Below are 55851 nucleotides of genomic sequence, written 5' to 3'. Positions count from 1 at the left end.
TGAGCCCAGATGTCGACCTCACCCACCTCCGCCCGGGCCGCCATGTGCTGCGCGACCGGCTCCTCGCCCTCGACTCCCGCCTGTTCGAGTTCGCCGCCGAACAGCACTGGCCCGGCGCGACCCCGGTGCTGCCGCGGCTGAGCCGGAGCGCCAACCACGGGCTGCTGTGGTTCGCCGCCGGCGCCGTGATGGCCGCGAGCCGCACCCCGCGCGCCCGCCGGGCCGCCGTGCGCGGTCTGGCCTCGCTGGGCCTGGCCTCGCTGACCATCAACACGCTCGGCAAGCGCTCGGTGAAGCGCCCGCGCCCGGTCCTGGACGCGGTGCCGCAGGTGCGGCACCTGAAGCGGCAGCCGATCACCACCTCCTTCCCGTCCGGTCACTCCGCGTCGGCGGCGGCCTTCGCGACCGGCGTCGCCCTGGAGTCCCCGGCCTGGGGCGCGGCGGTGGCGCCCGTCGCCTGGTCGGTGGCGATGTCCAGGATCTACACCGGGGTGCACTTCCCGAGCGACGTCCTGGCGGGCGCTGCGCTCGGCGCGTGCGCCGCGTACGCGGTACGGGGCATGGTGCCCACCCGCGCCCAGCTCCTGCCGCCGCCCCGGCCGCGCGCCGAGGTGCCGGCGCTGGCCGAGGGCGAGGGCCTGGTGATGGTCGCGAACACCGCCTCGGGCACCGCGGACCGGGTGGACGCCCTGCGGGGGCTGCTGCCGGGCGCCGAGGTGGTGAGCTGCGAGCCGGAGCGGGTGCGCGCGGAGCTGGAGAGGGCGGCGGCCCGGGCCCGGGTGCTCGGGGTGTGCGGCGGCGACGGCACGGTGAACGCGGCCGCCGAGGTCGCTCTCCGGCACGGGCTGCCGCTCGCGGTGCTGCCCGGCGGCACCCTCAACCACTTCGCCTACGACCTGGGCGTGGAGGACGTGCACGACCTGACCCGGGCGCTGGTCGCCGGCCAGGCGGTGCGGGTGGACGTGGGCCGGTTCCGCTGGGGCGGCGGACAGGGCGTCTTCCTCAACACCTGCAGTCTGGGCGTGTATCCGGAGCTGGTGCGCGTACGGGACCGCTGGTCGCACCGGATCGGCGAATGGCCCGCCGGGGTGCTGGCCGCGCTGCGGGTGCTGCGCGCCGACCGGCACCCGCTGGAGGTCGAAGTCGGTTCCGCCATCCGCCCGTTGTGGCTGCTGTTCGCCGGGAACGGCACCTACCACCGGCTGGGCCTCGCCCCCGGCCGCCGCGTCGACCTCGCGGACGGTGTGCTGGACGTACGGGTCGTGCACGGCGGCCGCCGACCGGCGCTGCGGCTGCTCGCGGCTGCCGTCGCGGGCCCGCTGACCCGCTCCCCCGTCCACGCGGCGGTCCAGGTCGGCCGACTGCGGCTGGCCGACGTGGCCTCGGGTTCGCTGCTCGCCTACGACGGTGAAGTCATCGAGGTGGAGGGCGAGGTGACGCTGGAGAAGCTGCCGGAGGCACTGACGGTGTACCGGCCGCTGCCCAGGCACTGACGAACCGTCAGTCCATTATGCAAAACACGGGTCTCATTATTCGGCATGGCGGCATACGGTGGCGGCACGACGACGAGACGAGGGGAACGCCATGTCGAAGCCGCGTGAGACCGCCGTGTACACCCATGGGCACCACGAGTCGGTGCTGCGCTCGCACACCTGGCGCACCGCCGCCAACTCCGCGGCGTACCTGCTGGGTTCGCTCAAGCCGCGGATGCGGATCCTGGACATCGGCTGCGGGCCCGGCACCATCACCGCGGACCTGGCGGCGCTGGTGACGGACGGTCACGTCACGGGGGTCGACCGGGCCCCGGCCGTCCTGGCGCAGGCCCGCGCCACGGCCGCCCAACGGGGCCTGGACAACGTCGACTTCGCGGTCGCCGACGTCCACGCGCTGGACTTCGAGGACGACACCTTCGACGTGGTCCACGCGCACCAGGTGCTCCAGCACGTCGGCGACCCGGTGGGGGCGCTGCGCGAGATGAAGCGGGTGACCCGGCCGGGCGGGATCGTCGCGGCCCGCGACTCGGACTACGCGGCCATGACCTGGTACCCCGGGTCACCCGGTCTGGACGACTGGCTGGATCTGTACCACCGGGTGGCCCGCGCCAACGGCGGCGAGCCGGACGCCGGTCGGCGGCTGAAGTCCTGGGCGCTGCGGGCCGGCCTGACCGACGTCACCGCCACCTCGGCCACCTGGACCTTCGCCGAGCCCGAGGAGCGGGCCTGGTGGAGCGGACTGTGGGCGGACCGGACGCTGGCCTCCGCCTATGCCGACCGGGCCGTCGAGGGCGGCCACGCGACGGTGGAGCAACTGACCGCGATCGCGGACGCCTGGCGGGACTGGGGGCGGCGGGAGGACGGCTGGTTCTCCGTACTGCACGGAGAAATTCTGTGCCGCAAGGAGGTCTGAAACCGCGATTTCCGGTTACTCGGTCGGCAGGAGGTTTCCCATTATGATCCCTGTTCTGCTGGTTCTGCTTTTGGCGCTGATTCTGTTCGGTGCCGGTTTCGCGGTGAAGGTGCTGTGGTGGATTGCCATCGCCGTACTGGTGGTGTGGTTGCTGGGCTTCGTGATGCGGAGCACTACGGCGTCCGGAGGCAGGGGCCGCTGGTACAGGTGGTGACGCGGCGCGGATAGCCGACTGCCCCGGGAGTTCACTCCCGGGGCAGCGGCATGTTCACACGGTTCATTCGGTTCACACGGTCATTCGGCTCATTCGGTTCATTCGCGGGGCAGCAGCGGGCCCAGCGGGCCGAGGTCGAGATTGAGGTCCTCGGGCCGCAGTCCGTAGCGCTCGCGCAGCTCGGTCATCCGCTCGTCGAGCAGCATCAGCGTCAGCCCGATCCGCTCCTCCTGCTCCTCGCTGAGCACGCCTTCGTCGCAGCGGCGCAGTGCCTGCCGCTCCATCAGCTGGCGCAGCAACTCCACCACCGTGAGGACGAGTTTGACGAGGTCCCGCTCGACGGTGTCGGGTTCGAGGTCGAGCCGGTTGCGGGCGGTCACAGCAACTCCTGGAACGGTGAGGGCACGTTCTCGTTGACCGAGCTGATCAGGGCGTTGAGGTCGATGCGGACGAGGTCGACGTCGGCGATGCGCAGGGTGATGTCCCCGGTGATGACGACCCCGCCGGCCAGCAGCCGGTCCAGGAGGTCCACCAGGGCGACCTCACGGCGTTCGACGACGGTCACCGCTCCTCGCCCCCCGTCCCCGCTTCGCCTTCTTCGCCTTCTTCGCCTTCTTCGCCGGTGAAGGAATAGGCCGCCCAGGGCCCGGTGAGTTCCACTCGCATTCCCGGGGTGTCGTCCTTCGCACGGTCCACGAGTTCCACGAATTCCTCGGAGTCGCCGCGCGGCACGAGATAAGCGGCATTGAGCACGTTCTGCCCCGGCCCGTCGGCAAGTGCCGAGTTCTGCGGATGGTGCAGCCGGGAGTCCTCGGCGAAGGAGGAGAGCGTCGCGTGCAGGTTCTCGGCGAATTCCGCGGCCGCCTGCCAGGTACGCTCCTGGCCGCGCGTCTGCATCCGCCGCTGCCGGAGGTAGTCCCGGCCCGACGCGGGTTTCCCGGCGGGCGCCTCGGCCGCCGCCGGCCGCGGGTCGACGTAGACCTTGACGCCCCATTCCACCCGGCCCGCGAGGCGGTCCAGGGTGCGCCGGAAGTACTCCTCGCGGGCCTCCATCATCGTGCGCAGGGCGCTGTCGTCCCGGAAGACGGTGGCCAGCCGCAGCGGGAGCGGGGTGGTGACGGCGGTGAGTGCGTCGATGACGCCCTGGTGGGCCCTGGCCGTCTCGCTGAGCCAGTCCAGGTCCTCCAGGTGGGCGCGCAGCGGCTCCTCGGCGAAGTCCGCCTCGGGCACCGCGCTGTAGACGGCGATCAGACCGTGGTGGGTCAGCTGACGCGGCGGCTGGGCGGCGACCCCGGTGAGCTGGGTCTGGAGGGCCGACCGGAAGGGCCTGCACACGGCGTACACGTACCGCAGTCCTGACATCAGCGCTCCTTCCGCTCGCCGGCCGGTTCCAGTTCCTCCAGCCGCCTGCGCAGCTCGGCGTTCTCACGGGTCAGCTCGCGGCGGCGGGCCCGCGAGGAGAGGGCCGGGTCCTCCTCCCACCAGTCGATGCCCATCTCCTTGGCCTTGTCGACCGAGGCGACGATGAGGCGGAGCTTGATGGTGAGCAGTTCGATGTCGAGCAGGTTGATCCGGATGTCTCCCGCGATGACCACGCCCTTGTCCAGGACGCGCTCCAGGATGTCGGCGAGGTTGGCGCCGCTGCCCTGGCCGTAGGGCTCGGGAAGACGGCTTGCGGTGGTCATCGACGGCTCCCGGCCTCTTCGTACTCGGTCTCGTCCTCCGGCTCGGCTTCTTCGTCCTCCCGCTCATTGTCGTCCTCGTACTCGTCCTCCGCCTCGTCGTACTCGTCCTCGGGCTCGGACTCGTCGTCGTACTCGTCCTCCGCCTCGTCGGTGTCGTCGTACTCCTCGTCCGCGTCACCGGAGTCCTCGTACTCGTCCTCCGCCTCCTCAGGACCCTCGTCCTCGGCGTCCTCGGCGTTCTCGTCCTGCTCGTCCTCCTGCTCCTCCTCCGCGACCGCGTCCTCGTGACTGCGGACGAGCTCGCCGTCGCGGATCTCGCCGCGCCAGCCCTCCTCCACCTCTCCCTTGAGGGTGATGAAGCGGACGTAGTTCTTCAGGTCGAGCCGGGCCCGGCGGCCCTGGGCGCGCCAGATGTTGGCGGTCTTCTCGAAGAACCCCTTCGGGTAGTACTCGATCACCAGCAGCACACGGGTGAGGTTCTCGGCGAGTTCGTGGAAGGTGACGACACCCTTCGTGGTGCCCTTGCCACCCTCCGAGGTCCAGGCGATCCGCTCGTCCGGCACCTGCTCGGTGGTGGTCGCCTTCCAGCCCCGGGTGGACCAGAAGATCTTCATCTGCCAGTCCGAGGTGGTGTCGTCCGTGCGGTTCGCGCTCTTGACGCCCTTGGCGAAGGTGCTGAAGTCCTGGAACTGCGTCCACTGGTCGTAGGCGGTGCGCAGCGGCACACCGACGTCGACGTACTCGATGATGACGGTCGGCTTGTTCCCCGCGCCGCGTTTCTTGCCGCCCTTGCCCTTGCCGCCGAGGTTCTTCAGCGCGTCGGTCACGCTGTCCTTGGCCTTGGACGCGCCGAGTTCCAGCGCGCTGCGGACCGGTCCCTTGCCCTCGGCGATCTTGCGGCCGCCGTCGAGGGCGAGCTTGGCGAAGCCGGGGCTGTTGCCCTCGGCGATGTCGTTCAGCTTGACCGTGGTCTCCCCGAGCTTGCGGCCGGCCCCGACCAGCAGGCGCTCGGCCTGCGCCGCGAAGTAGTCGCGCAGCTCCTCCTTCAGCCGGTCGGCGGCCTCGCTGTCGGCCAGCCCGCCGAGCGGTCCCTTGCCGTTGCCGGTGGCGTCACGCGCCGTGTCCGTGGCCCTGTCGACGGTCTCGGTCATCGCTCGTCACCGCCCTTCTCCTGCCGTGCCTGCGCGCCGCGGGCCCCGCCCCCGGCCTGGGCGGACTTCTTCCTCGGCGTCGCGCGGCGCCGCCCCGACGACCCGCCGGGCGCCTTCTTGGCCGCGGTCTTCTTGGCGGCGGTCTTCTTGGCGGCCGCCTTCTTCGCGGGCTTCTTCGCCGCCTTCTTGCGCGGGGCCGGCCGCTCTTCCTCGTCGCCGGAGTCCTCGGCCTGCTCCTCGGGCTCCTCCTGCTCCTCGGACTCCTCCGGCTCCTCGGACTCCTCCGGCTCGTCGCGCTCGTCCTCCTCCTCGTCCCGCCCGTCGGGTACCACGCCCGACAGCTCGTCGCGCACCTGGGAGGTGCGGTTGTGGAGGCGGTCGGCGATCGACTCCAGCTGCCGTTCGACCATGGCGCCGGAGGCGGCCTTGCCAACCCCGCGCAGGTCCTGGCGCAGCTGGTCCCCGATCTCCTTGAACTGCGGGTTGTCCCGCAGCTGTTGCGAGGCCAGGTCGGCCAGTGCCCGTGGGCTCAGGTTCAGGCGCTTGCCCGCGACCAGCGTGCCCAGCGCGAACGCGAGTTTCATCTTCTTCGTACGTCCGAGGACGTATCCGGCACCGACCGCGAGGCCAATGGCTGCCCTGTTCATGGTGTCCTCTCCAGTCTGTCCAGAAGCTCGTCCTCCCGCCGGTCGAACTCCTCCTCGCTGATCTCGCCCGCCTCCAACTGTTCTTCAAGCTGGGCGAGTTCGGCCCGGACCGTGGCCGGGTCGTAGTAGATCCGCTCCGCCTCCCGCAGCACCTGGCCGATCACCCAGCCGGTGCCGCGCACGGGGGCGAACGGCAGCAGCAGCACCTCTGTGATCAGTCCCACGTCCTCACTCCCGCTCACTCCTGGGCGAAGTCCGCCCGCGCCTCACCCGTGTGCCGGTCCGGACCGGGTTCGACGAAGCTGTACGGCGGCAGCGGCCCGTTCACCCGTACCTGCAGGTGGGGCAGGCTCTCGCGCAGCTCCTCGACGGCCGACAGGAACGTTCCGGCGGCGTCCCTGGGCACCAGGAAGGAGACGTTGGCGAGCCAGCCGGAGGACTCCGGGCCGGTGCTCACCGCCTCCGCCTCGCCCTCCAGGGCGCTCAGGACCGCGTCGGCGTCCTCGGCCTCCTGTGCCTTGACTGCGGCCACGACCATCTCGCCGAGCCGCAGCTTCTGCTCGTAACTTCCGCCGCCCGCCTGCCGGTTGGCCTCGGTCATGGCGCGGATGTCGGCGTTCTGCGACATCACCCGGTGGAGTACGGCCTCCTCGTCGTGGGTGGCCTTGATGTTGTACTCGACCTTGCCGTCTAGCGTGCGCAGCCGCTCCTGGTAGTGCTCGGCCCGCTCGGCGAGTACGGATGTGACCGTCTCGTCGTCCGGGGCGAGGCTGCCGAACCGCATGGGCAGCACGCAGCCGTCCGACCCGACCTCGGCGAGGACGCTCTGGTGGGCGAGCAGGTCCCGGCGCTTGGGGCGCAGGTTCTCGGGCGCGTCGCTGACCAGGGCGGCCAGGCCGTCCGTGGTGAGGACCCGGACCGGGAGCGGCGGGTCGCCGACCCCGGAGATGTCCTTCGGCAGCGCGGGGTGGGAGCTCGTGGTGATGCCGTACACGTACGTACTCACTCCTGCTCCTCCTTCCGGCGCGCCGAGGTGGCCTTGCGGGTGCGGGGCCGGGACTCGGACTTCTCCTTGCCCTCGTCACGGGCCTGCCGGAAGGCGTCGGAGACGGTCTCCGCGGCTCCGGAGAGCGCGCCCTTGGACTTGCCGCGGGCGCCGGACTCGGTGATCTCGCCGACGACCTCGGTCAGCCCGGGCGGCTTGCGCGGGCCGGCCTCCAGGTCCAGCCGGTTGCAGGCCTCGGCGAAGCGCAGATAGGTGTCGACGCTGGCGACGACGACCCTCACGTCGATCTTCAGGATCTCGATGCCCACCAGGGACACCCGGATGAACGCGTCGATCACGAGCCCCCTGTCCAGGATGAGCTCCAGGACGTCGTAGAGGCCGCTGGAGCCACCTCCGCCTCCGCCCGTGTTCTGTGCGGGGACAACGGTCATGTCGGACCTTCCTCCTTGCCGGTTGCTCGGGCGGGTGCGGGAAGGCGGTCTAGTGACCGCCGGACCGATGTGCGTCGGAACGCCCCCGCTCGTAGCGGCGGACGCGGCGGTAGCCGGTGAGCCGGCCCTCGGGGTCGAGGTCGACCTGGTATCCGGCCAGCAGGCTCATCGTGTCGGGGACACGTTCCAGCTCCAGGACCTCGATCTCGACGGTCCAGCCGTCCTCCGTTCGCTCGAAGGACGACACCGTCTCGGCGGACTTGCCGGTCAGCTCGGTGAGCTGGGCGCGCGCCTGACGCAGTACCTCCATCGGGGTCGGCCGGTCTTCCGTCCCGTCCGTGCCCTTCTTGGCTGACTTGGGTGTGTTCTGTGAATCATTCATGGGCGCCTCGTTCCGCCGAGTGGCCCGAGGAGCGTTGACCAAACCCCTCGGGGCGGTTGGGGTTGCTCGGTCACGTCCGGTCACCTCAGCGCGTCGAGCCTGCGCCGGGCCGGTCCGAGGGCACGGCCGCGGGCCGGCGCTCCGGCCCACGGGTCGCTGCGGGCCTGGTCGGCGGCGTCGTTGATCGTCCACCGGCGGGCGTGCAGGCCGGGGTCGTCCAGGGCGCTCCACTCGACGGGCACGGCGACGGGGGCGCCGGGCTTCGCGCGTACGGCGAAGGGGGCAACCGCCGTCTGCGCGTAGGCGTTTCGCTGGACGTCGAGATAGAGCCGGTCGCCGCGTTCCTTCTTGCGGGCGGCGGTGGTCAGCCGGTCCGGGTGGGCGGCGGCGAGCGTGTCGGCGGTGTCACGGGCGAACTGCCGTACCTCGTCGAAGTCGTGACGGCCGTTCAGCGGCACCACGACGTGCAGGCCGCGCGAGCCGGTCGTCATCAGGGCGGTGGGCAGGCCGAGTTCGTCCAGCAGTCCGCCGAGCAGCCGGGCCGCCTCACGGACCGGCTCGAAGTCGTCCCCGGCCGGGTCCAGGTCGAAGACCATCCGGTCGGGACGGTCGAGGCTCCCGGTCCGCGACAGCCAGCGGTGCGGGGTGACGGCGGCCTGGTCGGCGAGGAGGACGAGCGTGGCGGTGTCGTCGCAGACGGTGTGGCACACCGTGCCGCCCTCCTTGGCCACCTCGACCCGGCGGACCCAGTCCGGGTAGCTCTCCGGTGTGTTCTTCTGCATGAACCGGGGCCCGTCGAGCCCGTCCGGGTGCCGTTCCAGCATCAGCGGACGGCCCCGCAGGTGCGGCAGCATGAACCGGGCGACGGACCGGTAGTAGTCGGCCAGGTCGCCCTTGGTGTACTCCGCGGCGCCGTCGCCCGCGGGGAAGAGCACCTTGCCGGGCCGGTGGACCTCGACCGTGCGCCGCCCGGCACGCACCCTGCGCACGTCGTCGTCGCTCACGGCACGATCGCCTCCGCCACCAGCAGCCGGGCGGCCACCGCGATCGACTCCGCGTCGATGCCGGCGGCGTGGAGCTGTTCGTCGGGCGAGGCGGAGCCGGGCATGGTGCGCACCGCGAGCCGTACCAGCCGGGGCACCGGGCGCCCGTCGGTGAACGCGTCCAGGACGGCGTCGCCGAGGCCGCCCTCCTCGCGGTGGTCCTCCACGGTGATCAGACAGCCGGTCTCCTCGGCGGCCCGGCGCAGGGCGGTCCGGTCGACGGGTTTGACCGAGTACAGGTCGATCACCCGCGCCGCGATGCCCTCGCGCTCCAGCAGTTCGGCGGCGTCCAGGGCCTCGTGCACGGTGACCCCGGCGGCGACCAGGGTCAGCCGGTCGGCCCCGGAGGAGCGCAGCACCTTGCTGCCGCCGACCGGGAACTCCTCGTCGGGCGGGTAGAGCACCGGGGTCTTGCCGCGCGAGGTGCGCAGATAGCGGATGCCGTCCAGGCCGGCCATGGTGGCGACGAGCCGGGCGGTCTGGTTGGCGTCGCACGGGTACAGCACGGTCGAGCCGTGCACCGCGCGCATCATCGCCAGATCCTCCAGACCCATCTGCGAGGGCCCGTCCTGGCCGATGGCGACGCCCGCGTGCGAGCCGACGAGGTTGATCCCGGAGCCGCTGATCGAGGCCATCCGCACGAAGTCGTGGGCGCGGGTGAGGAAGGCCGCGAAGGTGGCGGCGTACGGCACCCAGCCGCGGCTGGCGAGACCCACCGCGGCGGCGACCATCTGCTGCTCGGCGATGTAGCACTCGAAGTAGCGGTCGGGGTGTTCCTTGGCGAAGAGTTCCGCGCGGGTGGAGTCGCCGACCTCGCCGTCCAGGGCGACCACGTCGCCGCGTCCGGTGCCGAGTGCGGTGAGCGCCTTGCCGTAGGCGTCCCGGGTGGGTACCTCCTCGCCGAGGTCCCAGGCGGGCAGTTCGTAGTCGCCGGTGCGTACGGCGTGCAGCATGCGGACGTCGGGCGGTTCCTGGAGCCGGATCCGGTGGTCGCGGCGCCCGCCGAGTTCGGCGACGGCTTCGTCGGCGTCCTTCAGCGGCTTGCCGTGCAGTCCCTCGCGGTCCTCGACGGACGCGACGCCCTTGCCCTTGAGGGTGCGGGCCAGGATCACGGTGGGCTGTCCCTTGGTGGAGCGGGCCTCGGCGCAGGCGCGGTCGATCGCGTCGACGTCGTGCCCGTCGACCTCGACGGTGTGCCAGCCGAAGGCGGCGAAACGCCGGGCGTAGGCGTCCAGGTCGTGGCCGTGCCGGGTGGGTCCGCGCTGGCCGAGCCGGTTGACGTCGACGATCGCGGTGAGGTTGTCCAGATGCTCGTACGCCGCCTGCTCGGCCGCCTCCCACACCGAGCCCTCGGCCAGCTCGCTGTCCCCGCACAGCACCCACACCCGGTAGCCGGTGCGGTCCAGACGCGCGCCGGCGAGCGCGATGCCGACGCCGACCGGCAGTCCCTGCCCGAGCGATCCGGTGGCCGTCTCGACCCAGGGCAGCCGCCGGGGTGTGGGGTGCCCTTCGAGGGCGCTGCCCAGGGCGCGGAAGGTGAGCAGTTCGGCGTCGTCGATCAGTCCGGCCGCCTTGAACGCGGCGTACATCAGCGGCGAGGCGTGTCCCTTGGACAGCACGAAGCGGTCGTTGCCGGGGTGGGCGGGGCGGTCCGGGTCGTAGTGGAAGTGGTGGGCGAGCAGGACGGCCATCAGGTCGGCTGCGGACATGGAGGAGGTGGGGTGCCCGGATCCGGCGGCGGCGGAGGCGCGCACGCTGTCCACCCGCAACTGCTGTCCCAGGTCGACGAGTTCGGCGGTGTTCATGAGTCTCCTTCCGCGGACGTGCCGGAGTCCGCCGCGGACGGCAGATCCTGCTGCCGGACGGGTCCGGGCGGTTCGGTGCGGCCGGGGCCAACGGGCTGGTTCTTGGCGGGCTCACCGCCGGGCTGGTTCTTCGCGGGCTCGCCACCGGGCTGGTTCTTCGCGGGCTCGCCACCGGGCTGGTTCCTCGCAGGCTCGCCACCGGGCTGGTTCCTCGCAGGCTCGCCGCCCGCCTGATTCCTCGCAGGCTCCCCGCCGGGCTGGCTCTTCGCAGGCTCGTGCATGGGTTCCTCCACGTGCTTGTCCGGTCGGCCCGGAACCCGCGCCAGCTCCGGTGACGCCGTGTCCAGCGGCACCGACCAGGACCGCACGAGGCCCAACTGGACCGCCTGGCGCGGCAGTACGGCGTCCAGGAGCCAGTCGGCGGCGACCCGGACGCGGTTGCCCGGCATGGCGGCGAGGTGGTAGCCGCGGGTGACCGCGCCCGCGGCGACCCCGGACAGCGGGATGCCGAGCGGGTTGGCGGCGGCCTTCACTCCGCCGAGGTCGACGACGAAGCCGAGGTCGCGGTGGCGGTACGGGCGGCTCTCCCCGATGCCGAGCGAGGCCGCCACGTTGCGCGCGGCGGTGCTGCCCTGCCGCCAGGCGTGCTGCGCGGTCATCGGGGTGTACCCGCCCGGGTTCTCCAGATCCGGTACGGCCGCGGCGTCACCGCAGGCGAACAGCTCGGGACGGCCCGGCACGCTCAGGTACGGATCGACCAGGAGCCGTCCGCGTTCCAGCGGCAGCCCGAGCGACTCGGCGAGCGGGTCGGGCCGTACGCCCACGCACCACACCAGGGTGCGGGTGTCGACGAACTCGCCGTCGCTCAGCAGTACTCCGCCCGGCGTGGCCTCCTTCACGGAGGTGCCGGTGCGGACGTCTACGCCGCGTTCGCGCAGCACCTTGCCGGCGGTGCGGGAGAGCCGTCGGTCCAGTTCGGGCAGTACCCGGTCGGCGATGTCCAGCAGCAGCCAGCGCGGCCGCATGCCGCTGCGCAGGGGGTGCCTGCGCACCTGGGCGTCGGTGAAGAGCTGCCCCTGTGCGGCGACCTCGGTGCCGGTGTATCCGGCGCCCACGACCACGAACGTGCAGCGTGCCGCGCAGCTCTTCGGGTCGTCCTCGGCGGCCGCCAGCTCCACCTGCCGGGTGACGTGGTCGCGCAGGTACAGGGCCTCGGGCAGGCCGCGGAAGCCGTGCGCGTGCTCGGCGACGCCGGGGACCGGCAGCAGCTTGTTGACGCTGCCGGCGGCCAGTACCAGCCGGTCGTAGGCCAGAGTGCCGGGGTCGCCCTCGGGGCCCTCGTAGTGCACGGTGCGTGCGTCGAGGTCGATGCCGTCCGCCTCGCCGAGCACCAGCCGTACGCGCGGCAGCGTGCCGGAGAGGGAGACGGTCACCCGGCGTGGTTCCAGGATGCCCGCGGCCACCTGGGGCAGCAGGGGCAGGTACAGGAAGTAGTCGGTCGGGTTGAGCAGGGTGATCTCGGCACGGCCGCGGGTGAGCCGGGACAGCGCGCGGGCCGTCCGGTACCCGGCGAACCCGGCTCCGACGATCACGATGCGGGGTCGACTCACAATGGGGGCCTCCGGCCTCTCGACAGCTCGTCCGTCGCGTACCTGGGAGCCTTCCGCGTCCCCCGCGCCGGGGCGGCCAAACGTGCGACGGGGCGGCGCGGTTTCCCCCGCCGCCACCGGGTACCCGGACGGCTGCCCCGTCCCGCCGCCCCCGGCGGCAGTCCCGGAGGAGTCCCCCATGCCCCAGTACGGCTACTTCCTGTCGTGCGAGGAGTTCCGGCCGGCCGAACTCGTCGAACAGGCGAGGATGGCGGAACAGGCCGGTTTCCGGTCGCTGTGGATCTCGGACCACTACCACCCGTGGAACGACGCGCAGGGCGAGAGCCCCTTCGTGTGGTCGGTGATCGGCGCGCTGTCGGAGGCGGTGTCACTGCCCGTGGAGACGGCCGTGACCTGCCCGACGGTACGGATCCACCCGGCGGTGGTCGCGCAGGCGGCGGCCACCACGGCGGTGATGACGGGCGGACGGTTCCGGCTCGGCGTGGGCACCGGTGAGGCGCTGAACGAGCACATCCTCGGCCATGTGTGGCCCCCCGCGCAGCAGCGCCTGGAGATGCTGGAGGAGGCGGTCCTGGTGATGCGCCGCCTGTTCACGGGCGAGGAGGTCACGCACTACGGCACCCACTACCGGGTGGAGAACGCCCGCCTGTACACGGTCCCCGACGAGCCCGTCCCGATCGACATCTCCGGCTTCGGCCCGGCGGCGACGGCGCTGGCGGCCCGGGTGGGCGACGGCTACATCACGATGGGGCCGGACGCGGACATGGTCGCCCGCTTCCGCAAGGGCGGCGGCGGTGCGAAGCCGGTGAGCGGCGGACTGAAGGTCTGCTACGGCACCGACCGCGACGAGGCGGTACGTACGGTGCGCCGCCTGTGGTCGAATCAGTTCCTGCCCGGCGAGATGGGCCAGATCCTGCCCTCCCCGCGCCACTTCGAGCAGCTGGCACCGCTGGTCACCGAGCAGGCGGTGAGCGAGAACTCGGTGTGCGGGGACGACCCGGACGAGCACGTGGCGGCGCTGGAGGCCTTCAGCGAGGCCGGCTTCGACCGTGTCTACGTCAGCCAGATCGGTCCCGATCAGCGCGGCTTCTTCGACTTCTACCGCACGAAGGTGCTGCCGCGGGTCCAGTAGGCGGGCGGGACCACCGCGGGACCACCGGGCGCCAGGCCGTGTCCGGCCTACGCCCGGTGGTGCGGCTGCTCGGGGTCGATCTCGTTCGCGGGGGTCGGCGGGACCTCCGGGTCCTCGTCCGGCATCGGCGGGTACGGCGTGCCGAGGCCGCTCGGCGGCGTGGCCGGTGTGTGGGCGGCCGGTGAGCCGGTGTGGGTGGGCCGGGCCGCGCCGCGCAGCAGGTACGCCACGACCCCCAGGAGCGCCGCGGTGATCAGCGCCGCGGCCCAGCCGGGCAGGGCGACGGCCAGGGCCAGGCCCACGGCGAGGGCAAGGGCCGCGCCCGCGTAGAGGGCGACGGTGCCGGAGGCGGCGTAGAGCATCGCCCTGCGGCGCTGCCTGCGGGTCTGCTCGCGCAGTTCCTCGCGGATCGTCTCGCGCGCCACCTGCGCGAGTTCGTCGGCCAGATGCTTGTCCAGGTGTTCGAGGTGATCCAAGCGCTTCATGGCCGCCGGGTACCCACCGCACCGGACCCCTAACGGGGAGCCACCCCGTGGAGATCACGCGAATCGATCTCCACCCCGGCCACGGCCCAACTAGGCTCCCTCCCATGGAGATTCTGGGAGCCACGCTGCGTGTCTGCGTCGACGACCTGGAGGCCGCGGTCCCCTTCTACGAGCGCCTGGCGGGCGGCCGCGCCCTGCGCTTCGAGCGCGGCGGCGTGCAGGTGGCCGCGGTCGGCTGCTTCCTGCTGATGAGCGGCCCCGCGGAGGAGCTGGAGGTGCTGCGCAAGGTCGCCGCCACGATCGCCGTGAAGAACGTCGAGGAGGCCCGTGACGTGCTCGTGGAGCTGGGCGCCCGGGTGATCGCGGGCCCGGTGCCGACCCCGGCGGGCCGGAACCTGATCGCGATGCACCCGGACGGCGCGGTGTACGAGTACGTGGACCGTCAGACCTGAGACACCCCGCCCCGCACCGTCTCCGCGGTGAGCGCCCAGCGCTGGTGGTCCCGCCAGGCCCCGTCGATGTGGAGCATGGCCGGGGAGAAGCCCTCCAGCCGGAATCCGCAGGCGCGGGCCAGGGCGATGGAGGCGGTGTTGCCGGGCTGCACGTTGATCTCCAGCCGGTGCAGCCCCAGCGCGCCGAAGGCATGCCGTACGACGAGTCCCAGCGCTTCCCGCATCAGTCCGCGTCCGGCCGCGTGCGCGAAGGCGCCGTAGCCGAGGGCGCCGGACTGGAAGGCGCCGCGGACGATGTTGTTGATGTTGACGAAGCCGGCGACGGCGTCCTCGGCGGCCTTCTCGCAGACCAGGAACCCCGCCCTGGCCGGGTCCTCGATCAGCGTCCGCGCGTAGGCGGCGTAGTCCGCCTCGTTGTCGGGCGGGAAGAGCCACGGCCGGTGCAGGTCCTTGCTCTCCCGGGCCCGGGCGGTGAACTCGGCGGCGTCGTCGAGCCGGAAGGGCCGTATGCCCACGCGTGGGCCCTCGGCGAGAAAGCGGGGTGCGATGTGCGGCATCCCGCCAGGGTACGGCCGTCCGCTACTTGCGCCGCCGCATGAAGTACGCCCCGAAGAGGGCGCCGATGACACCCATGCCGAGCAGCGCCGTCCACAGCGGCATCGTCACCACGGGGATCAGCAGGCGGATCTCGGTCTTCTGGGTGTTCTCGAAGATGAAGATCAGGGCCAGGACGGCCAGCACCAGCACGGCGATGCGGCCGGGGGTGAGGGCCGGGTTCCGAGTGCCGCCCTTCCGGCCGGTCCCGGTGCCTGTCTCGGTGGTCTTCGGGCTCATACCCCCAGGGTGCGCCCGATGCCCTCGTCACGCATGGTGAGGCCGGTCCGGCGGGTCAGCGCAGGGCGGGCTCGTCCAGGGTCAGGGTGCCCGCGTCGGCGTCCAGTGCCGCGGCCACGCCGAAGGGGATCGTCAGGGCGTCCGGGCAGTGCCCGAAGCCGAACTCCTCCACCACCGGCACCCCGAGCCCGGCGAGCCGGTCCAGGAGCAGGGGGCGCAGCACCTCGTAGGGCTCGCAGTCCGCCCAGGAGCCGAGCAGCAGCCCTTGCACGCCGTCGAACCAGCCCGCGCGCAGGAGCTGGGTGAGGTACCGGTCGATGCGGTAGGTGTCCTCGCCCACGTCCTCCAGGCACAGCAGTCCCCCGCGCGCGGACGGGCGGGCGTGCGGGGTGCCGACCTCGGCGGCGAGCAGGGCCAGGCAGCCGCCGAGGGTGACCCCGCGGGCCCGGCCGGGGACGACCGTGCGGCCGCGGGAGGCGATCCGGAGGACCGTCTCCGGGGCGAACAGGGTGGCCCTCAGGTGCTCCTGGGCGACGGTGCTCTTGACGAAGTCGGCGCCCGCCGCCATCGGCCCGTGCAGGGTCGCCAGGCCCAGGCGCCGGGCGAACGCCTCGTGCAGCACGGTGAGGTCGGAGAACCCGACGAACACCTTGGGTCCGGCGGCGCGCATGGCCTCCCAGTCGAGCAGTTCGACCATGCGCTGGGCGCCGTAGCCGCCGCGGGCGCACAGCACGGCGTCGACGGACGGGTCGCACCAGGCGTTCTGCAGGTCGGCGGCCCGGTCGGCGTCGGTCCCGGCGAGGTAGCCGAACTCGGGGTGGCGGTCGAGCACGTGCGGTGCCACCACCGGGTCGAGGTCCCAGCCGCGCAGGATGTCGAGCCCGGCCTGGAGCCGTTCCTCGGGCACGGGCCCGCTGGTCGCGACGACGGCGACGCGGGCGCCGGGGGCGAGGCGGTGCGGGCGCAGCAGGGGCTGGTTCACTTGGCGAGCTCCAGGGTCGGGATGCCGGGCGGGTCGATGCCGAAGACCTGAGCGTAGAGGGACAGCTCGGCCTCCAGGGCACGCACCATGGTCTCGGCCCGCCGGAAGCCGTGGCCCTCGCCCTCGAAGGCGATGTAGGCGTGCGGCACCCGGCGGCCCGCCATCCGGGCCAGGAACCGCTCGCACTGGGCGGGCGGGCAGATCACGTCGTCCAGTCCCTGGAGCAGCAGGAACGGCGCGGTGATCCGCTCGGCGTGCTCGCTCGGCGAGCGCTCGGCGTACCGTCCGGGCACCTCCGCGCGCGGTCCGACCAGGCTCTCCAGGTACTGGGACTCGAAGTCGTGGGTCTCCCCGTCGGCCCAGGCGGCGAGGTCGAGGATGGGGTAGATGATCGTGCCGCAGGCGTAGACGTCGGTGCTCGCCAGGGAGGCCGCCGCGGTCCAGCCGCCCGCACTGCCGCCGCGCACGGCGAGCCGGTCCCGGTCGGCGGTGCCCTCGTCGGCGAGGGCCAGCGCGACGGCCGCGCAGTCCTCGACGTCGACGACGCCCCACTGCTCGCGCAGCCGCTCGCGGTAGGCGCGGCCGTATCCGGTGGAGCCGCCGTAGTTGACCTCGGCGACGCCGATGCCGCGCGAGGTGAAGTAGGCGATCTCCAGGTCCAGTACGAGCGGTGCCCGCCCGGTGGGTCCGCCGTGCGCCCAGACGACGTACGGGGCGGGCCGTCCGCTCGGGTCGATACAGCCGGGGTTGTGCGGCGGGTAGACGTGCGCGTGGATCTCCCGTCCGGCCGGTCCGGTGAAGGTGCGGATCTGCGGTTCGGGGTAGTAGGAGGGGTCCACGGGGTCCTGGTGCTCGGCGCCGATCACGCGGGCCCGTCCGGTGCGGGTGTCCAGTTCGACGACCTCGTGGGCGCTGCGCGGGCTGGCCCCGACGGAGACGACCCGTTCGCCGAGCACGGCGAGGGTGGGCGAGAACTCGGTCCAGGGTCCGGCCGCGTCGACGACCTCGCCGGTCTCGGGGTCCAGGATGCCGAGCGCGGTGGCGCCGCGGCCGTGCACGACGGCGATCAGTCCGCTCTCCAGCGGGGCGAACCAGCGGTGGCCGAGCTTCCACAGCGGCCCGCCGAACTCCTCCTCGCGCGGGCACAGGGGCCGCCCGTCGCGGTAGAGGTTCCACCAGCCGCTGCGGTCGCTCGTGTACAGCAGGGAGCCGTCCGGGGCCCAGTCGGCCTGCGCGATCGACTCCTCGGGCCCGCCCGACACGGTGCGCGCGCCGGTCAGCCGCTCGCCGACCTCGGCGACGATCAGTTCGGTGCCGTCCCACGGCATCCGCGGATGGTCCCAGGCCAGCCAGGCCGCCCGCCGCCCGTCCGGCGACAGGCGCGGCCCGGTGACGAACCGGTGCGCGTCGTCGGTGAGTTCGCGCACGGCCGCCCGGTCCCCGGCGGCCGATCCGTCCAGCGGTACGGCGGCCAGGACGCGCCGCACATCGGTGGGCCCCTCCCCGGTGAACTCCTCCAGGACGCACCACACTTCGCCCCGGTCGAGCAGGATCTGCGGTTCGACCCAGCGCAGTCCGCCGCCGACCTCGGACACAGGGGTGAGCGGGACCGGTTCGCCGCCGGGCGCGTATCGGTAGAGCCGCTGGTCGGCGAAGTGCGCGAACACCACCAGCGGTTCGCCGTCCACCACGGCTCCGGCCCAGGGCTGTCCGCCGTACTCGATGACCCGGCTGCGCACGTTCCACGGCGGCGGGAGCACGGACTCCTGGGTGCCGTCGGCGCGGCGGCGGACGAGGGCGCGGCGGCCGCCCTCGGCGGGGCGCGGCTCGGTCCACCAGACCTCGTCGCCGACGAAGCCGGCGTACTCGGGGTGCCCGTCGTGCGCGGCGGCCAGGGACGCGCCGATGGGCGAGGGCCAGGAACCGTAGGGCAAGGTGTGCACGTTCTCCCCCAACTCGCCTACGCCGTCCGCAGGAAGCGGTCCAGCACCCGGACGCCGAAGTGCAGGGCCTCGACGGGGACGCGTTCGTCGACGCCGTGGAAGAGGGCCTGGTAGTCGAAGCCCTCGGGGAGCTTCAGCGGCGCGAACCCGTACCCGGTGATGCCGAGCCGGGAGAACTGCTTGGCGTCGGTGCCGCCGGACATGCAGTACGGCACGACATGCCCTTCGGGCGCGAACTCCTGCACGGCCGCCCGCATCTTCGCGAACGTCGGCGCGTCCACGGGTGCCTGGAGGGCCACTTCGCGGTGGTGGTACTCCCAGTCCACGTCGTCGCCGGTGAGTGCGTCGAGGGTGGCGCGGAACTCCTCCTCGCCGCCCGGCAGGTAGCGTCCGTCGACGTGGGCGACGGCCGTGCCGGGGATGACGTTCACCTTGTAACCGGCGTCCAGCATGGTCGGGTTGGCGCTGTTGCGGATGGTCGCCTCGACCAGGGAGGCGGCCGGTCCGAGCTTCTTCAGCAGCCCGTCCACGTCGTCCAGGTCGGGTGCGATGCCGTAGACGGCGGCGAGTTCGGTGAGGGCGGCGCGCACGGTCGGGGTGAGCCGGAGCGGCCACTGGTGCTCGCCGATGCGGGCGACGGCGGCGGCGAGGCGGGTGACCGCGTTGTCCCGGTTGACCTTGGAGCCGTGCCCGGCCCGGCCGCGCGCGGTGAGCTTCAGCCAGCCGGTGCCCCGCTCGCCCGCGGCGATGGGGTACAGCTCGCGTCCGCTGCCGTCGTGGAAGGTGAACGCGCCGGACTCGCTGACGCCCTCGGTGCAGCCCTCGAACAGCTCCGGGTGCCGGTCGGCGAGAAAGCCCGAACCGTCCTCGGCGCTGGCCTCCTCGTCGGCGGTGAACGCGATCACGATGTCGCGCCGGGGCCGCACGCCCTCGCGGGCCCAGAATCGGGCGACGGCGAGGATCATCGCGTCCATGTTCTTCATGTCGACGGCGCCGCGCCCCCACACGACCCCGTCCCGGATCTCCCCGGAGAAGGGGTGCACGCTCCAGTCGTCGGCCTCGGCGGGCACCACGTCCAGATGACCGTGCAGCAGCAGCGCGTCCGCGCCCGGGTCGCTGCCCTCGATGCGGGCGACGACGTTGGTGCGGCCCTTGGTGCGCTCCAGCAGGGTCGGCTCGATCCCGGCCTCGGCGAGCCGGGCGGCCGCGTACTCGGCGGCGGGCCGCTCCTGGCAGTCGCCGCCGCCCCGGTTGGTGGTGTCGAAGCGGATGAGGTCGGACGTGAACGTCACGACCTCCTCCAGTGCCTGCCGGTCAGCCATACTGCTCCTCCACCGCGGCCGAGACGATCGTGGTGACCGCCTTGAAGGTCCGGATCCCCTCGTACATGGTCGGGCTGGTGTACGCCACCTTGCGCTCCCCGATCCGCTCCACGCCGGGGACGACGGTCGCGGCCATCGACAGGTGCTCGGCGTCGAACTCCACGGCGACGGTGAAGGGGCCGCCCAGTACGGGTTCGTGCCGGACGGCCAGGGACGCGCCTTCCTTGGCGGCGGCGCGGATGTCGGAGAAGGTCCGGCTGGGGGTGCGGCAGATCGCGGCGTACCGCGAGACATGGTCCTTCACGGCGACCTTGGGTGCCTCGGGCGCGTAGCCGAGCGCGTCCTCGCAGGCCACGTCGTCGCCGGTGACCAGGACGACGGGAACCCCGTACTCCGCCACGACATGGGCGTTGAGCAGCCCCTCGCTGGCGCGTACGTCGTTGACCCAGACGCCGGTGATGGAGTTGGCGAGGTAGGTGTGGGCGAGGACGCCCTCCGCGCCGGCGCCCGCGTGGTAGCCGACGAAGGCGATGCCGTCGACGTCGCCGTGCTGGACGCCCTCGACCATGGACAGCGCCTTGTGCCGGCCGGTGAGCATCTCGGCGCGCTCGTCGAGCTTCTCCAGCAGCAGGTTGCGCATGGTCCAGTGTGCCTCGTTGATCAGGACCTCGTCGGCGCCCCCGTCGAAGAACCCCAGGACGGCGGCGTTGACGTCCGAGGTGAACATCGAGCGGCAGCGCTCCCACTGCGGGGTGCCCGGCAGCACGTCGGCCGGCCAGGTCACGCCGGTGGCGCCCTCCATGTCGGCGCTGATGAGGATCTTCATGACCCGCCACGTTACGCGCGTCGGGCGGGCCCGGCCAGGAAGTCGGGTCAGGTCTTGTGCAGCCGGTCCACCAGGATGTCTATGACCAGCGGGGTGCGCGGGCCGTAGCCGAGCAGGACGCCGTCCTCCAGGTCGACGACCCTGCGGTTCATACCGGCCGGAGTCTGGGCGATTCCGGGGATCTGCACCAGCCCGTCGATACCGCCCACGGACTCCAGGCCCTTGGTCATCATCAGGATCACATCGGGCCGCGCCCGCACCAGTGCCTCGCTGGTGATGGGGGTGAAGGGCCGGTCGAACCCGGCCTCCTTGCCCGCGTCGACGGCGCCCGCGGCCTCCACGAGCGAGTCGGCGCCCGAGCCCCTGCCGCCGATCAGATAGACGGCCGCGCTGCCGCGCAGATAGAGGAAGGCGACCCGGGGCCTGCTGCCCTCGGGCACGGCGGCGCGGGCGGCGGCCAGTTCCTCGCTCATCCGGGCGTTCAGCGCCCTGCCCGCCGCCGGGACACCGAGGGCCTCGGCGATCCGGGTGGTCCTGGTGGTGACATCGGCCAGTTCCGTGGCCGGATCGAGCACGACCACGGGCACCCCGGCGTCCCGGATCTGCTCGATGGCCTCGCGGGGCCCGGTGTCGGTGTCGGCGAGCACCACGGTGGGCCGCAGCGACAGCACGCTCTCGGCGCTGACGTCGTGCGCCTTGGTGACCTGCGGCAGGTTCTCGGCCTCGGCGAAGGTGGCGGTGATGTCCCGGCCGACGGCCCGGTCGCCGAGGCCCAGGGTGAAGACGATCTCGGCGACCCCGCCGTTGAGCGGAAGGATGCGGGAGGCGTCCTCCACGGTCACCTCGCGCCCGTCGGAGGAGTCGACGGTGACGGGCAGCTTCGGGGTGGGAGGCTTTCCCTCCAGGGGCAGGAGGGTGTTCTTCGCCAATTGCCGTTCGGCCGCCGCGGCCCGCTCACTCGCGGCTGCGGGCGCGGTGCCGGACGAGCCGGACACCGAAGTCCCGCCCCCGCAGGCGCCGGTGAGCAGCGTCAGGGCGAGCACCAAGGGCGGCCCCAGTCGGCGTGCTCTTCCGGTCAATGTCATCGCTGTCCCCTTCGAGCCCTGGATGCACGGCAGTTGAGCCGTAACTTAGGTTAGGTTTACCTTATTATCTCGTGGTGGGGGTGTGCTGTGACATCACCAAGTGGCGTACGTGGCAAGCTGGTTGGCGCTACGGCCGTACTGGCGGCCTCGGTCGCCCTTCTTCCCCTGACGGCCTCCGCGTGGGCCGCGGGCGGCTCGGCGAGCGGTCCCGAGGGCCAGAAACTCACCGTGTCCAAGTCCTCCGGCCTGGACCCGGCGGGCGAGACGGTGACCGTCACCGGCTCCGGCTACAACACCGAGAAGGGCATCTACGTCGCCTTCTGCGTGGACAACGGCGCGGGGAAGACACCGACCCCCTGTGTGGGCGGCGTCGACATGTCCGGGGAGTCCGGCGCGTCGGCATGGGTCTCGTCCAACCCGCCGTCCTACGGCGAGGGCCTGGCCGAGCCGTACGAAGGCAGCGGGCACCAGGGCTCGTTCAGCGTGCGGATCAAGGTGCGCGCGAAGGACGCCACCACCGACTGCACCAAGTCCGGCGTGACATGCGCGGTGATCACCCGCAACGACCACACCCGCGGCGGGGACCAGAGCCAGACGGTCCGGATACCGGTGTCGTTCGGCAGTGACAGCGGCGATGACTCCAGTACGCCGCCGAAGACCACCCCCTCCGCATCGGCTCCGGCAAGCACGGGCGACGACTCCGGAGCCAAGCGCGACGAGGAGGAGCCGAAGGGCCCGCTGGCCAGCACCGGTTCCGTCGCACTGCCGGTCGGGCTCACCGCGGCGGCCCTGGTCGGCGCGGGCGCCTGGACCTGGCTGTGGGCACGCAGGCGCCGGGCCCGGGCGAGCTGACGCCCGCTCAACCCCGTAATCCCTAGGAGACTTGACGATGACCAAGCGACCCGGCGCCGTCGCGGTGACCGGCGGCGCGCTGCTGGCCCTGCTGGGGCAGGGCACCGCGGCGGCCCAGGACACGGAGGTGTCCGGCGGCTACGTCAGCTGGGCCCTGGACTCCGCGGAACTGGCCCTGGACGGTGCGCCCCGCCCCGCCTGGCTGCCCGCGACAACCGGCACGGCAGACCCCGAAACCGGCGCCCTGGACCTGGAGTTGGGCGGCACGACGCGCCTCTCCCCCTCGGTCGGGACGCTCCCGCCGCTGCCCCTGGCGGACCTGCGCCTGCGCCTGGACGGCGGCTCGGGCGCACTGCGCACCCGTACGGCCCTGGACGGCGAGGCGCGCGAACTCGCCCTGGCCGACGTGGCGCCCGGCGACACCGTTGTCCGAAGCGGCGGAGTGACCTGGACGGGCCTGACGGCCTCCCTCACCGAGGAGGGCGCGGAGCTGCTGTCGCAATGGAGCGGACGGGAGTTCGAACCGGGCGCTTCACTCGGCCGGATGGACGTGACGGTGGGGACCGGCGCCGGCACCGGCACCGGCACACCCGAGCCGCCGAAGGCGGATCCGGCGCCAGCCCCTTCCACCTCGGCGCCAGCGGCGAAAGCGCCGCCGCAAGCCGCCGTGAATTCGCCCGAGTTGACCGCCGGCACCACCCAGACAGTCACCGGCACGGGCTTCGACCCCGGCGAGGTGCTGCTGGTCGCGATCGACCAGGACACCCGGTACCAGGTGACCGCCGACGAACAGGGCCACGTCTCACGCGAGTTCCCGGTGTACGCGACCGCCGTCGAGGGCGCGCACACCGTGGAGCTGTACGGCGTCTCGGGTGAGCGCCGGGCCGACGCGGGCTTCGTGGTGCGGAAACCGTAATGCGGGCAGTCGAGGAGCGGGCCGCACAGCCCGCCCTTCGGCATGCCCAAATGCCTGGGAAAGAAAGGCAGCTGTGGCCCCTCAGCCTCCATTGACAAGCCCCACCTCTATCAACTTAGGTTTGCCTTACCTAAGTTCGATCACTCGGACTTTCCGTTTCCCGAGAAGGGGTCTCTCCCGATGAGAGTCGTTCGCACCGCCACCCGCGCGGGCATCGCCGTCACCGCCTCCGCCGCCCTCACCTTGGGTCTGGCCACCTCGGCCTCCGCCGCCACCTCGACCCGCACCGTCACCGACGGCGGCACCACCTACAACCTCTCGGTGACCGCCCCCGACACCGCGTCGGCGGCCGGTCAGGTCATCAACGTCACCGGCTCCGGCTTCAACCCCGGCCAGGGCATCTACGTCGGCCTGTGCGTGGTCGACGGCGCGCCCGGCGCCTCCAAGCCCACGCCGTGCCTGGGCGGCCAGGACGAGAGCGGCTCCACCGGCGCCTCGCACTGGGTGAACAACACCTTCGGCGGACTGTTCGCCAACAGCTCCAAGTTCGGCAGCGGCGGCACCTTCGACGTGAACATCTACGTCAAGGCCACCCTCGACGACGGCAGCGTCTGCGGCGAGGACGTCGAGTGCGCGGTCGTCACCCGCGCCGACCACTTCGACAGCAACGACCGCAAGTACGACGTGCACGTCCCGATCACCTTCCAGTAACCCCGGCGGGCCGGGCCCTCCCCGTCCCGAGGGCCCGGCCGCAGCCCCGTCCCGGGGTGCCGGGCGCACCCGACAAGTGAGGAACTCCGATGCAGCTCAGACGCCCGGCGGCACTCGTCGGCGCCGCCGCGCTGGTGGCCGCGTCCGCCGCCGCCGGCCCGGCCGCGCAGGCCGCCGACACCCCGCGGACCGCGCTCGGCAAGGACGGGCAGAAACTCACCCTCTCCGCCTCCGCGAACCTCGACCCCGACGGCGAGACCCTGCGCGTCACCGGCTCCGGCTACGACGACACCAAGGGCATCTACGTCGCTGTCTGCAAGGACAACGGCGACAACCGCGTCCCCACCCCCTGCCTGGGCGGCGCCGACCAGAGCGGGGGCAGCGGGGCCTCCCGGTGGATCATTCCGCGGGACGCCTCGGACGAGGGCGCGGGCGGTGTGGCCGAACGCTGGGGCGAGGGCGGCACCTTCGACGTCGAGTTGGATGTCAGGGCGAAGGACAGCGGCCTCGACTGCTACGAGGTGGCCTGCGCGGTCGTCACCCGCGTCGACCACAACGCCGCCGGCGACCGCTCCCAGGACGTCCGCATCCCGATCACCTTCGAGGGCCAGGACCCGGGCGGCGGGGACGGCGGCGACGGCGTGGACGTCCCGCCCGGCACGGTCAGCTATGTCAGGGCCGCCGAGTTCACCACCGCGGGCCGCCCCCTGGACCTGCTGCTGCACCCCGACTCCGGGAAGCTGTACGTCGGATCGGAGAACATCCCCGACACCGCCGACGCGGCCGAGCAGGGCCTGTACGCCCTGGACGCCGGGGACGGGAAGCTGCTCGGCCACATCGCCCAGGCACCCGGCGCGAACGGCGCGATGGCGGCCCGGGTGGTCCGGCGGATCATCGCCCCGCTCCCCGGTGACGGCGTCCTCTTCCACTACCCGCTGCGCGGCATCGGCACCGCCAAGGACGGGGACACCGCGGCGCAGGGGCTGTGGTTCAACGGCGCCACCTTCACCGGCGTCGGCCAGGACTCCGACGCCTCCACCGTGCTGATCGCGGCGGGCGGCGAGCTGCGGCGCGTCGACCTGGCGGACGGCGCGGTGAAGGCGACCGTCGCGCTGGAGGGCGGCACCGAGATCGGCGTGGACGCGGCGCGCGACGCGGCCTGGTCCGCCGGCACCGCCGAGGGCAGGCCGGTGCTGCGCCGCGTGGACACCAAGGGCTTCCGGGTGACCGCCACCGCCGGACTCCCCGATGATGTCCTCACCTTCGTCGAGCCGGACCCCGCGACCGGCAACGTCTGGGTGGGCAGCGGCAGTTCGGTACTCGTGTTCGACCCGGACGGCAAGCAGCTCGCCACCCTCACCGGCACCGACCGGTCCATGGCGGTGGCCTTCGACAAGGCCACCGGACGGGCCTTCGTGCTGCGCGAGGACCTCTCCGACGGCAGCACGGACAACACCGGCTCCCTGGAGATCCTCGACAGCACGGGCTTCGGGCCCGCCGCCTCCCCCGTCCCGCTCCCCGGCAGCGTCCGTACCGGCACCTACGCGGGCGTCGCGGTCACCCCGGGCGCCACGTCCGTCTACCTCACCCACTCCGCCGAGAGCAAGGTCGTCAAGTACGACCTGCGCATGTCGCCGAGGGTCACCCAGTCCCCCACGGACCAGTCCGTCGACGCCGGGGACACCGTCACCCTCGTCGCGGCGGCCGAGGGCACCCCGGATCCGGCCGTGCGCTGGCAGGTCAGCCCGGACGGCGGCCAGACCTGGACGCCGGTGGAGGGGACCGACAAGAACGCGTACTCCTTCACCGCGAAGGCGGCGCAGGACGGCTACCGGTACCGCGCCGAGTTCCGCAACTCGGTCGGTACGACGCGTACTTCGCCGATCACGCTCACGGTCAAGGAGAGCGACGGCGGCGGTGGGGACGAGGGAGGGGAGACACCCCAGAAGCCCTCCGGCACCAAGACCGTCACCGGTCCCGAGGGCCAGAGGCTCACCGTCACCCCGGTCAACCACCTCGCCACCGAGAACCAGCGCCTGAAGGTCACCGGTTCCGGCTACGACGTCGACAAGGGCGTCTACGTCGCCCTCTGCGTCGACAACGGCGCCGGCGAACTGCCCACGCCCTGCATCGGCGGTGTCGACATGAGCGGCGCCTCCCACTCCTCCGCGTGGATCTCCTCCAACCCGCCCGACTACGGCGAGGATCTGGCGGTGCCGTACGGCGCGGGCGGCACCTTCGAGGTGGAGCTGACCGTGGACGCCAAGGACGCGTACACGGACTGCTTCAAGGCGACGTGTGTCCTGGCCACCCGCGCCGACCACACCCTCTCCGGCGACCGCACCCAGGACGTGAAGGTGCCGGTGAGCTTCACCGGCCAGGACCCGGTGGACACCGACGACGGCGACGGCGGGACCACCGGCGGCGGCACGTCCGGGGGAGGCGCGTCCGGGGGAGGCGCGTCCGGGGGAGGCGCGTCCGGGGGAGGCTCCGGCGGTTCCTCCGGCGGTGGAAGCACCGGCACCACCGGCTCCACGGGTGCCTCCCCCACCGGCGGCAGCCTGGCCTCCACCGGCATCGCCGTCGGCACCGTCGCCGCGCTCGCGGCGGCGCTGACGGCGACCGGCTGGCTGGCCTACCGCCGCGGCCGTACCGCGAGTTAGGCCCGGCCCAGCACGAGCCATCTGGACGGCAGCTCGATGCGGCTGCCGTCCGGTTTGTGCTCCGTGGTGGTGAGTGTCTGCTCGCCGGAGGCCAGCACGGACAGCCCGGCCGCGCGTACGTACTCCAGCACCGCGTCGTCGGCGACCTCGCCGGGGGCGATGCCGTGCCGGAAGACGGGGGCGAGCTTCGGCGGCGGGCCGGACGGACTCTGGGCGAGGCCCATCAGGACGGGCTTGGCCGCCTCGGCCAGCTCGACCAGGAAGGCCCGCCCCTGCGCGCCGAGGAGCACGGCGATGCCGTCCACCAGCGCCTGCCGGGCCTCGGGCTCCGCCTGGTGCAGGACGCCGCGCATGTAGACGTTGCAGTCGCCGAGTTCGGCGTGCAGGGTCTGCGCCTCGTCCTTGTCGCCCGCGTCCAGCACCCGGTACGTGGCGAGCCCCGCGGGGTCGGAGCGGCGGGCGTGCTCGATCGCGGCGACGGACAGATCGGCGCCCACGACATGCGGGAACCGACCGGCCAGGAAGCGGGTCTGGGTACCGTTGCCGCAGCCCAGGTCGACCAGGGGCAGCGTCGGCACCGTCACATGCGGCTCGAACAGGGCCAGATGCGGTGCGACGGTGACGGCCGGCTCCGCGTCCCAGAACACCTCCCCCTCTTCCTCGGGCGCCTCCCGCCAGAAGCCCTCCCAGGCCTCCCGGTACCGACTCGTCACGCTCATGCCCAACTCCCCAGGGTGCGACGGACAGTTCCCGCCACGAAGTGACGGGCCAGTACGGTCTATCGCGCCCCGGGCACCGCTACAAGAACGTGTCGCAATCCTTCACGCCGCTTTCGATCCGAGCACCTCCGGCTCACCCGACCGGCGGCGGCCGTTCACCGTCGCGGGAGCGTCAGTTCGAACCAGACGGTCTTGCCGACACTCGTACGGCTGGTGCCCCACTCCCGGGCCAGTGTGCTCACCAGGCGCAGGCCACGGCCGAACTCGTCGTGCGGACCGGCGTTCAGCAGCGTCGGCAGCTCGTGGTCGTCGTCCTCCACCTCGCACAGCAGGGTGTCGCCGCGCACCAGGCGCAGTTCCACGGGGCGCCCCTCGGAGTGCTGCAGTGCGTTGGTGACCAGCTCGCTGACCAGCAGCTCGGCCACGTCCACGAGCCGCGCGAGGCCCCAGTCGTGCAGCTGTTCGCGGACCACCGCGCGGGCCCGGCCGACCTGGACGGGGTCGCGGGCGATCCGCCACTCGGCGACGTCCTCCGCATCGATGCCGTTGAGCCGGGTCATCAGCAGCGCCACGTCGTCCTTGCGGCCGCCGCGGGTGTTGAGGGCGCGGATGATCGTGTCGCAGGCGTCGTCCATGGACGCGGCCGGGTGGGCGGCGGACTCGCACAGGGTCGCCAGGCCCACGCCGATGTCCTCGCCGCGCACCTCGACCAGACCGTCGGTGCACATCACCAGCCGGTCGCCCGGTTCCACCCGGACCCGCACCGACTCGAAGGGCACCCCGCCAACTCCTATGGGCGCGCCGGTCGGCAGGTCGAGCAGTTCGCTGCGCCCGTCCTCCGCGCGCACCAGGACGGGCGGAATGTGGCCCGCGTTGGCGAGGTGCAGTTCGCTCGCGATCGGGTCGTAGACGGCGTAGAGGCAGGTGGCGAGGTAGGTCTCGCCGAGGCGCTGGGCGAGGTCGTCGAGGTTGCGCAGGAGCTGGGCGGGCGGCAGGTCGAGGGCGGCCATGGTCTGCACGGCGGTGCGCAACTGCCCCATCATCGCGGCGGAGTTCAGGCCGTGGCCCATGACGTCGCCGACAACGAGGGCGGTACGGGCGCCGGGGAGCTTGACGGAGTCGAACCAGTCGCCGCCGACCCGGCCGAGGAGGGTGCCCGGGAGGTAGCGGGTGGCGATGTCGCAGCCCGGCATGCGTGCCGGGATGTGCGGCAGCATGCTGTCCTGGAGGGTCTCGGCGACGGACTCCTGGTAGGTGTACATCCGGGCGTTGTCGAGCACCAGGCCCGCGCGGGCGGCGAGTTCGGCGCCGGTGACCCGGTCCATGTCGTTGAAGACGGGCCGCTCGGGGTGGCGCAGCAGGATCATGAAGCCGAGCACCACATTGCGGGCCTTGAGCGGGACCACCAGCATGGAGCGGTTGGTGATCAGCGGCCGGATGTCGCGCTTCTCGAACTGGGAGGCGATGGCGTGGCCCATCTCCTCGCTGATCCGCGGCACCAGCACCGGCTCGCCGGTGGTCATGCACTGGAAGAAAGGGGTGTGGGCGGGGAACGGCATGGCCTCGCCGACGGGCACGACGTCGTCCCAGCGGCCGGGTTCGTCGGTGTGCTCGACCGCGACCCGGTGCCACATGGTGGTCGTGTCGGGCACGCCTTCGGGGAACCCCTCGCCCGCGACGACCTGTTCGCGCAGATAGGTCCCGGCGACGTCGGTGAAGCGGGGTACGACGGCCTTGCTGACCTCGACGATGGTCTGCGCGAGGTCGAGGGAGGTACCGATGCGGCCGCTGACCTCGTTGAGGAACTCCAGGCGTTCGCGGACCGCCGCGTACTCCAGGTCCTCGCTCTCCTCGGCCGTCTCCTCCGGCACGGGCAGTCCGAGGGCGGCGGCGCGGGCGGCGCGCTCCCGGCGGGCCCTGCGCTCGGCCCGGCGCGGCACACCCCAGTCGGGGGTGACGGGCACCCGGTCGTTCTGGCTGAACTCCAGGATGGGATAGCCCAGTTCGAGAATCTGGGCGACGATGCGGCTGCTCTCGCCCACGCTCATGCTGGGCAGGATCTCGGGCAGCCGGGCGGCCAGTTCCTCGGCGCCGGGGAAGTCGGTGTGCAGGGCGAACCCGGGCGCGATGCGCTCGAATCCGGTGCCGGAGTCGGCAGCGTCGTCATCGTCCTGGTGCTGCAGTCCGTGGGCGTCGGCGGCGAGGACCAGCAGCCGTTCGGAACCGGGGCCGACGAGCGGGTAGGCCCACCACAGGACGTCGGAGCGGTTGTCGTCGGGGACGGTGAGGCGGGCGCGGCCCGCCGCGGGGTAGTTGAGCCGACCGTCGAGGGAGGACTCCAGGTCCGGGCCGAGCCCGTCGTAGTCCGCGTACGAGCCGTACGACGTGGCGTCGACCGGTTCGGGCAGGGCTCCGGAGACGGGCAGCAGATCGGCGGCCGGGCGGCCGATCGCCTCCTCCTTGGCGACGCCGAACAGCCGCCGCGCGCCCGCGCTCCAGTGGGACACCAGGCCCTCGCGGTCCACGACCACAACGGCGAGCGGGACGCGGCCGCTCGCGGCGTGTTCCGTCACGCCGGTCCCAGCTCCGAGGCTGGGAGGTGTGTCCCGCTCGGTGCCACGGTCCATGGCCAAGACCTCACTCCCCACGGCTTGGCAAGATCTGCGCCGCCTACACCACCGTACGGCGAGAGCCGGGGATGATGTGCGGCAACACCGGAATTGCCCGGGGTCCGTGCCCCGGCGCGCACCCCCGCGCGCCCCCGCCGCGGCTCAGTCCCCGTGTCCCAGCTGGAGATCGCGTTCCGTCCGGCCGCCGCCCGCCACTTGGAGCACGGTGGCGACCGGCGGATAGCCCGCGGCGATCACGGTGTACTCGCCGGAGGCGAGGTCGACGAAGCGGAAGGTGCCGTCCGGGCCCGTGGTGAGCGTGTCGACGACGTTACCCGCGATGTCCAGCAGCGTCACCCGGGCGTCCTCCACCGGCCGTCCGCTGCCGGCCCGGACCGTTCCGCGCAGGACGGCGCCCCCGGCGAGTTCGATGTCCTGTCGGGTCTCCCGGGCGGCCTGCACGGTGACCGGGCGGGCGGCCGGACGGAAGGCGGGGGCGCTCGCCGCGAGGGTGTACTCACCGGCCACCAGTTCGGTGATGGCATAGCCGCCCTGGTGTCCGCTGCGGGTGGTGGCGACGACCTCGCCGAGGACGTTGGTGAGCGTGACGGTCGCCTCCCGCACGGGAGTGCCGTCGGCGGTGAGCACCGAGCCCGCGAGGCGTCCGGCGCCGCCGAGCACCACGTCCAGCTCGACCGGGCGCTCGCCCACGGTCACCGAGACGGCCTGCGGCTGGTGTCCGCCCGCCGCCGCGATCAGCACGTACGCCCCCGCCCCCGGGGTGGCCAGCGCGTACCGTCCGTCCTCGCCGCTGGCGCCGCGCCCGATCTGTGCCCCGGCGACGTCGATGAGGGTGAGCGCGGCGCGCGGGACGACGGTGCCGTCGGGGCGCAGGACCGTGCCGCAGACGGGGAGTTCTTCGGTGTGCGGCGAACGGGCGTGCGGGACGGGTGCGTTGGCCGGGGCGGGCTCGGTTTCGGCGGCGGTGTGGGACACCAGGGGTTTCTCCTTGAGGAAGCAGGCGATGAGCAGACCGAGGACGAGCACCGGGACGAGGTAGAGGAAGATCCTCGGCATGGCGTCGGCGTACGCCTGGACGTAGGCGTCGCGCAGGCCCGGGGGCAGGGCGTGGACCGCCTGCGGGGTGATGGACTCGGGGTCGGGCAGCTCCGCGCCCGCTCCGGCGGGCAGACGGTCGGCGAGGGCGTCGGTGAGCCGGTCGGCGAAGAGGGTGCCGAAGACCGCGGCGCCGACGGATCCGCCGATCTGCCGGAAGTAGTTGTTGGCGCTGGTGGCGGTGCCGAGGTCGGCGGGGCGCACGGAGTTCTGCACGGCGAGGATCAGCACCGGCATCACCATGCCGATCCCGGCGCCGAGGACGGCCATCCAGAGGCTGTAGTGCAGCCGGGGCGTGTCGGCGTCCAGGCGGGCCAGCAGCCACATGCCGAGGACCGAGAGGGCGCCGCCGAGGACGGGGTAGATCCGGTACCGCCCGGTGTGGCTGATGAGTTGCCCGGCGATCACGGAGGCGCCGACGATGCCGGCCATCATGGGCAGCATGAGCAGCCCGGACTCGGTGGCGGAGGCCCCGTCGACCATTTGCAGGAAGGTCGGCAGGTAGCTGGCGGCTCCGAACAGGGCGATGCCGATCACCAGGCCCACCAGGCCGGTGATGTTGAAGACGGAGTCCCTGAACAGCCGCAGCGGGATGAGCGGTTCGGCGGCGGAACGCTCGGCGAGCAGGAACAGCACGGTGGCGACGACGGCGCCCGCGCCGAGTCCGAGGACGACCCGTGAGGTCCAGGCGTGCTCGGTGCCGCCCCAACTGGTCAGCAGGACCAGGCAGGTGGAGGCGGCGGCGAGCAGCAGCGCGCCGAGGACGTCCAGGCGGGGCCGGGCGGTGGGCCTCGGCAGCTTCAGCACGACGGCGACGACGGCGAGGGTGACCAGGCCGAAGGGGACGTTGATGTAGAAGCACCAGCGCCAGGAGAGGTGGTCGGTGAAGTAGCCGCCGAGCAGCGGTCCGGCGACCGAGGCGAGGCCGAAGGCGGCGCCGATCAGGCCCATGTACCGGCCGCGCTGCCGGGCCGGGACGATGTCGGCGATGATCGCCTGGACGCCGATCAGCAGTCCGCCCGCGCCGACGCCCTGGACGGCGCGGTAGGCGATGAGCTGGTCCATGGTCTCGGCGCGTCCGGCGAGCGCGGAGCCGATCACGAACACGACGATGGCGAACTGGAAGACGCCCTTGCGGCCGAGCAGGTCGCCGAGCTTGCCGTAGATCGGCAGGCCGATGGTGGAGGTGAGCAGATAGGCGGTGATCGCCCAGGACATCCGGTCCAGGCCGTGCAGCTCGCCGACGATCTTCGGCAGCGCGGTGGCGACGATCATCTGCTCCAGCGCGGCCAGCAGCAGCGCGAGCATCAGGGCGAAGAAGACCAACCGCACCCGGCGGGGGCCGAGTTCGGGGTCGGGGGCGGGTGGGCCGGCGGGCGGCTCCGGGGGTGCCTCGACCGGAAGGTCCCGCACCTCAGTCGTCCCGCCCACGTACCGCTCCCCTCGTCGCGCCTGCCACGCAATTCCCGCGTAATGCGGCAACTACGAGCAAGCGCGACGAGTTACGCCCTTTTGGTGCGGCACGGGCAGATCCACCCGATCCGGTGAGCGGGCTCAACACCCGGAGGGCACCGGAGACTTACTTGCCCACGTCAGCCCTGCTTCTCCACCTCGGCGGCGAAGTTCGCGAGCAGGGCGTCGTAGATCCGGCCGAGGCCCTTGGGGGCGAAGGTCTTCTCGAAGAAGCCGCCGATGCCGCCGGCGCCCTGCCAGGCGGTGTGCACGACGACCCGCGACTTGCCCTCGCCGGCCGGGGTGACCCGCCAGGTGGTGACCATGGAGGAGTTGCGGTCCTTCTCTACCAGCTCGCCGTCGGTGGGCTCGGTGACCTCCAGGAGGCAGTCGCGCACCCGCTTGCTGGTCGCCTGGAGCTTCCAGTGGACGAGGGTGCCCTCGCCGTCGCCGCCCTCGCGCACCTCGTACTCGCTGAAGTGCTCGGGCAGCACCTTCTGCCGGGTGCCGCTGTAGTCGGCGAGCGCGTCGAACACCGTCTCCGCGTCCGCCGCGACGATCCGCTCCGTAGTGGCCTCGACCTGCGCCATTGACTTCCTCCAGGAGGTGAATTGCTCGGGAATGGAGGCAAGCCAACCACTCGGCGGCCCGGCCGCCCAAATCGAGGTCGCACGATCAAGGGAACATGTGTTCTATTCTGTGGCCAGTGCTACCGAGGAGGCCGCATGCGCTGGGAGAACCTCGCCCTGGAGTCCGACCACAGCCGGGCCGACGCCGCGCTGTTCGGCGCCGACGCGGTGGTCACCCGTACCTTCGACACGCCCGAGTTCCGTGGCATCACCTTCCACGAGATCCGGGCCCGCTCGATCCTCAACCGGGTGCCGGGGGCCTCCCGCATGCCCTTCGAGTGGACGGTGAACCCCTACCGGGGGTGCTCGCACGCGTGCGTGTACTGCTTCGCGCGCAAGACCCACAGCTATCTGGACCTCGACACCGGGATCGGCTTCGACTCCCAGATCGTGGTCAAGGTGAACGCCCCGGAGGTGCTGCGCCGCCAGCTCGGCTCCCGGCGCTGGCTCGGCGACCACATCGCGATGGGCACGAACGTCGACTGCTACCAGCGGGCCGAGGGACGTTACCGGCTGATGCCGGGCATCATCGGCGCCCTGCGCGACCACGCGAACCCGTTCTCCATCCTGACCAAGGGCACGCTCGTCCTGCGCGACCTGGAGCCGCTGAAGCAGGCGGCGGCCGTGACCGACGTCGGCATCTCGGTCTCCGTCGGCTTCGTCGACGGCGAGCTGTGGCGGACGGTCGAGCCGGGCACGCCCGCCCCGGAGCGGCGCCTGGACGTGGTCCGCACGTTCGGCGAGCACGGCATCGGGTGCGGGGTGCTGATGGCGCCGGTGATCCCCTTCCTGAGCGACAGCCCGGCCCAACTGCGGGACACGGTAAGGGCGATAGCGGCGGCGGGCGCGACCTCGGTGACCCCGCTGGTGCTGCATCTGCGGCCCGGCGCCCGCGAGTGGTTCATGGCCTGGCTGGCCCGGCACCATCCGTATCTGGTGCGGCGCTACGAGCGGCTGTACGCGGAGGGGGCCTACGCGCCCAAGTGGTACCAGCGCCGGATCACCCGTCAGGTGCACGACCTGGCGCGGGAGTACGGCATCGGACCGGCCGATGCGGGGATGCCGCGCCGCATCCGTGAACCGGAGCCCGTCGAGTCCCAGCACACATCAGCAGACCCGACCGAACCTGTACAACTCTCGCTTATCTGAGAGCATCCGAGCGCATCTCGCGACCCGATTGGGTCAAGTCTTGGCAGAACGCGTTCTTCCGGCCGGGCTTTCCGGGACGATGCGGCGGTGGACCGTGACCTCGGTCCGAACACCCTCCGTCCTGGGAGGACTCGATGAGAAAACGCGCAGCCGTGCTGTGCGGTGCCGCCGTCGTACTGGCCGGGTCGTTCACCGCCGTGCCCGCCGAGGCGAGCGCGCCGCGGAAGGCCCCCGCGCTCGACTGGAAGAGCTGTGGGACGACGAACTACCCGACACTCCAGTGCGCCTCCCTGAAGGTGCCGCTGGATCACCGGAATCCGCACGGGCGGCAGATCACGCTCGCACTCTCGCGGGTGCCGCACACCGCGAAGAAGTACCAGGGCCCGCTGCTGGTGAACCCCGGCGGCCCCGGAGGAAGCGGCCTGAACCTGGCCGGGTTCGTCGCCAAGTCGCTGCCCGAGAAGGTGGCGGCGCAGTACGACGTCATCGGCTTCGACCCGCGCGGGGTCGGCAAGAGCACGCCCGCCCTCGACTGCAAGCCCGGCCACTTCGACCCGGTGCGCCCGGACTCGGTGCCGAGCACCCCGGCGATCGAGCGGGCCAACCTGCTGCGGGTGAAGTCCTTCGCCAAGGCGTGCCGCGACAAGCACCGGGATCTGCTCCCGTACATCAATACGGTCAGCGCCGTGCGCGACATGGACGCGATCCGAAAGGCCGTGGGCGCCAAGCAGATCAATTACTTCGGTTATTCGTACGGCACTTATCTCGGCGCGGTCTACGCCAAACTCTATCCGGAGCGGGTGCGGCGCCTGGTCCTGGACTCGATCGTCGACCCCACCGGCGTCTGGTACGAGGACAACCTCGGCCAGGACTACGCCTTCAACGACCGCCACCGCGCCTTCATGGCGTGGGTCGCCAAGCACGACGCGACCTACAAGCTGGGCACCGACCCGGCGAAGATCGAGAAGAAGTGGTACGCGATGCGGGCCGACCTGGCGAAGAAGCCGGCCGGCGGCAAGGTGGGCGCGGCGGAGCTGGAGGACACGTTCCTGCCGGGCGGCTACTACAACGGCTACTGGCCCTTCCTGGCCGACGCGTTCGCGGCGTACGTGGGTGACAAGAACACCGACCCGCTGGTCGAGGCGTACGACAACTTCGCCGCCATCGACGCGGCCGGGGACAACGGCTACAGCGTCTACGCCGCCGTGCAGTGCCGGGACGCGGACTGGCCGCGCAGCTGGTGGCAGTGGCGCCAGGACAACTGGGCGGTGCACGAGAAGGCGCCGTTCATGACCTGGAACAACGCCTGGTACAACGCGCCGTGCGCCTTCTGGCCGACGGAGACCCTGGAGCCGGTGAACGTCGCCAACCGCAAGCTGCCGCCGGTCCTGCTGTTCCAGGCGACCGAGGACGCGGCCACGCCCTACCAGGGCGGGGTGACCATGCACCGGCTGCTGAAGGGCTCCAGCCTGGTGGTGGAGGACGGCGGCCAGAACCACGGCATCTCGCTGAGCGGTAACTCGTGTCTGGACGAGCACCTCGCGACGTACCTGACGGACGGCACGGTGCCGCGCGGCGGCGGTGCGGTCGACGCGGTGTGCGAGGCGCTGCCCGACCCGGAGCCGCTGACCGCGGCGTCCTCCTCGCGGGGCGCGACGCTGCACGGGCTGCTGGGCTTCCGCGGCTGAGCACACCCTCCGGGGGCGGGCGTTGTCAGACCTGTGGTCCACCATGGACGCATGAGTGAGCTGACGAGGATTCCCGCCCCCGAAGGGGTGGCCGCCGCACCGCAGTACAGCCATGTGGTCATGGGCAGCGGCCGTTTCGTGGCCGTCGCCGGGCAGTTGCCGCTGGACGAGAAGGGCGAGCCGGTGGGCGCGGAAGACCCGGCGGCCCAGGCCCGCCAGGTCTTCGAGAACCTCAGGCGCTGTCTGGCCGCCGCCGGCGCGACCTTCGAGCACGTCGTCAAACTCACCTACTACGTCACGGACGTGGCGGACCTGCCCGCGATCCGCGCGGCCCGCGCCGAGCACATACCCGACGACCGTCTGCCCGCCGCCTCGGCGGTCCAGGTGGCGGCCCTGGTCCGCCCGGACTGCCGCATGGAGATCGAGGCGTTCGCGGTGGTGCCGGAGTGACCGGCATCCGGGTGCGGGAGATGGTGTACGACGACTGCGACCGGGTCGCCGGGATCCGCGTCGGCGGCTGGCGCACCGCGTACCGGGGACTGGTGCCGCAGTCCTACCTCGACGCCCTGGACATCGAGGAGGACACCGCCCGCCGGCGGGCCCGGTTCTCCGCGCACGACAGCACCGTGGTGAACCTGATCGCCGAGCACGACGGCAAGCCGGTGGGCTGGTCCTGCCACGGCCCGTACCGCGAGGGCGACACCCGCACGGCCGACGCCGAGCTGTACGCGATCTACGTCGACCCGGCCCACTGGGGCAAGGGCGCGGGCCAGGCCCTTCTGAGAGAGTCCCTGCACCGCTGCACAGCCGCCGGATACCCCCGCATGCTCCTCTGGGTCCTCAAGGACAACACCCCGGCCCGCCGCTTCTACGAACGGGCCGGTTTCCGACCGGACGGCGCACAGGAGCCGTTCGAGGTGCACGGCGTCCAGGTCCCCGAGGTGCGCTGCGTACGGGAGTTGACCACCGTCTGACCCCTCCTCACCGCTGTTTCGGAATCCGCGCCAGCGCGTGTACCGCCGCCTCCGCCAGGGCCGGGTGGGCCAGGGCCTCGTTGAGGACCGTTCGGGCGCGGGGGTCGCCCAGGGTGCCGAGGCCCTCCACGCAGGCCAGGGCGACTCGGCGGTACGGGTCGTGGGGGTGCAGGCGGCGTTGGAGGGTGGTGATCAGGGCCGGGACGGCTTCCGGGGCTCGGAGGCGGACCAGGAGGCGGACCGGGTGCAGGGCGTAGGCGACGCGGAGTTCGTTGGTGGCGAGGGCGGCCGCCGCGCGGGCCGTGCGCGGGTCGCCGAGGCGGGCCAGGGCGTGCGCCGCACAGACGCAGCGCTCGGGGTCCCGGTGGTTCAACAGCAGGACCAGGGACTCGAACGCCCTCCGGTCACCCGCGAGCCCGAGCCGGAACGCGGCCAGCTCCCGCGCCCACAGCGACTGCCCCGGCGCGGTCAGCACCCCGGCCAGCTCATCGGTGTCCTCGGTGGTGAGGAGCCGCTCGAACCCGGCCCCACCGCCCGACTCCCGCCGTAAGCGCTCCGTGAGTGATCGCAACTCTTCGTCCATGTACCGAGCGTATGGGCGCCCGCCACGGGACGGGACCTACATCACAAAGACGATGAAGAACGAGGACTGGCGCGCTCGTTACCCGCCGGTTAAGCTCAGACGAGCGAGATACCCCCCTCGCGAACCACCCGCGGTGGCCTGGTGACGCAGCCGCCGTGGGAGTAGTCGGTTCGGTGCCTCAGGTACCGCCAGTACGACTCGGCCACGGGACAGGGCCGGTCGGCCATCGCCGTTCACCGGACGTGTGCGCGTCCGCGTCGACGGCACCGGGCGTGTGCGCTCGCAGCCCGGACATACACCCGCATTCCTTTCCGCACCCGGTGCGCCCCCTCGGCGCACCGGGGCGCGTTCCCAGTCGTCACCCTCATTCCTGGAGTCCCGCGATGGCCACTCCCCCTGTCCGACACCCCTCAGTCCTCGCTCCAGACCGTCGCCGTCGTCGGCCTCGGCACCATGGGCACCGGTATCACCGAGGTCCTCGCCAAGGCCGGCCGCGAGGTCATCGGCATCGACATCAGCGAAGCCGCCGCCGCCCAGTCGCTCGCCGCCGTGGAGTCCTCCACCGCCCGCGCCGTGGAGCGCGGCAAGCTCACCGAGCAGGAGCGCGCCGACGCCCTGGCCCGTATCCGCACCACCACCGACCTGGCCGCCGCGGCCGACGCCGACCTGGTCATCGAGGTCGCGCCGGAGTCGTACGAGATCAAGCAGCAGATCTTCCGGGCGCTGGACGACATCGTGCGCCCCGGGACGATCCTGGCCACCGGCACCAACGCCCTGTCCGTCACCCGGCTCGCCGCCGACTCGGCGCGTCCGGAGCGGGTGCTGGGCCTGCACTTCTTCAACCCGGCCCCGGCGATGAAGCTGGTGGAGGTGGTCTCCTCGGTGCTGACCGCGCCGACCGCCGTCAGCGCCGTCACCGAACTCGCCGTGGCCCTGGGCAAGGAGCCCGTGGCGGTCGGCGACCGGCCCGGATTCGTCGCCGACGGACTGCTGTTCGGCTACCTCAACCAGGCCGCCGCGATGTACGAGGCCAAGTACGCCTCCCGCGAGGACATCGACGCCGCGATGCGGCTCGGCTGCGGTCTGCCCATGGGCCCGCTGGCCCTGCTGGACCTCATCGGCATCGACACCGCCCGAACCGTCCTGGAAGCCATGTACGCCGAGTCCCACGACCGGCTGCACGCCCCGGCGCCGATCCTGAAGCAGCTCAGCGAGGCCGGGCTGACGGGCCGTAAGTCGGGCCGCGGCTTCTACACCTACGAGGCCCCGGGCAGCCCGGTCGTCGTGCGGGACGCCCTGACGCCGCTGGAGGGCTCCGTGCAGGCCCCCGGCCGCGAGGTCCGCTCCGTCGGCGTCGCCGGTTCCGGCACCATGGCCTCCGGTATCGCCGAGGTCTTCGCCAAGGCCGGTTACGACGTCGTTCTCGCCGCCCGCAGCCCGGAGAAGGCCGAGGCCGCGAAGGCCAGGATCGGCAAGTCCCTGTCCCGCTCGGTGGACAAGGGGCGGATGACCGCCGAGGCCGCCGCCCAGACGCTGGACCGGATCACCCCGGCCGGCAGCTACGACTCCTTCGCCGAGGTCGACCTGGCCGTCGAGGCCGTCGCCGAGGACCTGGAGATCAAGCAGCAGCTGTTCGCCACGCTGGACAAGGTCTGCAAGCCGGGCGCGGTGCTCGCCACCACCACCTCCTCGCTGCCGGTCGTCGCCTGCGCCCGGGCCACCTCGCGCCCGCACGACGTGATCGGCATGCACTTCTTCAACCCGGCCCCGGCGATGAAGCTGGTCGAGGTGGTCCGTACCGTCCTGACCGCCGACGACGTGCACGCCACGGTCCGCGAGGTCTGCGGCCGGATCAGGAAGCACGCCGTGGACTGCGGCGACCGGGCCGGATTCATCGTGAACGCGCTGCTCTTCCCGTACCTGAACAACGCGATCAAGATGGTCCAGGAGCACTACGCCTCGCTCGACGACATCGACGCGGCGATGAAGCTCGGCGGCGGCTACCCGATGGGCCCGTTCGAGCTGCTGGACGTGGTCGGGCTGGATGTCTCGCTGGCCATCGAGAAGGTGCTGCACCGCGAGTTCCGCGACCCGGGCCTGGCCCCGGCGCCGCTGCTGGAGCACCTGGTGGCCGCGGGCTGCCTCGGCCGCAAGACGGGCCGCGGCTTCCGCGAATATGCCCGCCGGTGACCGCCCCGGCGACTGGTTCCGGGTAGCCGAGGACTGGGGCGGACTGCTCGACCCCGCGGCGTCTCCCCCGCCCGCCCAGGGCGGGGGAACCCCGGGACATGCGCACCATCCTGCGCAGATGCAGTACGTTCGGGTCATGTCCCAGCCCGCCAAGTCCTCACGTACACCAGCCACGCCCGACGCGCCGGAGAGTGCCGCGGGCACGCGCGCGGCCGCCCAGCGGCTCAAGATGCGCCGGGAGCTGGCGGCCGCGGCGATGGAGCTGTTCGCCACCAAGGGGTACGAGGCGACCACCGTCGACGAGATCGCGGCCGCGGCCGGTGTCGCCCGCCGCACCTTCTTCCGGCACTTCCGCTCCAAGGAAGAGGCGATCTTCCCCGATCACGACGACACCCTGATCCGCGCCGAGGCGGTGCTCAACGCCGCCCCCGCGCACGAGCATCCGCTCGACACGGTGTGCCGCGGGATCAAGGAAGTGATGCGGATGTACGCGGCCCGCCCGGAGATCTCGGTCGCCCGCTACAAGCTCACGCGCGAGGTGCCCACCCTGCGCGAGGCCGAGATCGCCTCGGTGGCCCGCTACGAACGCCTCTTCACCCGGTACCTGCTCGGCCACTTCGACGAGCACGCCCACGACGACGACGCCAACGACGACCCGCTGCTGGCGGAGGTGGCCGCCTCCGCCGTGGTCACCGCGCACAACCATGTGCTGCGGCGCTGGCTGCGGGCGGGCGGACAGGGCGATGTGGAGGCGCAGCTGGACCACGCCTTCGCGATCGTCCGCAAGACCTTCGGCACCGGCATCGGGGCCGGCCGCACCACCCCGCAGCCCCAGCCGGCCGCGGCGACCGCCTCCACCCACGGTGAGGTGCTGGTGACGGTGGCCCGCACGGACGCCCCCCTGGACCAGGTCATGCGGACCATCGAGGAGGCGCTCAAGGAGCGCTGAAGCCCCCCACGAGGGCAGTTCGCCAATGTGATGACGGCCACCCCACCGGGTGGCCGTTTTGGCATGTCAGAGCAGGTTTTCCGGCGCTTTTCAGGACGCGTTCGATCGATCATCGCTCATTTGTTACGTAAAGATTTCACCTGAGAGCAACTTCTGGCACTCAGTGCCTTGCGGCCTGACACGCGGTGTCATACGTTCATGGTGTCCGGCCTGTCCCGACGAGCCCAACGGCTCGCGCGCCGGACGCCTGCGTCACAGGCACCTCCCGCGCCACAAAGCGCTGCCGAACCAGCACCACCCCCGCCGAACCGACGGCACCCAACCCACCCTCAGCAGCACCGACGTAACCCTCAGCGCCCCTCCCTCAGGGCGCTCATCGCCGGAGGCATCACCGTGACCGTGAAGGACATCCTGGACGCGATCCAGTCGCCCGACTCCACCTCGGCCGACTTCGCGAATCTGCCGCTCCCCGAGTCGTACCGCGCGATCACCGTGCACAAGGACGAGACGGAAATGTTCGCGGGCATCAGCACCCGCGACAAGGACCCGCGCAAGTCGCTCCACCTCGACGACGTGCCGCTGCCGGAGCTCGGCCCCGGCGAGGCCCTGGTGGCCGTCATGGCCTCCTCCGTCAACTACAACTCGGTGTGGACCTCGATCTTCGAGCCGCTGCCGACCTTCGGCTTCCTGGAGCGCTACGGCCGGCTCTCCGAGCTGACCAAGCGCCACGACCTGCCGTACCACATCATCGGCTCCGACCTCGCGGGCGTCGTCCTGCGCACCGGCCCCGGTGTCAACGCCTGGAAGCCCGGTGACGAGGTCGTCGCGCACTGCCTCTCGGTCGAGCTGGAGTCCTCCGACGGCCACAACGACACGATGCTCGACCCCGAGCAGCGGATCTGGGGCTTCGAGACCAACTTCGGCGGCCTCGCCGAGATCGCCCTGGTCAAGTCCAACCAGCTGATGCCCAAGCCGGGCCACCTCAGCTGGGAGGAGGCCGCCGCGCCGGGCCTGGTCAACTCCACCGCCTACCGCCAGCTGGTCTCCCGCAACGGCGCCGGCATGAAGCAGGGCGACAACGTCCTGATCTGGGGCGCCAGCGGCGGACTCGGCTCCTACGCCACCCAGTTCGCGCTGGCCGGCGGCGCCAACCCGATCTGTGTGGTGAGCAGCCCTCAGAAGGCCGAGATCTGCCGGGCGATGGGCGCCGAGGCGATCATCGACCGCAACGCCGAGGGCTACAAGTTCTGGAAGGACGAGAACACCCAGGACCCGAAGGAGTGGAAGCGCTTCGGCAAGCGCATCCGTGAGCTGACCGGCGGCGAGGACATCGACATCGTCTTCGAGCACCCGGGCCGCGAGACCTTCGGCGCGAGCGTCTTCGTCACCCGCAAGGGCGGCACCATCACCACCTGCGCGTCGACCTCGGGCTACATGCACGAGTACGACAACCGCTACCTGTGGATGTCGCTGAAGCGGATCATCGGTTCGCACTTCGCCAACTACCGCGAGGCGTGGGAGGCCAACCGCCTGATCGCGAAGGGCAAGATCCACCCGACGCTGTCGAAGACCTACTCCCTGGAGGAGACCGGCCAGGCCGCGTTCGACGTGCACCGCAACCTCCACCAGGGCAAGGTCGGCGTGCTCTGCCTCGCCCCCGAGGAGGGCCTGGGCGTGCGCGACGAGGAACTGCGCGCCAAGCACATCGACGCCATCAACCGCTTCCGCAACATCTGAGGGCACCAGGAACATGAGCGAGCGTCAGACAGCGGCTGCGCCCGAGGGCGCGTCGGCGTCGAAAGAGACGAGGACAAGGGCGCGAAGCGACCGCGGGCTGAGGAACGTCGACGCCGACACAGAGCGCCCTCGGGCGCAGCCGCAAAAGGAAAGGGACCGGCCGTGGCTGATGCGGACCTATGCCGGTCACTCCACGGCGGAGGCGTCCAACGAGCTGTACCGGCGCAATCTCGCCAAGGGTCAGACCGGTCTGTCCGTGGCCTTCGACCTGCCGACGCAGACCGGCTACGACCCCGACCACATCCTCGCCCGCGGCGAGGTCGGCCGGGTCGGGGTGCCGGTCTCGCACCTCGGTGACATGCGCCGGCTGTTCCAGGACATCCCCCTGGAGCAGATGAACACCTCGATGACGATCAACGCCACCGCCATGTGGCTGCTGGCGCTCTACCAGGTCGTCGCCGAGGAGCAGGGTGCCGACATCACCAAGCTCCAGGGCACGACCCAGAACGACATCGTCAAGGAGTACCTCTCCCGCGGCACGCACGTCTTCCCGCCCGGGCCGAGCCTGCGCCTGACGACGGACATGATCGCGTACACGGTCTCCCACATCCCCAAGTGGAACCCGATCAACATCTGCAGCTACCACCTGCAGGAGGCGGGCGCCACGCCGGTCCAGGAGATCGCGTACGCGATGTCCACGGCCATCGCGGTGCTCGACGCCGTGAAGGCCGGCGGCCAGGTGCCCGAGGAGCGGATGGGCGATGTCGTCGCCCGGATCTCGTTCTTCGTCAACGCGGGCGTCCGCTTCGTCGAGGAGATGTGCAAGATGCGCGCCTTCGGCCGCATCTGGGACAAGGTCACCCGCGAGCGCTACGGCATCCAGGACCCCAAGCAGCGCCGCTTCCGCTACGGCGTCCAGGTCAACTCCCTGGGCCTGACGGAGGCGCAGCCGGAGAACAACGTCCAGCGGATCGTGCTGGAGATGCTGGCCGTCACCCTCTCCAAGGACGCCCGCGCGCGTGCCGTGCAGCTGCCCGCCTGGAACGAGGCGCTGGGTCTGCCCCGGCCCTGGGACCAGCAGTGGTCGCTGCGCATCCAGCAGGTCCTCGCCCATGAGAGCGACCTGCTGGAGTACGACGACATCTTCGAGGGCTCGAAGGTGATCGAGGCCAAGGTCGAGGCGCTGGTGGAGGAGTCGCTCGCGGAGATCGAGCGGATCCAGGAGATGGGCGGCGCGATGGCGGCCGTCGAGTCCGGCTACCTCAAGTCGCAGCTGGTCGCCTCGCACGCCGAGCGCCGGGCCCGGATCGAGTCCGGCCAGGAGAAGATCGTCGGCGTCAACATCTTCGAGACGACCGAGCCCAACCCGCTCACCGCCGACCTGGACACCGCCATCCAGACGGTCGACCCGGCCGTCGAGGAGCAGGTCATCGCGGCCCTGCAGCACTGGCGCGACACGCGCTACCAGCCGCCCTTCAACCACCCGCGCCCCTGCAAGGCGCTGGAGCGGCTGAAGGAGGCCGCCAAGGGCACCGACAACCTCATGGAGGCCACGCTGGAGTGCGCCCGCGCGGGTGTCACCACCGGCGAGTGGGCCGGCGCCCTGCGCGAGGTGTTCGGCGAGTTCCGGGCGCCGACGGGGGTCTCCTCCGCGCCGGTCGCGGTGACCGCCGCCGAGGGCACCGCCCTGGCGGAGGTGCGCCGCAAGGTGGAGCTGACGGCGCAGGACATGAACGTCGGCAAGCTGCGCTTCCTGGTCGGCAAGCCCGGTCTGGACGGCCACTCCAACGGCGCCGAGCAGATCGCCGTGCGGGCCCGTGACGCCGGGTTCGAGGTGGTCTACCAGGGCATCCGGCTCACCCCGGAGCAGATCGTGGACGCGGCCCTCGCCGAGGACGTGCACGCGGTGGGCCTGTCCATCCTCTCCGGATCGCACGCCCAGCTGGTCCCGGACGTGCTGGAGCGGCTGCGTGTGGCCGGTGCCACAGATATCCCGGTGATCGCCGGTGGCATCATCCCGAATGGCGACGCCGAGCAGCTCAAGGCCGCGGGAGTGGCCGCCGTCTTCACCCCGAAGGACTTCGACATCACCGGAATCATCGGCCGCATCGTCGACGAGATCCGCAAAGCGAACAAGCTCGACCCCCTGGAGGTCCCCGCATGACCACGGTCAACCGCCTTCGCCCCCGGCGTTCCTGCCTGGCGGTACCGGGCTCGAACCCGCGCTTCCTGGAGAAGGCCCAGGGCCTCCCGGCCGACCAGGTCTTCCTGGACCTGGAGGACGCCTGCGCTCCGCTGGCCAAGCCCGAGGCGCGGCACACCATCGTCAAGTTCCTCAACGAGGGCGACTGGACGGGCAAGACGCGCGTGGTCCGGGTCAACGACTGGACGACGGAGTGGACGTACCGCGATGTCGTGACCGTCGTCGAGGGCGCCGGCCAGAACCTCGACTGCATCATGCTGCCGAAGGTGCAGACGGCCCAGCAGGTCGTCGCGCTGGACCTGCTGCTGACCCAGATCGAGAAGACGATGGGCTTCGAGGTCGGCAAGATCGGCATCGAGGCGCAGATCGAGAACGCGCAGGGCCTGAACAACGTCAACGAGATCGCCCAGGCCTCCCCCCGCCTGGAGACGATCATCTTCGGCCCGGCCGACTTCATGGCGTCCATCAACATGAAGTCCCTCGTGGTCGGCGAGCAGCCGCCCGGCTACCCGGCGGACGCCTACCACTACATCCTGATGAAGATCCTGATGGCCGCCCGCGCCAACAACCTCCAGGCGATCGACGGTCCCTACCTGCAGATCCGCAACGTCGACGGCTACCGCGCGGTCGCCCAGCGCGCCGCAGCCCTCGGCTTCGACGGCAAGTGGGTGCTGCACCCGGGTCAGGTCGAGGCGTCCAACGAGATCTTCTCGCCCTCGCAGGAGGACTACGACCACGCCGAACTGATCCTGGACGCGTACGACTACTACACGTCCGAGGCGGGCGGCAAGAAGGGCTCGGCGATGCTCGGCGACGAGATGATCGACGAGGCCAGCCGCAAGATGGCCCTGGTCATCGCGGGCAAGGGACGCGCCGCCGGTATGCGGCGCACCAGCAAGTTCGAGATCCCGGAGGCCTGAGCGCGATGCAGTTCGGACGCACCTACGAGGAGTTCGAGGTCGGGGCGACGTACAAGCACTGGCCGGGCAAGACGGTCACCGAGTACGACGACCACCTGTTCTGTCTCCTCACCATGAACCACCACCCGCTCCACATGGACACCAACTATGCGGAGAAGACGACGGACTTCGGCAAGAACGTCGTCGTCGGGAACTACATCTACTCGCTGCTGCTCGGCATGAGCGTGCCGGACATCTCCGGCAAGGCGATCGCCAACCTGGAGATCGAGTCGCTCAAGCACGTGGCGCCGACCTTCCACGGCGACACGATCTACGGCGAGACCACCGTCCTCGACAAGTGGCCGTCGAAGTCGAAGAACGACCGCGGCATCGTCTACGTCGAGACCAAGGGCTACAAGCAGGACGGCACGCTGGTCTGCGTGTTCCGCCGCAAGGTGATGGTGCCCACCGAGACGTACATCAAGGAGCGCGGCGGCGAGCAGCCGGGCCGCCCGGAACTGAACGCCCCTTCGGAAAAGACGGAGAAGTAGGCCATGGCCCGTCTCGCCCAGACCGCCGGTCTGACCGACATCCAGCAGGAGATCCTCTCCACCGTCCGCGACTTCGTGGACAAGGAGATCATCCCGGTCGCCACCGAGCTGGAGCACCGCGACGAGTATCCGCAGCAGATCGTCGACGGCCTCAAGGAGTTGGGCCTGTTCGGCCTGATGATCCCCGAGGAGTACGGCGGCCTGGGCGAGTCCCTCCTGACGTACGCCCTGTGCGTGGAGGAGATCGCGCGCGGCTGGATGTCGGTCTCCGGCATCATCAACACGCACTTCATCGTGGCGTACATGCTCAAGCAGCACGGCACGCAGGAGCAGAAGGACCACTTCCTCCCGAGGATGGCGGCCGGTGACATCCGCGGCGCCTTCTCCATGTCGGAGCCGGGCCTGGGTTCCGATGTGTCGGCGATCACATCGAAGGCGGTGAAGGACGGCGAGGAGTACGTCCTCAACGGCCAGAAGATGTGGCTGACGAACGGCGGAACGTCGTCCCTCGTGGCCGTTCTGGTGCGAAGTGACGAAGGACACCCCGAGGGCACGGCGCCCCACAAGTCGATGACGACCTTCCTGATCGAGAAGGAGCCCGGCTTCGGTGAGGTCCGCCCCGGCCTGACCATTCCGGGCAAGATCGACAAGATGGGGTACAAGGGGGTCGACACCACCGAACTCATCATGGATGGCCTGCGAGTTCCGGCCGACCGGGTGCTCGGCGGGGTCACCGGACGAGGTTTTTACCAAATGATGGACGGCGTCGAAGTCGGCCGCGTCAATGTCGCGGCACGTGGCTGCGGTGTCGCTCAGCGTGCCTTCGAACTCGGTGTCCAGTACGCCCAGCAGCGTCACACTTTCGGCAAGCCGATCGCCCAGCACCAGGCGATCCAGTTCAAGCTGGCCGAGATGGCTACCAAGGTCGAGGCCGCGCATGCGATGATGGTGAACGCGGCACGCAAAAAGGACTCCGGGGAGCGAAACGACCTCGAAGCAGGGATGGCGAAGTACCTCGCCTCCGAGTACTGCAAGGAGGTCGTCGAGGACGCCTTCCGGATCCACGGCGGCTACGGCTTCTCCAAGGAGTACGAGATCGAGCGCCTCTACCGAGAGGCTCCGATGCTGCTGATCGGCGAAGGTACCGCCGAGATCCAGAAAATGATCATCGGTCGCAGGCTGCTCGAAGAGTATCGATTCCAGGGCTGATTGTCCGGATACGGGGTGTTTTCTTGGAGAAGAAGATCACACCCCGTCAACACTCTTCAGCCGCCGACTCGGCTTCCTGGCTTGCCCAGTTGCGGTCCGCGACCGGTACGATCCCGGGAAAGCCGCCGTCCCCCTCGCCGCGCGGCATCATCCGCTACGAAGGTCATCCATGCCCCACAGCCAAACCTCTGCACCTCGCGAAAGCCTGGCCGGCGTACGCCTGGCACGCGGAGCATCGCCGTGGCTCCTTCCGACCGTCGCCACCGCCGCCGTCAGCCTGGCCAAGGCCCGCCGCTCGGGAGTAGCCAAGGCCGTCGCCGTGCCCGCCACCGCCCTCGCGGCGGGCATGCTCTGGTTCTTCCGCGACCCCGAGCGCGAGATCGCCCAGGGCAGAGTCATCTCGCCCGCCGACGGTGTGGTGCAGAGCATCATGCCGTGGAAGGACGGCCGCACCCGCGTCGCCATCTTCATGAGCCCGCTCAACGTCCACGTCAACCGTGCGCCGCTCTCCGGCACGGTGACGTCGGTCGAGCACATCCCCGGCGGGTTCGTTCCGGCGTTCAACAAGGAGAGCGAGAACAACGAACGCGTGGTCTGGCATTTCGACACCGAGCTCGGTGACATCGAGATGGTCCAGATCGCCGGCGCGGTGGCCCGCCGGATCGTGCCCTACATCCCTCAGGGCACGAAGGTGGAGCAGGGCGACCGCATCGGGCTGATCCGCTTCGGCTCCCGGGTCGACATCTACCTGCCCGAGGGCGTGGAGGTCGCGGTCGAGGTCGGTCAGAAGACCGTGGCTGGGGTGACTCGCATTGACCGTGATTGATCCAGAGACCCAGCCCGGCTGGGCGCCCGAGGCCGACGAGGTCGACGACGAGGAGGAGATGCCTCTCTCGCTCCGCCTCTCAATAGCGGACACGCTCACCCTCGGTAACGCCACGTGCGGCTTCATGGCGGTGTACTTCACCACCACCGGCATCCTGATCCCGCACCTCACGGGCAGCCAGGAGTCCGGCATGGCCCGCCACAGCGCGGCCACGGCGGTCATCCTGATGCTCTGCGCGGCGGTCTTCGACCTGTTCGACGGCCTGGTCGCGAGGAAGCTCCGCTCGTCCCCCATGGGTGCCGAGCTGGACAACCTCTCCGACCTGATCAGCTTCGGCCTGGCACCGGCGTACTTCGTCCTGGTGTACGGCATGGTCGCCGACGACGCCCACCAGCGGGTGGCGGCGGTCGGGGCGATCGTGGTGCTGCTGGCGGTGGTGCTGCGGCTGGCCCGTTTCTCCTGCGTGACGATGAAGGACGGCATGTTCCAGGGCATGCCCTCCCCCTTCGGCGCGCTGACGGTGGTCTCGATCGTCCTGCTGGAGCTGCCCTTCGTGGCGACGCTGCTGGCGATCCTGGGCACGGCCTGGCTGATGGTGAGCCGGGTGGAGTACCCGAAGCCGCGGGGCCGCCTGGCGGTGGCCATGCTGTCCTGGATCGTGGTCTCCATGGGCCTGCTCGCCGCCTGGGCCTTCGACGCCCCCAGCGGCCAGCTCCTCCTCCAGACCGGCTGCGCCCTGCAACTGGTCACGGGCGCGGTGATCCCCCTGTTCGCCACGGCCCGCCGAGTGAACAACTTCCGCGACAACCGCCGAGAGGCAAGGGCAGCCCAGCTGCCGTAGCACGGTCAAGAAAAGGGCCCGGGACCTTCGAGGTCCCGGGCCCTTCTTGTTTTGCTTTCAGCCCGTCCGGCGTTTGCTTTCAGCCCGTCCGGCGTTTGAGGACGAGGCCCGTTCAGGGCCGACGGGGGTCCAGGGGGCGGAGCCCCCTGGGCGGGGTCGAAGGAGCGGCAGCCTCTGGGGACGGGAACGGGTAGGGGCGGCGGGGGCGAAAAAAGCCCACGTCAGTGCAGGAAATCCCCCGCGATCCGCGCAGCGACCCGCTCCAGAATCGGCCCCGCGTCCGCGATGCACTTGGCGACATCCGGCTCGACCTCGGTCAACGGATAAGCCCGCCGAATCCCCGCCCGCCCCAACGCCTCCGGCGGCAACGCCAGCCGCCCACACACAGCGACGACTTCCTTCCCGGCCGCCCGAGCCACCGCGGCAACCCCCGCCGGCGCCTTCCCGTGCAGCGTCTGCTCGTCCAGCGACCCCTCCCCGGTGATCACCAGCTCGGCCCGCTCCAGCGCCGGAGCGAATCCGAGAACATCGAGCATGACCTCGATACCGGCCCGGAACCGCGCACCGATCAGCAACGCCCCGTAACCGATACCCCCCGCGGCCCCGGCCCCCGGCGCAACGGCGTGCGAAGCCGCGGCGGCCCCGACGGCCCCCTCCAGCACCTTCGCGAAGTGCACGAGCGCGGCGTCCAGCGCCGCCACATCGTCCGGCGAGGCCCCCTTCTGCGGCCCGTACACCGCCGGAGCCCCCTTCGGCCCGGTCAGCGGATTGTCGACGTCACTGGCGAGCACCAGGTCCACGGACGACAGCCGCGGATCCAGCCCCGACAGGTCGGCGGAGGCCACCTCGGCCAGCCCGCCCCCACCGGGCCCCACCGGCTCCCCGTCCGCGTCCAGGAACCGCGCCCCGAGCGCGGCCAGCATCCCGGCCCCGCCGTCGGTCGTGGCGCTGCCCCCGACCCCGAACACGATCGTCCGCGCACCCGCGTCGAGCGCGGCGCGCAACAGTTCCCCGGAGCCGTACGTGGAGGCCGTGAGCGGCGCGAAGACGCCCGCCGGGAGCCGCTGGAGTCCGCTGGCCTCCGCCATCTCCACGACCGCGGTGTCGCCGCGCAGCGCGAACGCCGCCGATACCTCGTCACCGAGCGGCCCGGCGACCCGGACCTCACGCCGTTCGAATCCGGCCGCGACCGCCGCGTCCACGGTGCCGTCCCCGCCGTCGGCCACGGGCAGCGCCTCGACCTCGACGTCCGGCACGACCCGACGCAGTCCGGCCGTGACCCGCTCGGCGACCTGCACGGCCGTCAGCGAGCCCTTGAACTTGTCCGCGGCGATGAGCACGCGCTGTGTCACCTGTGATCCCCTTGCTCTCCGGGCCCCGCGCTCACGCACGTCAAGGCCAGTCGCGCCGCTGCGACCCTATCCGGAGGACACCCCCGCCGTCATGCCCCGCCCGCCCCGTGGACGGCCCGCGCACGGCACCGGAACCGGGCCGTTCCCCCGCTGTCCCCACCTCCCGGAATCAGGTACACCGGAGCTATGACCCCTGTGGGTACCGTGACCGAGATCGAGGACCGTGTTCTCGGGGGCTGGCTGGGTCGGGTTGCCGGGAACATGCTCGGCAAACCGGTCGAGCAGGGCGACCTGTGGACGCGGGACCGGATCGACCGCTATCTGCGGCGCGCCGACGCGCTGCCGCTCACGGACTATCTGCCCGAGCCGCCCACCAACAGCGACGACGCCTTCGAGCTGCGCCCCGAGTGGCGCAGCTGTGTGCGCGGGCGGATCCACGGCAGCTGCCGGGACGACGACGTCGACTACGCCATCCTGGGCCTGGACCTGCTGGAGACCCACGGCTTCGACTTCAGCACCGAGCAGGTCGGGGACCTGTGGCTGCTGAGACTGCCGTTCCGCCAGACCTTCACGGCCGAGCGCGCCGCGTACCGCAACCTCGCCAACGGGCTCAAGCCGCCGCTGACGGCGACCTTCGACAACCCCTACCAGGAGTGGATCGGCGCCCTGATCCGCGCCGACATCTTCGGCTGGACCTGCCCGGGCGAGCCGCGCCGGGCCGCCGCGCTGGCCCGCCGCGACGCGGTACTGTCGCACACCGGGAACGGCGTGTACGGCGCGATGTGGGCGGCGGCGCTGATCGCGGCGGCGTTCACCGCGCCGACCCTGCGGCACGCGCTCACCGAGGCGCTGGCCGTGATCCCGGCCTCCAGCAGGCTCTCCCGTACCGTGCGCCGGGTGCTGTCCCTGCACGACGCCCGGCTGCCCTGGGAGGAGACCCTCGCCACCGTCTCCGAGGAGACCGCGGGCCTGGGCTGGATCCACACCGTCCCGAACGCGGCGGTGCTGACCGCGGGGCTGCTGTACGGCGACGGCGACTTCACCCGCACCATCACGCTCACCGTCCGCGGCGGCCTGGACACCGACTCGAACGGGGCGACCGCCGGTTCCGTGGCGGGGGTACTGACCGGGGCGGAGGCGATCCCCGCGCAGTGGCGGGACCCGCTGGAGGACACGGTGCGCAGCGCGGTGTTCGGCTTCGACGGGGTGAGCATCACCGAACTGGCTGAACGGACCGTGCGGTTGGCCGACAGCACGTGACACACGGTTACCCTTCGAGGGTGACCACTCAGGACTTCGCCACGTACCTCGCGGGCCTGCCCCGCGTCCTCGCCGGTGCCGCCGCCCTGTTCCGGGACGCGGACGGACGGGTGCTGCTCGTCGAGCCCAACTACCGCGAGGGCTGGGCCCTTCCGGGCGGCACGGTCGAGTCCGACGACGGCGAGACCCCGCGCCAGGGCGCCCGGCGCGAGACGGCGGAGGAGATCGGCCTCGACGTGGAACTCGGCCGGCTGCTCGCGGTGGACTGGGTGCAGTGGCCCGGCCGCCCGCCCCTGGTCGCCTACCTCTACGACGGAGGAGTCCTGGACGAGGACCGGCTCAAGTCGATCCGCCTCCAGGAGGAGGAGCTGCTGTCCTGGCGCCTGGTCCCGCGCGAGGACCTGACCGACTATCTTCCGGGCGCCCTGGGCCGCCGTGTCCTGGCCGCCCTGGAGGTACTGGCGGACGGCGCGGGCACCGCGGAGCTGGAGGACGGGCACCGGGTCGGCTGACCGCGAATATCCGTTCGCCCGGCCCCCGGCGCCCGCTTACCCTCGGTGCCATGGCCAAACCCCTCGTCGCCCTGCTCAGCGGCGCCGGTATCAGCACCGACTCCGGAATCCCCGACTACCGCGGGCCGAACGGCCTGTGGCGGCGCGATCCGGAGGCCGAGAAGCTGGTGACGTACGAGTACTACATGGGCGATCCGGAGATCCGGCGGCGCTCCTGGCAGATGCGCCGCAAGAACCGCACGCTGAAGGCGGAGCCGAACGCCGCGCACCGCGCGGTCGTGGAGCTGGAGCGGTCCGGGGTGCCGGTGCGGGTGATCACGCAGAACGTGGACGGGCTGCACCAGCTCGCCGGGATGCCCGCCCGCAAGGTGCTGGAGCTGCACGGCAGCGCCCGCGGCGTGGTGTGCACCAAGTGCCGTGCGCGCGGCCCGATGGAGGACGCGCTGGCCCGGGTGGAGGCCGGTGAGGACGATCCGCCGTGCCTGGAGTGCGGGGGGATCCTGAAGTCGGCGACGGTGATGTTCGGCGAGCGCCTGGACCCGGTGGTGCTGGGCGAGGCGGTCGCGATCAGCAAGGCGTGCCAGGTGTTCATCGCGGTCGGCAGCAGCCTCCAGGTGCAGCCCGCCGCGGGGCTCGCGGGTGTGGCCGCCGACCACGGCGCCCGGCTCGTCATCGTCAACGCCGAGCCGACGCCGTACGACGACCGTGCCGACGAGGTGATCCGGGAGCCGATCGGCACCGCGCTGCCGAAGCTGCTGCGGGAGCTGGCCGCCCAGTAGCCCGGGGTCACTGGAACAGGGCCAGTCCGCTCTCGAAGTCCAGCAGGCGGCGCTTGCGGTCGAGGCCGCCGCCGTAGCCGGTGAGGCCGCCGCTCGCGCCGACGACGCGGTGGCAGGGGACGATGATGCCGACCGGGTTCCGGCCGTTGGCGAGACCGACCGCGCGGGAGGCGTTGGGACTGCCGAGTTCGTCGGCGAGTTGGCCGTACGTGCGGGTCTCGCCGTACGGGATCGTGCGGAGCCGGTCCCAGACGCGGCGCTGGAACGGGGTTCCCTTCAGGCGCAGTTCGAGGGTGAACTCCTTCAACTCGCCCGCGAAGTAGGCCTTGAGCTGTTCCTCGGCCGCCGCGAAGGCAGGGTGGTCGTCGCGGGGGCCGAAGGACTCCTCCGGTGGGCGGTGGCGTTGCCCGGTCATGTAGAGCCCGGACAGGACGCCGTCGTCGGCGACCAGGGTGAGAGGGCCGTAGGGGCTGTCGATCACGGTGTGGGTGTGCATGGAACGTCCTTAGACCGGGAGGAAGTTGATCGGGTGGCTGTCGGTCGCCCACAGGTACTGGACGGCGTACGCCCGCCAGGGCCGCCAGGCCGCGGCGCGGGCGGTGAGGGCGGCGGGGGTCGAGGGCAGGCCCAACTCCCCCGCCGCGCGCCGGATTCCGAGGTCGGTGGGGAGGAAGGCGTCGGGGTCGCCGAGCGCGCGCATCGCGATGACGTCGACCGTCCAGGGGCCGAAGCCGGGCAGGTCGAGCAGTCGGGCGCGGGTCTCGGCCCAGTCGCTGTCCACGCCCAGGTGGATGCTTCCGTCGGCGAGTTGGCTCACCAGGGTGGTGAAGGTGGTGCGGCGGGTGCGCGGCATCGCCAGGGACTCGGGGTCCAGGGCGGCGAGCGCCTCGGGGGCCGGGAACAAATGGGTGAGGCCGCCCTCGGGGTCGTGCACCGGTTCGCCGTGGGCAGTGACCAGGCGGGCGGCGTGGGTGCGGGCGGCGGCGGTGGAGACCTGCTGGCCGAGGACGGCCCGTACGGCGAACTCGGCCTCGTCGACGGTGCGCGGGACGCGGCGGCCGGGGGCCTTGGCGACCAGCGGGGCGAGCACGGGGTCCGCGCCGAGCTGCTCGTCGACGGCGACCGGGTCGGCGTCGAGGTCGAGCAGACGGCGGCAGCGGCTGATGGCGACGGTGAGGTCGCGCAGGTCGCCCAGGATCAGGCGGCAGGCGATGTGGTCGGGTTTCGGGGTCAGGGAGACGATGCCGTGGCCGTGGGGCAGGCGCAGGGTGCGGCGGTAGGCGCCGTCGCGCCACTCCTCGACGCCGGGGACGGCGGTCGCGGCGAGGTGGCCGAAGAGGTTGTCGGGGTTGAGCGGGAGCCGGAACGGCAGGCGCAGGGTCAGTGCTCCGGGCGCTGCGCGGCCGGGGTGCGGCGCGCGGGCGCGCAGTTCGCTCGGGGCGAGGGCGTAGACCTCGCGGACGGTGTCGTTGAAGGTGCGGATGGAGGAGAAGCCGGCGGCGAAGGCGATCTCGGCCATCGGCAGCGCGGTCGTCTCGATCAGCAGGCGTGCGGTCCGGGCGCGCTGGGCGCGGGCCAGGGCGAGCGGGCCCGCGCCCAGCTCGGCCAGGAGCTGCCGCTCGATCTGCCGGGTGCTGTAGCCGAGCCGGGCGGCGAGTCCGGGCACGCCCTCGCGGTCCACGACCCCGTCGCCGATCAACCGCATGGCTCGGGCGACGAGATCGGCCCGCTGGTTCCACTCCGGCGAGCCGGGGCTGGCGTCCGGCCGGCACCGTTTGCAGGCCCGGAAGCCCGCCTGCTGGCAGGCGGCGGCGCTCGGGTGGAACACCATGTTCTGCGGCTTCGGCGCGACCACCGGGCAGCTCGGCCGGCAGTAGATCCCGGTGGTCAGGACGGCGGTGTAGAACCACCCGTCGAACCGCGCGTCCTTGGCCCGAACGGCCCGGACACAGGCCCCCGTGTCGGTGTGCATCCCCTTGTGCATGCGTCCAGCATCGACCAGGCGCCCCGGGATGGCTGGCGAGTTTCCGACATCAACCTCGGCTGTGCTGGGGGGCGCCGATTCGCCTGGCGCCGGGCCGTGTCCGCAGAGTCCCGCCCGACCTAGGTCTTGGTCGCGGCCGGCTCGTCCTCGGCCACGAACTCCACGACCGCCAGTGCGAAGAGCAGCGCCAGGGCCAGGCCCACCACGACCCAGCCGGTCGGGTACGGCCAGAGGATGAAGGTCAGGACCGCGGCGGCGACCAGGATCCAGGAGATCCAGGTGCGGTAGCGGTGCACGAAACGGCCCACGGGGCCGGTGCGCAGGCCCGCCCGGGCGGCCGTGGAGCGGACGGCGCCGATGCCCGCGTGCCACATCTGGCGGACGAAGCCGGCCCGGCGGCCGGGGCCGGTGAGCCAGGCGGCGAGGGCGACCACCACGCCGAGGGCGATGCCCACGCGTACGGAGGTGCGCAGGAAGCGGATCAGCGTGTCGTAGACGGACTCGGCGGCGGGCTGCGAGACCCCGGAGGGCAGGGCGTCCAGGTACACCACGCGGAAGACGGCCAGGGCGATGCCGAGCAGGCCGACGGCGAAGGCGAACCCGAGCGCTCCGGCGACCAGCGCCTTGCGGCGGTGCGCGGACAGGGCCACACCGCCCGCGATCAGCAGCACCGAGATCACCGGGAGCCAGACACCGGCGAGTTCCAGCAGCCGGAATCCGGTGCGGGCGCGGCCGATGTCCTCCGACTGGACGACGGTGAAGTCGGTGTGGATCTCGGGGATGTTCTTGGCGACGGTGAGGCCCGAGTCGACCAGGCGGTCCTTGACCTCCTCGACCACCGGCCCGAGGTCGACGGTCACCTTGTCGCCCTCGATCTTCACGGTGCCGCCGCCCTCGCCGGTCAGCGCCTTCACGACGGCGTCGTGGATCCGGCGGTTGGCGTCGGTCCAGATCCGGTCGAAGGCGTCGGAGGCGACGACCGCCTGTGCCTTGTCGTGCACGAAGCTGCGGACCGCGCTCTGCAGCGAGGGGCCGAGCCTGCCGAGGGCCTTCTCCA

General features: G+C 71.7%; 55 protein-coding genes (2 of these 55 running past the window's edge). 25 read left to right on the top strand and 30 right to left on the bottom strand.

What is annotated here, in order from left to right; translation table 11 throughout:
• From GA0115233_RS09480 to GA0115233_RS09470, 3 genes are all read left to right on the top strand, one after another.
• Positions 1 to 1493, top strand: the 3' portion of a protein-coding gene (locus GA0115233_RS09480; RefSeq protein WP_093719687.1) for a bifunctional phosphatase PAP2/diacylglycerol kinase family protein. 1 nt of this gene lie to the left of the window's left edge; 1493 of the gene's 1494 nt are visible here — the last part of the coding sequence; its start codon straddles the left edge of the window (only 2 of its three bases are visible, at positions 1 to 2); the stop codon is at positions 1491 to 1493.
• Positions 1494 to 1584: 91 nt separating this feature from the next.
• The gene (locus GA0115233_RS09475; protein ID WP_093719686.1) at positions 1585 to 2406 is read left to right on the top strand and encodes a methyltransferase domain-containing protein; all 822 of its coding nucleotides are present in this window, start codon (positions 1585 to 1587) and stop codon (positions 2404 to 2406) included.
• A 43-nt stretch (positions 2407 to 2449) separates the two neighbouring features.
• The gene (locus GA0115233_RS09470; RefSeq protein ID WP_093719685.1) at positions 2450 to 2620 is read left to right on the top strand and encodes a hydrophobic protein; all 171 of its coding nucleotides are present in this window, start codon (positions 2450 to 2452) and stop codon (positions 2618 to 2620) included.
• A 98-nt stretch (positions 2621 to 2718) separates the two neighbouring features.
• Here GA0115233_RS09470 and GA0115233_RS09465 read toward each other — a convergent pair whose 3' ends face one another.
• From GA0115233_RS09465 to GA0115233_RS09405, 13 genes are all read right to left on the bottom strand, one after another.
• Positions 2719 to 3000, bottom strand: coding sequence for a gas vesicle protein K (locus GA0115233_RS09465; RefSeq protein ID WP_093719684.1), 282 nt, complete (start codon positions 2998 to 3000; stop codon positions 2719 to 2721).
• Positions 2997 to 3185, bottom strand: a complete 189-nt coding sequence (locus GA0115233_RS09460) for a gas vesicle protein (RefSeq protein WP_093719683.1) — start codon at positions 3183 to 3185, stop codon at positions 2997 to 2999. The genes GA0115233_RS09465 and GA0115233_RS09460 overlap by 4 nt, the downstream gene beginning before the upstream one ends.
• Entirely contained in the window at positions 3182 to 3982 is an 801-nt protein-coding gene (locus GA0115233_RS09455; protein WP_093719682.1) for a GvpL/GvpF family gas vesicle protein, read from the bottom strand. Before GA0115233_RS09455 ends, GA0115233_RS09460 begins: the two co-directional genes overlap by 4 nt.
• Positions 3982 to 4305 (bottom strand): gas vesicle protein, encoded by a 324-nt coding sequence (locus tag GA0115233_RS09450; RefSeq protein WP_093719681.1) that lies wholly within the window; start codon positions 4303 to 4305, stop codon positions 3982 to 3984. The genes GA0115233_RS09455 and GA0115233_RS09450 overlap by 1 nt, the downstream gene beginning before the upstream one ends.
• On the bottom strand, positions 4302 to 5456 hold the full coding sequence (locus GA0115233_RS09445; protein ID WP_093719680.1) for an SRPBCC family protein: 1155 nt from the start codon (positions 5454 to 5456) through the stop codon (positions 4302 to 4304). Before GA0115233_RS09445 ends, GA0115233_RS09450 begins: the two co-directional genes overlap by 4 nt.
• On the bottom strand, positions 5453 to 6103 hold the full coding sequence (locus GA0115233_RS09440) for a DNA primase (RefSeq protein ID WP_093719679.1): 651 nt from the start codon (positions 6101 to 6103) through the stop codon (positions 5453 to 5455). The genes GA0115233_RS09445 and GA0115233_RS09440 overlap by 4 nt, the downstream gene beginning before the upstream one ends.
• A complete protein-coding gene (locus GA0115233_RS09435; RefSeq protein WP_093719678.1) occupies positions 6100 to 6327 on the bottom strand; it encodes a gas vesicle protein GvpG in 228 nt (75 codons plus the stop codon). The genes GA0115233_RS09440 and GA0115233_RS09435 overlap by 4 nt, the downstream gene beginning before the upstream one ends.
• Before the next feature lie 14 nt (positions 6328 to 6341).
• Positions 6342 to 7109 carry a GvpL/GvpF family gas vesicle protein gene (locus GA0115233_RS09430; protein ID WP_093719677.1) on the bottom strand — a complete coding sequence of 256 codons (768 nt, stop codon included), beginning with the start codon at positions 7107 to 7109 and terminating at the stop codon, positions 6342 to 6344.
• Positions 7106 to 7540 (bottom strand): gas vesicle structural protein GvpA, encoded by a 435-nt coding sequence (locus GA0115233_RS09425; protein ID WP_093719676.1) that lies wholly within the window; start codon positions 7538 to 7540, stop codon positions 7106 to 7108. Before GA0115233_RS09425 ends, GA0115233_RS09430 begins: the two co-directional genes overlap by 4 nt.
• Positions 7541 to 7589: 49 nt before the next feature.
• A complete protein-coding gene (locus tag GA0115233_RS09420) occupies positions 7590 to 7922 on the bottom strand; it encodes a gas vesicle protein GvpO (protein WP_093719675.1) in 333 nt (110 codons plus the stop codon).
• 80 nt (positions 7923 to 8002) lie between these two features.
• Positions 8003 to 8926 (bottom strand): non-homologous end-joining DNA ligase, encoded by a 924-nt coding sequence (ligD, locus tag GA0115233_RS09415; RefSeq protein ID WP_176711695.1) that lies wholly within the window; start codon positions 8924 to 8926, stop codon positions 8003 to 8005.
• Positions 8923 to 10770 carry a transketolase gene (locus tag GA0115233_RS09410; RefSeq protein WP_093719674.1) on the bottom strand — a complete coding sequence of 616 codons (1848 nt, stop codon included), beginning with the start codon at positions 10768 to 10770 and terminating at the stop codon, positions 8923 to 8925. Before GA0115233_RS09410 ends, ligD begins: the two co-directional genes overlap by 4 nt.
• Positions 10767 to 12380 carry an NAD(P)/FAD-dependent oxidoreductase gene (locus GA0115233_RS09405; protein WP_093719673.1) on the bottom strand — a complete coding sequence of 538 codons (1614 nt, stop codon included), beginning with the start codon at positions 12378 to 12380 and terminating at the stop codon, positions 10767 to 10769. The genes GA0115233_RS09410 and GA0115233_RS09405 overlap by 4 nt, the downstream gene beginning before the upstream one ends.
• Before the next feature lie 178 nt (positions 12381 to 12558).
• Between GA0115233_RS09405 and GA0115233_RS09400 the strand changes: the two genes are divergently transcribed.
• Positions 12559 to 13512 (top strand): TIGR03557 family F420-dependent LLM class oxidoreductase, encoded by a 954-nt coding sequence (locus tag GA0115233_RS09400; protein WP_093719672.1) that lies wholly within the window; start codon positions 12559 to 12561, stop codon positions 13510 to 13512.
• 47 nt (positions 13513 to 13559) lie between these two features.
• On the opposite strand, the gene GA0115233_RS09395 is transcribed toward GA0115233_RS09400, so the two are convergent.
• Entirely contained in the window at positions 13560 to 13997 is a 438-nt protein-coding gene (locus tag GA0115233_RS09395; protein ID WP_093719671.1) for a phage holin family protein, read from the bottom strand.
• Between the two features lie 104 nt (positions 13998 to 14101).
• Here GA0115233_RS09395 and GA0115233_RS09390 point away from each other — a divergent pair, with 104 nt between their 5' ends.
• Entirely contained in the window at positions 14102 to 14449 is a 348-nt protein-coding gene (locus GA0115233_RS09390; protein ID WP_093719670.1) for a VOC family protein, read from the top strand.
• Here GA0115233_RS09390 and GA0115233_RS09385 read toward each other — a convergent pair.
• The 7 genes from GA0115233_RS09385 to GA0115233_RS09355 are packed head-to-tail and all read right to left on the bottom strand — an operon-like array spanning position 14440 to position 21441.
• Positions 14440 to 15006 (bottom strand): GNAT family N-acetyltransferase, encoded by a 567-nt coding sequence (locus GA0115233_RS09385; protein WP_093719669.1) that lies wholly within the window; start codon positions 15004 to 15006, stop codon positions 14440 to 14442. The two genes, GA0115233_RS09390 and GA0115233_RS09385, sit on opposite strands and share 10 nt — an antisense overlap.
• 22 nt (positions 15007 to 15028) lie before the next feature.
• Positions 15029 to 15283 (bottom strand): LapA family protein, encoded by a 255-nt coding sequence (locus tag GA0115233_RS09380; RefSeq protein ID WP_093719668.1) that lies wholly within the window; start codon positions 15281 to 15283, stop codon positions 15029 to 15031.
• A 55-nt stretch (positions 15284 to 15338) separates the two neighbouring features.
• Positions 15339 to 16265, bottom strand: coding sequence for a S66 peptidase family protein (locus GA0115233_RS09375; protein WP_093719667.1), 927 nt, complete (start codon positions 16263 to 16265; stop codon positions 15339 to 15341).
• Positions 16262 to 18208: a prolyl oligopeptidase family serine peptidase gene (locus tag GA0115233_RS09370; protein ID WP_255310109.1), complete on the bottom strand. Its 1947-nt coding sequence runs from the start codon at positions 18206 to 18208 to the stop codon at positions 16262 to 16264. The genes GA0115233_RS09375 and GA0115233_RS09370 overlap by 4 nt, the downstream gene beginning before the upstream one ends.
• Before the next feature lie 17 nt (positions 18209 to 18225).
• A complete protein-coding gene (locus GA0115233_RS09365) occupies positions 18226 to 19530 on the bottom strand; it encodes a M20/M25/M40 family metallo-hydrolase (RefSeq protein ID WP_093719665.1) in 1305 nt (434 codons plus the stop codon).
• Positions 19523 to 20356, bottom strand: coding sequence for a M55 family metallopeptidase (locus GA0115233_RS09360; RefSeq protein ID WP_093719664.1), 834 nt, complete (start codon positions 20354 to 20356; stop codon positions 19523 to 19525). The genes GA0115233_RS09365 and GA0115233_RS09360 overlap by 8 nt, the downstream gene beginning before the upstream one ends.
• A gap of 47 nt (positions 20357 to 20403) precedes the next feature.
• The gene (locus GA0115233_RS09355; RefSeq protein WP_093719663.1) at positions 20404 to 21441 is read right to left on the bottom strand and encodes a heme/hemin ABC transporter substrate-binding protein; all 1038 of its coding nucleotides are present in this window, start codon (positions 21439 to 21441) and stop codon (positions 20404 to 20406) included.
• A gap of 87 nt (positions 21442 to 21528) precedes the next feature.
• Here GA0115233_RS09355 and GA0115233_RS09350 point away from each other — a divergent pair, with 87 nt between their 5' ends.
• From GA0115233_RS09350 to GA0115233_RS09335, 4 genes are all read left to right on the top strand, one after another.
• Entirely contained in the window at positions 21529 to 22293 is a 765-nt protein-coding gene (locus tag GA0115233_RS09350; RefSeq protein ID WP_093719662.1) for a hypothetical protein, read from the top strand.
• Between the two features lie 37 nt (positions 22294 to 22330).
• A complete protein-coding gene (locus GA0115233_RS09345; protein ID WP_093719661.1) occupies positions 22331 to 23209 on the top strand; it encodes an HtaA domain-containing protein in 879 nt (292 codons plus the stop codon).
• 180 nt (positions 23210 to 23389) lie between these two features.
• Positions 23390 to 23920 (top strand): hypothetical protein, encoded by a 531-nt coding sequence (locus tag GA0115233_RS40945; protein WP_093719660.1) that lies wholly within the window; start codon positions 23390 to 23392, stop codon positions 23918 to 23920.
• Between the two features lie 89 nt (positions 23921 to 24009).
• A complete protein-coding gene (locus tag GA0115233_RS09335) occupies positions 24010 to 26583 on the top strand; it encodes an immunoglobulin I-set domain protein (protein WP_093719659.1) in 2574 nt (857 codons plus the stop codon).
• Here GA0115233_RS09335 and GA0115233_RS09330 read toward each other — a convergent pair.
• The 4 genes from GA0115233_RS09330 to GA0115233_RS09315 form a co-directional block, all read right to left on the bottom strand.
• Positions 26580 to 27302: a class I SAM-dependent methyltransferase gene (locus GA0115233_RS09330; protein ID WP_093719658.1), complete on the bottom strand. Its 723-nt coding sequence runs from the start codon at positions 27300 to 27302 to the stop codon at positions 26580 to 26582. The genes GA0115233_RS09335 and GA0115233_RS09330 overlap by 4 nt on opposite strands.
• Positions 27303 to 27457: 155 nt before the next feature.
• Positions 27458 to 29929: an ATP-binding SpoIIE family protein phosphatase gene (locus tag GA0115233_RS09325; protein WP_093719657.1), complete on the bottom strand. Its 2472-nt coding sequence runs from the start codon at positions 29927 to 29929 to the stop codon at positions 27458 to 27460.
• A 144-nt stretch (positions 29930 to 30073) separates the two neighbouring features.
• A complete protein-coding gene (locus GA0115233_RS09320; RefSeq protein ID WP_093719656.1) occupies positions 30074 to 32458 on the bottom strand; it encodes an MFS transporter in 2385 nt (794 codons plus the stop codon).
• 161 nt (positions 32459 to 32619) lie between these two features.
• Positions 32620 to 33069: an SRPBCC family protein gene (locus GA0115233_RS09315; protein WP_093719655.1), complete on the bottom strand. Its 450-nt coding sequence runs from the start codon at positions 33067 to 33069 to the stop codon at positions 32620 to 32622.
• A gap of 135 nt (positions 33070 to 33204) precedes the next feature.
• Here GA0115233_RS09315 and GA0115233_RS09310 point away from each other — a divergent pair, with 135 nt between their 5' ends.
• The 4 genes from GA0115233_RS09310 (at position 33205) to GA0115233_RS09295 (ending at position 36919) form a co-directional block, all read left to right on the top strand.
• Positions 33205 to 34257: an Rv2578c family radical SAM protein gene (locus GA0115233_RS09310; RefSeq protein WP_093719654.1), complete on the top strand. Its 1053-nt coding sequence runs from the start codon at positions 33205 to 33207 to the stop codon at positions 34255 to 34257.
• A gap of 134 nt (positions 34258 to 34391) precedes the next feature.
• A complete protein-coding gene (locus GA0115233_RS09305; protein ID WP_093719653.1) occupies positions 34392 to 35945 on the top strand; it encodes an alpha/beta hydrolase in 1554 nt (517 codons plus the stop codon).
• Between the two features lie 51 nt (positions 35946 to 35996).
• Complete coding sequence (locus GA0115233_RS09300) at positions 35997 to 36395, top strand: RidA family protein (RefSeq protein WP_093719652.1); 399 nt, start codon at positions 35997 to 35999, stop codon at positions 36393 to 36395.
• Positions 36392 to 36919 carry a GNAT family N-acetyltransferase gene (locus tag GA0115233_RS09295; RefSeq protein ID WP_093719651.1) on the top strand — a complete coding sequence of 176 codons (528 nt, stop codon included), beginning with the start codon at positions 36392 to 36394 and terminating at the stop codon, positions 36917 to 36919. Before GA0115233_RS09300 ends, GA0115233_RS09295 begins: the two co-directional genes overlap by 4 nt.
• A gap of 7 nt (positions 36920 to 36926) precedes the next feature.
• Here the strand turns inward: GA0115233_RS09295 and GA0115233_RS09290 are convergent, their stop codons facing one another.
• Positions 36927 to 37502: an adenylosuccinate lyase gene (locus GA0115233_RS09290; protein ID WP_093719650.1), complete on the bottom strand. Its 576-nt coding sequence runs from the start codon at positions 37500 to 37502 to the stop codon at positions 36927 to 36929.
• A 366-nt stretch (positions 37503 to 37868) separates the two neighbouring features.
• Between GA0115233_RS09290 and GA0115233_RS09285 the strand changes: the two genes are divergently transcribed.
• The 9 genes from GA0115233_RS09285 (at position 37869) to pssA (ending at position 48907) form a co-directional block, all read left to right on the top strand.
• A complete protein-coding gene (locus GA0115233_RS09285; RefSeq protein ID WP_093719649.1) occupies positions 37869 to 39692 on the top strand; it encodes a 3-hydroxyacyl-CoA dehydrogenase family protein in 1824 nt (607 codons plus the stop codon).
• A 136-nt stretch (positions 39693 to 39828) separates the two neighbouring features.
• Complete coding sequence (locus GA0115233_RS09280; protein WP_218063428.1) at positions 39829 to 40641, top strand: TetR family transcriptional regulator; 813 nt, start codon at positions 39829 to 39831, stop codon at positions 40639 to 40641.
• A gap of 399 nt (positions 40642 to 41040) precedes the next feature.
• Positions 41041 to 42378: a crotonyl-CoA carboxylase/reductase gene (gene ccrA, locus GA0115233_RS09275; protein WP_176711698.1), complete on the top strand. Its 1338-nt coding sequence runs from the start codon at positions 41041 to 41043 to the stop codon at positions 42376 to 42378.
• Between the two features lie 97 nt (positions 42379 to 42475).
• A complete protein-coding gene (locus tag GA0115233_RS09270) occupies positions 42476 to 44542 on the top strand; it encodes a protein meaA (protein WP_176711697.1) in 2067 nt (688 codons plus the stop codon).
• Positions 44539 to 45501, top strand: a complete 963-nt coding sequence (locus GA0115233_RS09265; RefSeq protein ID WP_093719645.1) for an HpcH/HpaI aldolase/citrate lyase family protein — start codon at positions 44539 to 44541, stop codon at positions 45499 to 45501. The genes GA0115233_RS09270 and GA0115233_RS09265 overlap by 4 nt, the downstream gene beginning before the upstream one ends.
• Positions 45502 to 45506: 5 nt before the next feature.
• Positions 45507 to 46031, top strand: a complete 525-nt coding sequence (locus GA0115233_RS09260) for a MaoC family dehydratase (RefSeq protein WP_093719644.1) — start codon at positions 45507 to 45509, stop codon at positions 46029 to 46031.
• Between the two features lie 3 nt (positions 46032 to 46034).
• Positions 46035 to 47240: an acyl-CoA dehydrogenase family protein gene (locus GA0115233_RS09255; RefSeq protein ID WP_093719643.1), complete on the top strand. Its 1206-nt coding sequence runs from the start codon at positions 46035 to 46037 to the stop codon at positions 47238 to 47240.
• Positions 47241 to 47409: 169 nt separating this feature from the next.
• The gene (locus tag GA0115233_RS09250) at positions 47410 to 48066 is read left to right on the top strand and encodes a phosphatidylserine decarboxylase (RefSeq protein ID WP_093719642.1); all 657 of its coding nucleotides are present in this window, start codon (positions 47410 to 47412) and stop codon (positions 48064 to 48066) included.
• A gap of 58 nt (positions 48067 to 48124) precedes the next feature.
• Positions 48125 to 48907, top strand: coding sequence for a CDP-diacylglycerol--serine O-phosphatidyltransferase (pssA, locus tag GA0115233_RS09245; protein ID WP_093719695.1), 783 nt, complete (start codon positions 48125 to 48127; stop codon positions 48905 to 48907).
• 221 nt (positions 48908 to 49128) lie between these two features.
• Here the strand turns inward: pssA and GA0115233_RS09240 are convergent, their stop codons facing one another.
• Positions 49129 to 50247, bottom strand: coding sequence for a glycerate kinase (locus tag GA0115233_RS09240; protein ID WP_176711696.1), 1119 nt, complete (start codon positions 50245 to 50247; stop codon positions 49129 to 49131).
• 198 nt (positions 50248 to 50445) lie between these two features.
• Between GA0115233_RS09240 and GA0115233_RS09235 the strand changes: the two genes are divergently transcribed.
• Genes GA0115233_RS09235 through GA0115233_RS09225 form a run of 3 tightly spaced genes read left to right on the top strand, consistent with a single transcriptional unit; the run spans position 50446 to position 52810 of the window.
• Positions 50446 to 51519: an ADP-ribosylglycohydrolase family protein gene (locus GA0115233_RS09235; RefSeq protein ID WP_093719640.1), complete on the top strand. Its 1074-nt coding sequence runs from the start codon at positions 50446 to 50448 to the stop codon at positions 51517 to 51519.
• A 20-nt stretch (positions 51520 to 51539) separates the two neighbouring features.
• Complete coding sequence (locus GA0115233_RS09230; protein ID WP_093719639.1) at positions 51540 to 52031, top strand: NUDIX domain-containing protein; 492 nt, start codon at positions 51540 to 51542, stop codon at positions 52029 to 52031.
• Between the two features lie 50 nt (positions 52032 to 52081).
• Complete coding sequence (locus tag GA0115233_RS09225) at positions 52082 to 52810, top strand: SIR2 family NAD-dependent protein deacylase (RefSeq protein ID WP_093719638.1); 729 nt, start codon at positions 52082 to 52084, stop codon at positions 52808 to 52810.
• Between the two features lie 7 nt (positions 52811 to 52817).
• On the opposite strand, the gene GA0115233_RS09220 is transcribed toward GA0115233_RS09225, so the two are convergent.
• The 3 genes from GA0115233_RS09220 to GA0115233_RS09210 all read right to left on the bottom strand — a co-directional run.
• Positions 52818 to 53306 carry a methylated-DNA--[protein]-cysteine S-methyltransferase gene (locus GA0115233_RS09220; RefSeq protein WP_093719637.1) on the bottom strand — a complete coding sequence of 163 codons (489 nt, stop codon included), beginning with the start codon at positions 53304 to 53306 and terminating at the stop codon, positions 52818 to 52820.
• Positions 53307 to 53315: 9 nt separating this feature from the next.
• Positions 53316 to 54782, bottom strand: coding sequence for an AlkA N-terminal domain-containing protein (locus tag GA0115233_RS09215; protein WP_093719694.1), 1467 nt, complete (start codon positions 54780 to 54782; stop codon positions 53316 to 53318).
• 131 nt (positions 54783 to 54913) lie between these two features.
• Positions 54914 to 55851, bottom strand: partial view of a hypothetical protein gene (locus tag GA0115233_RS09210; RefSeq protein WP_093719636.1) — the 3' portion only. Its footprint extends 367 nt past the window's final position; 938 of the gene's 1305 nt are visible here — the last part of the coding sequence; its start codon lies off the right edge, out of view; the stop codon is at positions 54914 to 54916.

The organism is Streptomyces sp. DI166 (assembly GCF_900091315.1).
Classification (GTDB): domain Bacteria; phylum Actinomycetota; class Actinomycetes; order Streptomycetales; family Streptomycetaceae; genus Streptomyces; species Streptomyces fuscus.
This window is presented reverse-complemented; position numbering and strand designations above follow the sequence as displayed.

Bases quoted from the DNA above. Each gene is read 5' to 3' on its own strand.
- GA0115233_RS09475 (WP_093719686.1), top strand. From the start codon at position 1,585: ATGTCGAAGCCGCGTGAGACCGCCGTGTACACCCATGGGCACCACGAG.
- GA0115233_RS09470 (WP_093719685.1), top strand. From the start codon at position 2,450: ATGATCCCTGTTCTGCTGGTTCTGCTTTTGGCGCTGATTCTGTTCGGT.
- GA0115233_RS09455 (WP_093719682.1), bottom strand. From the start codon at position 3,982: ATGTCAGGACTGCGGTACGTGTACGCCGTGTGCAGGCCCTTCCGGTCG.
- GA0115233_RS09450 (WP_093719681.1), bottom strand. From the start codon at position 4,305: ATGACCACCGCAAGCCGTCTTCCCGAGCCCTACGGCCAGGGCAGCGGC.
- GA0115233_RS09445 (WP_093719680.1), bottom strand. From the start codon at position 5,456: ATGACCGAGACCGTCGACAGGGCCACGGACACGGCGCGTGACGCCACC.
- GA0115233_RS09440 (WP_093719679.1), bottom strand. From the start codon at position 6,103: ATGAACAGGGCAGCCATTGGCCTCGCGGTCGGTGCCGGATACGTCCTC.
- GA0115233_RS09425 (WP_093719676.1), bottom strand. From the start codon at position 7,540: ATGACCGTTGTCCCCGCACAGAACACGGGCGGAGGCGGAGGTGGCTCC.
- GA0115233_RS09420 (WP_093719675.1), bottom strand. From the start codon at position 7,922: ATGAATGATTCACAGAACACACCCAAGTCAGCCAAGAAGGGCACGGAC.
- GA0115233_RS09410 (WP_093719674.1), bottom strand. From the start codon at position 10,770: ATGAACACCGCCGAACTCGTCGACCTGGGACAGCAGTTGCGGGTGGAC.
- GA0115233_RS09400 (WP_093719672.1), top strand. From the start codon at position 12,559: ATGCCCCAGTACGGCTACTTCCTGTCGTGCGAGGAGTTCCGGCCGGCC.
- GA0115233_RS09395 (WP_093719671.1), bottom strand. From the start codon at position 13,997: ATGAAGCGCTTGGATCACCTCGAACACCTGGACAAGCATCTGGCCGAC.
- GA0115233_RS09390 (WP_093719670.1), top strand. From the start codon at position 14,102: ATGGAGATTCTGGGAGCCACGCTGCGTGTCTGCGTCGACGACCTGGAG.
- GA0115233_RS09385 (WP_093719669.1), bottom strand. From the start codon at position 15,006: ATGCCGCACATCGCACCCCGCTTTCTCGCCGAGGGCCCACGCGTGGGC.
- GA0115233_RS09380 (WP_093719668.1), bottom strand. From the start codon at position 15,283: ATGAGCCCGAAGACCACCGAGACAGGCACCGGGACCGGCCGGAAGGGC.
- GA0115233_RS09365 (WP_093719665.1), bottom strand. From the start codon at position 19,530: ATGGCTGACCGGCAGGCACTGGAGGAGGTCGTGACGTTCACGTCCGAC.
- GA0115233_RS09360 (WP_093719664.1), bottom strand. From the start codon at position 20,356: ATGAAGATCCTCATCAGCGCCGACATGGAGGGCGCCACCGGCGTGACC.
- GA0115233_RS09355 (WP_093719663.1), bottom strand. From the start codon at position 21,441: ATGACATTGACCGGAAGAGCACGCCGACTGGGGCCGCCCTTGGTGCTC.
- GA0115233_RS09345 (WP_093719661.1), top strand. From the start codon at position 22,331: ATGACCAAGCGACCCGGCGCCGTCGCGGTGACCGGCGGCGCGCTGCTG.
- GA0115233_RS40945 (WP_093719660.1), top strand. From the start codon at position 23,390: ATGAGAGTCGTTCGCACCGCCACCCGCGCGGGCATCGCCGTCACCGCC.
- GA0115233_RS09335 (WP_093719659.1), top strand. From the start codon at position 24,010: ATGCAGCTCAGACGCCCGGCGGCACTCGTCGGCGCCGCCGCGCTGGTG.
- GA0115233_RS09330 (WP_093719658.1), bottom strand. From the start codon at position 27,302: ATGAGCGTGACGAGTCGGTACCGGGAGGCCTGGGAGGGCTTCTGGCGG.
- GA0115233_RS09325 (WP_093719657.1), bottom strand. From the start codon at position 29,929: ATGGACCGTGGCACCGAGCGGGACACACCTCCCAGCCTCGGAGCTGGG.
- GA0115233_RS09315 (WP_093719655.1), bottom strand. From the start codon at position 33,069: ATGGCGCAGGTCGAGGCCACTACGGAGCGGATCGTCGCGGCGGACGCG.
- GA0115233_RS09310 (WP_093719654.1), top strand. From the start codon at position 33,205: ATGCGCTGGGAGAACCTCGCCCTGGAGTCCGACCACAGCCGGGCCGAC.
- GA0115233_RS09305 (WP_093719653.1), top strand. From the start codon at position 34,392: ATGAGAAAACGCGCAGCCGTGCTGTGCGGTGCCGCCGTCGTACTGGCC.
- GA0115233_RS09300 (WP_093719652.1), top strand. From the start codon at position 35,997: ATGAGTGAGCTGACGAGGATTCCCGCCCCCGAAGGGGTGGCCGCCGCA.
- GA0115233_RS09290 (WP_093719650.1), bottom strand. From the start codon at position 37,502: ATGGACGAAGAGTTGCGATCACTCACGGAGCGCTTACGGCGGGAGTCG.
- GA0115233_RS09280 (WP_218063428.1), top strand. From the start codon at position 39,829: ATGTCCCAGCCCGCCAAGTCCTCACGTACACCAGCCACGCCCGACGCG.
- GA0115233_RS09265 (WP_093719645.1), top strand. From the start codon at position 44,539: ATGACCACGGTCAACCGCCTTCGCCCCCGGCGTTCCTGCCTGGCGGTA.
- GA0115233_RS09260 (WP_093719644.1), top strand. From the start codon at position 45,507: ATGCAGTTCGGACGCACCTACGAGGAGTTCGAGGTCGGGGCGACGTAC.
- GA0115233_RS09255 (WP_093719643.1), top strand. From the start codon at position 46,035: ATGGCCCGTCTCGCCCAGACCGCCGGTCTGACCGACATCCAGCAGGAG.
- GA0115233_RS09250 (WP_093719642.1), top strand. From the start codon at position 47,410: ATGCCCCACAGCCAAACCTCTGCACCTCGCGAAAGCCTGGCCGGCGTA.
- pssA (WP_093719695.1), top strand. From the start codon at position 48,125: ATGCCTCTCTCGCTCCGCCTCTCAATAGCGGACACGCTCACCCTCGGT.
- GA0115233_RS09235 (WP_093719640.1), top strand. From the start codon at position 50,446: ATGACCCCTGTGGGTACCGTGACCGAGATCGAGGACCGTGTTCTCGGG.
- GA0115233_RS09225 (WP_093719638.1), top strand. From the start codon at position 52,082: ATGGCCAAACCCCTCGTCGCCCTGCTCAGCGGCGCCGGTATCAGCACC.
- GA0115233_RS09220 (WP_093719637.1), bottom strand. From the start codon at position 53,306: ATGCACACCCACACCGTGATCGACAGCCCCTACGGCCCTCTCACCCTG.
- GA0115233_RS09215 (WP_093719694.1), bottom strand. From the start codon at position 54,782: ATGCACACCGACACGGGGGCCTGTGTCCGGGCCGTTCGGGCCAAGGAC.